The organism is Peribacillus sp. NPDC097224 (assembly GCF_044761985.1).
Lineage (GTDB): Bacteria > Bacillota > Bacilli > Bacillales > DSM-1321 > Peribacillus.
Genome location: NZ_JBIWDK010000002.1, coordinates 230,686 through 288,356 on the forward strand (window position 1 = coordinate 230,686; position 57,671 = coordinate 288,356).

The 57,671-nt window shown below is 38.4% G+C and carries 52 protein-coding genes, 1 tRNA gene, 1 other RNA gene and 1 pseudogene (2 of these 55 only partly in view); 7 read left to right on the forward strand and 48 right to left on the reverse strand.

Annotated elements, in window-relative coordinates; translation table 11 throughout:
* From ACIQXR_RS04685 to ACIQXR_RS04725, 9 genes are all read right to left on the reverse strand, one after another.
* A protein-coding gene (locus ACIQXR_RS04685) for an XRE family transcriptional regulator (protein ID WP_403079530.1) crosses the window boundary here: on the reverse strand, window positions 1-705 show its 5' portion. The gene continues 432 nt to the left of window position 1, outside the view; 705 of the gene's 1,137 nt are visible here — the first part of the coding sequence; it begins with the start codon at window positions 703-705; the stop codon falls past the left edge of the window.
* A 31-nt stretch (window positions 706-736) separates the two neighbouring features.
* Window positions 737-1,417 carry a hypothetical protein gene (locus tag ACIQXR_RS04690; RefSeq protein ID WP_403079532.1) on the reverse strand — a complete coding sequence of 227 codons (681 nt, stop codon included), beginning with the start codon at window positions 1,415-1,417 and terminating at the stop codon, window positions 737-739.
* A 932-nt stretch (window positions 1,418-2,349) separates the two neighbouring features.
* Window positions 2,350-2,706 (reverse strand): hypothetical protein, encoded by a 357-nt coding sequence (locus ACIQXR_RS04695; RefSeq protein WP_403079534.1) that lies wholly within the window; start codon window positions 2,704-2,706, stop codon window positions 2,350-2,352.
* Window positions 2,707-2,719: 13 nt separating this feature from the next.
* Window positions 2,720-2,986, reverse strand: a complete 267-nt coding sequence (locus ACIQXR_RS04700) for a hypothetical protein (protein WP_403079536.1) — start codon at window positions 2,984-2,986, stop codon at window positions 2,720-2,722.
* 111 nt (window positions 2,987-3,097) lie between these two features.
* On the reverse strand, window positions 3,098-3,277 hold the full coding sequence (locus ACIQXR_RS04705) for a hypothetical protein (RefSeq protein WP_403079537.1): 180 nt from the start codon (window positions 3,275-3,277) through the stop codon (window positions 3,098-3,100).
* Window positions 3,278-3,316: 39 nt separating this feature from the next.
* Window positions 3,317-3,772, reverse strand: a complete 456-nt coding sequence (locus tag ACIQXR_RS04710; RefSeq protein WP_403079538.1) for a hypothetical protein — start codon at window positions 3,770-3,772, stop codon at window positions 3,317-3,319.
* A 785-nt stretch (window positions 3,773-4,557) separates the two neighbouring features.
* Entirely contained in the window at window positions 4,558-5,046 is a 489-nt protein-coding gene (locus ACIQXR_RS04715) for a hypothetical protein (protein ID WP_403079540.1), read from the reverse strand.
* Between the two features lie 311 nt (window positions 5,047-5,357).
* On the reverse strand, window positions 5,358-5,870 hold the full coding sequence (locus tag ACIQXR_RS04720; RefSeq protein ID WP_403079541.1) for a hypothetical protein: 513 nt from the start codon (window positions 5,868-5,870) through the stop codon (window positions 5,358-5,360).
* Between the two features lie 379 nt (window positions 5,871-6,249).
* Entirely contained in the window at window positions 6,250-8,469 is a 2,220-nt protein-coding gene (locus ACIQXR_RS04725) for a phage/plasmid primase, P4 family (protein ID WP_403079542.1), read from the reverse strand.
* Window positions 8,470-8,775: 306 nt separating this feature from the next.
* Here ACIQXR_RS04725 and ACIQXR_RS04730 point away from each other — a divergent pair, with 306 nt between their 5' ends.
* Complete coding sequence (locus ACIQXR_RS04730; RefSeq protein WP_403079545.1) at window positions 8,776-9,750, forward strand: ParM/StbA family protein; 975 nt, start codon at window positions 8,776-8,778, stop codon at window positions 9,748-9,750.
* A gap of 359 nt (window positions 9,751-10,109) precedes the next feature.
* On the opposite strand, the gene ACIQXR_RS04735 is transcribed toward ACIQXR_RS04730, so the two are convergent.
* From ACIQXR_RS04735 to ACIQXR_RS04785, 11 genes and pseudogenes are all read right to left on the reverse strand, one after another.
* Window positions 10,110-10,319 carry a hypothetical protein gene (locus ACIQXR_RS04735; protein WP_403079547.1) on the reverse strand — a complete coding sequence of 70 codons (210 nt, stop codon included), beginning with the start codon at window positions 10,317-10,319 and terminating at the stop codon, window positions 10,110-10,112.
* Window positions 10,320-11,167: 848 nt separating this feature from the next.
* Window positions 11,168-11,299 carry a hypothetical protein gene (locus ACIQXR_RS04740; protein ID WP_403079549.1) on the reverse strand — a complete coding sequence of 44 codons (132 nt, stop codon included), beginning with the start codon at window positions 11,297-11,299 and terminating at the stop codon, window positions 11,168-11,170.
* Window positions 11,300-12,056: 757 nt separating this feature from the next.
* On the reverse strand, window positions 12,057-12,191 hold the full coding sequence (locus ACIQXR_RS04745; protein ID WP_403079552.1) for a hypothetical protein: 135 nt from the start codon (window positions 12,189-12,191) through the stop codon (window positions 12,057-12,059).
* A 2-nt stretch (window positions 12,192-12,193) separates the two neighbouring features.
* A complete protein-coding gene (brxL, locus tag ACIQXR_RS04750; RefSeq protein ID WP_403079553.1) occupies window positions 12,194-14,251 on the reverse strand; it encodes a protease Lon-related BREX system protein BrxL in 2,058 nt (685 codons plus the stop codon).
* Window positions 14,252-14,267: 16 nt separating this feature from the next.
* Window positions 14,268-16,826: a BREX-1 system phosphatase PglZ type A gene (gene pglZ / locus ACIQXR_RS04755; RefSeq protein WP_403079554.1), complete on the reverse strand. Its 2,559-nt coding sequence runs from the start codon at window positions 16,824-16,826 to the stop codon at window positions 14,268-14,270.
* A 229-nt stretch (window positions 16,827-17,055) separates the two neighbouring features.
* Window positions 17,056-17,370, reverse strand: a complete 315-nt coding sequence (locus tag ACIQXR_RS04760; RefSeq protein ID WP_403079555.1) for a hypothetical protein — start codon at window positions 17,368-17,370, stop codon at window positions 17,056-17,058.
* A 532-nt stretch (window positions 17,371-17,902) separates the two neighbouring features.
* Window positions 17,903-21,400, reverse strand: coding sequence for a BREX-1 system adenine-specific DNA-methyltransferase PglX (pglX, locus tag ACIQXR_RS04765; RefSeq protein ID WP_403079557.1), 3,498 nt, complete (start codon window positions 21,398-21,400; stop codon window positions 17,903-17,905).
* 18 nt (window positions 21,401-21,418) lie between these two features.
* Window positions 21,419-24,997, reverse strand: coding sequence for a BREX system P-loop protein BrxC (gene brxC, locus ACIQXR_RS04770; protein ID WP_403079558.1), 3,579 nt, complete (start codon window positions 24,995-24,997; stop codon window positions 21,419-21,421).
* Between the two features lie 17 nt (window positions 24,998-25,014).
* Window positions 25,015-25,581, reverse strand: a complete 567-nt coding sequence (locus ACIQXR_RS04775) for a DUF1788 domain-containing protein (RefSeq protein ID WP_403079560.1) — start codon at window positions 25,579-25,581, stop codon at window positions 25,015-25,017.
* 9 nt (window positions 25,582-25,590) lie between these two features.
* Window positions 25,591-26,187, reverse strand: a complete 597-nt coding sequence (locus tag ACIQXR_RS04780) for a DUF1819 family protein (protein ID WP_403079562.1) — start codon at window positions 26,185-26,187, stop codon at window positions 25,591-25,593.
* Window positions 26,188-26,210: 23 nt separating this feature from the next.
* A pseudogene (locus ACIQXR_RS04785) lies at window positions 26,211-26,375 on the reverse strand (TIGR04540 family protein); the annotation flags it as partial.
* 258 nt (window positions 26,376-26,633) lie between these two features.
* Here ACIQXR_RS04785 and ACIQXR_RS04790 point away from each other — a divergent pair.
* From ACIQXR_RS04790 to ACIQXR_RS04800, 3 genes are all read left to right on the forward strand, one after another.
* Window positions 26,634-27,053, forward strand: coding sequence for a hypothetical protein (locus ACIQXR_RS04790; protein ID WP_403079564.1), 420 nt, complete (start codon window positions 26,634-26,636; stop codon window positions 27,051-27,053).
* A gap of 1,067 nt (window positions 27,054-28,120) precedes the next feature.
* On the forward strand, window positions 28,121-28,390 hold the full coding sequence (locus ACIQXR_RS04795; protein ID WP_403079565.1) for a helix-turn-helix domain-containing protein: 270 nt from the start codon (window positions 28,121-28,123) through the stop codon (window positions 28,388-28,390).
* A 151-nt stretch (window positions 28,391-28,541) separates the two neighbouring features.
* Window positions 28,542-29,711 (forward strand): site-specific integrase, encoded by a 1,170-nt coding sequence (locus ACIQXR_RS04800; RefSeq protein WP_403079566.1) that lies wholly within the window; start codon window positions 28,542-28,544, stop codon window positions 29,709-29,711.
* A 125-nt stretch (window positions 29,712-29,836) separates the two neighbouring features.
* On the opposite strand, the gene ssrA is transcribed toward ACIQXR_RS04800, so the two are convergent.
* The 5 genes from ssrA to secG form a co-directional block, all read right to left on the reverse strand.
* Window positions 29,837-30,199: a transfer-messenger RNA gene (gene ssrA / locus ACIQXR_RS04805) on the reverse strand.
* A 123-nt stretch (window positions 30,200-30,322) separates the two neighbouring features.
* Window positions 30,323-30,790: an SsrA-binding protein SmpB gene (smpB, locus tag ACIQXR_RS04810; RefSeq protein ID WP_402870780.1), complete on the reverse strand. Its 468-nt coding sequence runs from the start codon at window positions 30,788-30,790 to the stop codon at window positions 30,323-30,325.
* A 59-nt stretch (window positions 30,791-30,849) separates the two neighbouring features.
* Entirely contained in the window at window positions 30,850-33,219 is a 2,370-nt protein-coding gene (gene rnr, locus ACIQXR_RS04815) for a ribonuclease R (RefSeq protein ID WP_402870777.1), read from the reverse strand.
* Window positions 33,220-33,252: 33 nt separating this feature from the next.
* Window positions 33,253-33,999, reverse strand: a complete 747-nt coding sequence (locus ACIQXR_RS04820; protein ID WP_402870774.1) for an alpha/beta hydrolase — start codon at window positions 33,997-33,999, stop codon at window positions 33,253-33,255.
* Window positions 34,000-34,132: 133 nt separating this feature from the next.
* Window positions 34,133-34,366 carry a preprotein translocase subunit SecG gene (secG, locus tag ACIQXR_RS04825; protein ID WP_402870772.1) on the reverse strand — a complete coding sequence of 78 codons (234 nt, stop codon included), beginning with the start codon at window positions 34,364-34,366 and terminating at the stop codon, window positions 34,133-34,135.
* Between the two features lie 177 nt (window positions 34,367-34,543).
* Between secG and ACIQXR_RS04830 the strand changes: the two genes are divergently transcribed.
* Both ACIQXR_RS04830 and ACIQXR_RS04835 read left to right on the forward strand, forming a co-directional pair.
* Window positions 34,544-35,092 carry a hypothetical protein gene (locus ACIQXR_RS04830; RefSeq protein WP_402870769.1) on the forward strand — a complete coding sequence of 183 codons (549 nt, stop codon included), beginning with the start codon at window positions 34,544-34,546 and terminating at the stop codon, window positions 35,090-35,092.
* A 55-nt stretch (window positions 35,093-35,147) separates the two neighbouring features.
* Entirely contained in the window at window positions 35,148-35,966 is an 819-nt protein-coding gene (locus tag ACIQXR_RS04835; RefSeq protein WP_402870767.1) for a M15 family metallopeptidase, read from the forward strand.
* Between the two features lie 167 nt (window positions 35,967-36,133).
* Here ACIQXR_RS04835 and ACIQXR_RS04840 read toward each other — a convergent pair whose 3' ends face one another.
* From ACIQXR_RS04840 to ACIQXR_RS04885, 10 genes are all read right to left on the reverse strand, one after another.
* On the reverse strand, window positions 36,134-36,772 hold the full coding sequence (locus ACIQXR_RS04840; protein ID WP_402870764.1) for a hypothetical protein: 639 nt from the start codon (window positions 36,770-36,772) through the stop codon (window positions 36,134-36,136).
* Between the two features lie 171 nt (window positions 36,773-36,943).
* A complete protein-coding gene (gene eno / locus ACIQXR_RS04845; RefSeq protein WP_402870762.1) occupies window positions 36,944-38,239 on the reverse strand; it encodes a phosphopyruvate hydratase in 1,296 nt (431 codons plus the stop codon).
* Between the two features lie 27 nt (window positions 38,240-38,266).
* Entirely contained in the window at window positions 38,267-39,802 is a 1,536-nt protein-coding gene (gpmI, locus tag ACIQXR_RS04850; protein WP_403079567.1) for a 2,3-bisphosphoglycerate-independent phosphoglycerate mutase, read from the reverse strand.
* Complete coding sequence (gene tpiA, locus ACIQXR_RS04855) at window positions 39,795-40,556, reverse strand: triose-phosphate isomerase (protein WP_402870757.1); 762 nt, start codon at window positions 40,554-40,556, stop codon at window positions 39,795-39,797. Before tpiA ends, gpmI begins: the two co-directional genes overlap by 8 nt.
* A 47-nt stretch (window positions 40,557-40,603) precedes the next feature.
* Window positions 40,604-41,788, reverse strand: coding sequence for a phosphoglycerate kinase (locus ACIQXR_RS04860; RefSeq protein WP_402870754.1), 1,185 nt, complete (start codon window positions 41,786-41,788; stop codon window positions 40,604-40,606).
* A gap of 200 nt (window positions 41,789-41,988) precedes the next feature.
* Window positions 41,989-42,996: a type I glyceraldehyde-3-phosphate dehydrogenase gene (gene gap / locus ACIQXR_RS04865; RefSeq protein ID WP_402870751.1), complete on the reverse strand. Its 1,008-nt coding sequence runs from the start codon at window positions 42,994-42,996 to the stop codon at window positions 41,989-41,991.
* A gap of 35 nt (window positions 42,997-43,031) precedes the next feature.
* On the reverse strand, window positions 43,032-44,066 hold the full coding sequence (locus tag ACIQXR_RS04870) for a sugar-binding transcriptional regulator (protein WP_402870748.1): 1,035 nt from the start codon (window positions 44,064-44,066) through the stop codon (window positions 43,032-43,034).
* Window positions 44,067-44,204: 138 nt separating this feature from the next.
* Complete coding sequence (locus tag ACIQXR_RS04875) at window positions 44,205-44,447, reverse strand: glutaredoxin family protein (RefSeq protein WP_402870745.1); 243 nt, start codon at window positions 44,445-44,447, stop codon at window positions 44,205-44,207.
* A 15-nt stretch (window positions 44,448-44,462) separates the two neighbouring features.
* Window positions 44,463-45,800 carry an RNA polymerase factor sigma-54 gene (gene rpoN, locus ACIQXR_RS04880; RefSeq protein WP_402870743.1) on the reverse strand — a complete coding sequence of 446 codons (1,338 nt, stop codon included), beginning with the start codon at window positions 45,798-45,800 and terminating at the stop codon, window positions 44,463-44,465.
* Between the two features lie 258 nt (window positions 45,801-46,058).
* Window positions 46,059-46,130 (reverse strand) — tRNA-Arg (locus ACIQXR_RS04885).
* A 289-nt stretch (window positions 46,131-46,419) separates the two neighbouring features.
* Between ACIQXR_RS04885 and clpP the strand changes: the two genes are divergently transcribed.
* A complete protein-coding gene (gene clpP / locus ACIQXR_RS04890; RefSeq protein WP_402870740.1) occupies window positions 46,420-47,025 on the forward strand; it encodes an ATP-dependent Clp endopeptidase proteolytic subunit ClpP in 606 nt (201 codons plus the stop codon).
* Between the two features lie 76 nt (window positions 47,026-47,101).
* On the opposite strand, the gene ACIQXR_RS04895 is transcribed toward clpP, so the two are convergent.
* From ACIQXR_RS04895 to hisD, 13 genes are all read right to left on the reverse strand, one after another.
* On the reverse strand, window positions 47,102-47,359 hold the full coding sequence (locus tag ACIQXR_RS04895) for an HPr family phosphocarrier protein (protein WP_402870738.1): 258 nt from the start codon (window positions 47,357-47,359) through the stop codon (window positions 47,102-47,104).
* 24 nt (window positions 47,360-47,383) lie between these two features.
* Complete coding sequence (whiA, locus tag ACIQXR_RS04900; RefSeq protein WP_402870734.1) at window positions 47,384-48,337, reverse strand: DNA-binding protein WhiA; 954 nt, start codon at window positions 48,335-48,337, stop codon at window positions 47,384-47,386.
* Window positions 48,338-48,403: 66 nt separating this feature from the next.
* On the reverse strand, window positions 48,404-49,384 hold the full coding sequence (locus tag ACIQXR_RS04905; RefSeq protein WP_403079570.1) for a gluconeogenesis factor YvcK family protein: 981 nt from the start codon (window positions 49,382-49,384) through the stop codon (window positions 48,404-48,406).
* A complete protein-coding gene (gene rapZ, locus ACIQXR_RS04910) occupies window positions 49,374-50,273 on the reverse strand; it encodes an RNase adapter RapZ (protein WP_402954511.1) in 900 nt (299 codons plus the stop codon). Before rapZ ends, ACIQXR_RS04905 begins: the two co-directional genes overlap by 11 nt.
* Window positions 50,274-50,316: 43 nt before the next feature.
* Complete coding sequence (locus ACIQXR_RS04915; RefSeq protein WP_402871330.1) at window positions 50,317-50,775, reverse strand: 8-oxo-dGTP diphosphatase; 459 nt, start codon at window positions 50,773-50,775, stop codon at window positions 50,317-50,319.
* A 436-nt stretch (window positions 50,776-51,211) separates the two neighbouring features.
* The gene (gene trxB / locus ACIQXR_RS04920; protein WP_403079749.1) at window positions 51,212-52,162 is read right to left on the reverse strand and encodes a thioredoxin-disulfide reductase; all 951 of its coding nucleotides are present in this window, start codon (window positions 52,160-52,162) and stop codon (window positions 51,212-51,214) included.
* Window positions 52,163-52,263: 101 nt separating this feature from the next.
* The gene (locus ACIQXR_RS04925) at window positions 52,264-53,766 is read right to left on the reverse strand and encodes a tetratricopeptide repeat protein (RefSeq protein WP_402870725.1); all 1,503 of its coding nucleotides are present in this window, start codon (window positions 53,764-53,766) and stop codon (window positions 52,264-52,266) included.
* Window positions 53,767-53,934: 168 nt separating this feature from the next.
* A complete protein-coding gene (gene hisIE, locus ACIQXR_RS04930; RefSeq protein ID WP_402954517.1) occupies window positions 53,935-54,591 on the reverse strand; it encodes a bifunctional phosphoribosyl-AMP cyclohydrolase/phosphoribosyl-ATP diphosphatase HisIE in 657 nt (218 codons plus the stop codon).
* Window positions 54,588-55,346 carry an imidazole glycerol phosphate synthase subunit HisF gene (hisF, locus tag ACIQXR_RS04935; protein ID WP_402870721.1) on the reverse strand — a complete coding sequence of 253 codons (759 nt, stop codon included), beginning with the start codon at window positions 55,344-55,346 and terminating at the stop codon, window positions 54,588-54,590. Before hisF ends, hisIE begins: the two co-directional genes overlap by 4 nt.
* On the reverse strand, window positions 55,347-56,081 hold the full coding sequence (gene hisA, locus ACIQXR_RS04940; protein ID WP_402870718.1) for a 1-(5-phosphoribosyl)-5-[(5-phosphoribosylamino)methylideneamino]imidazole-4-carboxamide isomerase: 735 nt from the start codon (window positions 56,079-56,081) through the stop codon (window positions 55,347-55,349).
* Entirely contained in the window at window positions 56,078-56,710 is a 633-nt protein-coding gene (gene hisH, locus ACIQXR_RS04945) for an imidazole glycerol phosphate synthase subunit HisH (protein ID WP_402954523.1), read from the reverse strand. Before hisH ends, hisA begins: the two co-directional genes overlap by 4 nt.
* Window positions 56,711-57,298, reverse strand: coding sequence for an imidazoleglycerol-phosphate dehydratase HisB (hisB, locus tag ACIQXR_RS04950; protein WP_402954526.1), 588 nt, complete (start codon window positions 57,296-57,298; stop codon window positions 56,711-56,713).
* 107 nt (window positions 57,299-57,405) lie between these two features.
* On the reverse strand, window positions 57,406-57,671 hold the end of the coding sequence (hisD, locus tag ACIQXR_RS04955) for a histidinol dehydrogenase (RefSeq protein WP_403079572.1). 1,015 nt of this gene lie beyond the right edge of the window; only the last 266 of its 1,281 coding nucleotides appear in the window; the start codon falls outside the window, past its right edge — the gene reads right to left on this strand; it ends in the stop codon at window positions 57,406-57,408.

Below are 57,671 nucleotides of genomic sequence, written 5' to 3' on the forward strand. Positions count from 1 at the left end.
CATAACTTTTATTTGTTCCCTACTGAGTATATCTTGATTGTCTATATCTTCGTGCATAAGAATGTGACCTAACTCATGTCCGCCATCAAACTGTCTTCTAAACGCTGATTGTTTATCGTTTCCAAGAAAAATAAAAGGTCTCCCTGTTCGATGTTGACAGAATGCATCTACTTTTTGAGTATCGGTATCAACAGAAAATACCATAACGCCATTTCTCTCTAACAAGTGGACAATGTTAGCAATAGGGTTATCACCAATCCCCCAAAATTCTCTTAAACTTTTAGCTAATTCTTCAATTGCATTATTGTCATCCCAATTTGTGTTTAATTGAGATACATCTGGTAAATTCAGCTCAGGAAATTCTATTGAATTAGACAAATAACTGTATATATATCCTGCAAGGTGAGACTTATTATATTGCATTTCTTTACTTTTTTTTGTAGCAGTAGCATTTGCACGGAAAAATGTATTCCCAACATATTGCTCTTTAAAATCCTTGTAAAAATAACTTTTTGGAAAACCTAAGGTATTAATTAAAGCCATCATCGTTTCTTGCTTGGGCATATGTTCGCCAAGTTCAAATTGAGAAATAGCCTGTTTTGATACACCAATCATGTCAGCAAGTCCCTTGATAGTCAGACCTCTTATCAACCTTGCTTCTCTTAGTCTCTTCGGATTAAAAATTGTTTCCTGATTTACGTTCATAATTACTGCCCCTAACTAAACAAAAGTTTCTCTAAGATGTAGTCTTTCCTTTTAGCTTTACTACAATATCTTCCTCTAATGGTGTTTTCAATGGTGTTGGAATATCTAATAGATGGTGGTAGTTGAGTGGCACAAGAACATCAATATCAACATTAATTGAATCAGAAATATCCTCTTTGTATATCCAGTCTTCTTGGTCTGGTCTTAAAGCTCCTTCGTAATAGGATTCTTGCTTGCTATCATAAGTAACTATAATTCCAAAAGGTTGGTTTTCTATACCCAAAGAAAGAGATTCTTGATAGGGTGTATCTCCATAGATTTCATCCATAGATATTCCCATTTCGTTTAGACGTATTGCATTGGCTGAAGCGAATTCCCCTCTATATTTACATGGTGTAGGTATATATTTTTTCCCTTGAAGTTTGGATACAAGAATAAAGATGTTTCGAATTGTGTCATGTATCACTATGTATGGGTGAAACCCTGCTCTTCTTGAACCAACCTTCATTTGTGTATGGGGATTATCTTCAATCATTGTAGCAACACTCTCATTTACTATGTCATATAATAAATGCGGTGCATGCTTCTTTGTTCTAGTTACAGGCATTGATGTAACAAGATCTTGGTATTCCATAATTCCTCTTTGAATCCCTTTAACAATTAAGGCTCGTTGTTCATTGGTAAGCATACACTTTTCTATCAACTTATTCACTCCATCACCTTCCACACCATAATATACCAATATTATTTACTTTTTTTGTTAATTTGTCAAGTATTAACTAAATCAATAGAATAAAGTGAAGTTTTATATTAATTACACCTATTATTGTCAAATAAAATAATATGAACCCTTCTAATATATAAAGATATTTTTATAGCCAAAAACACTGTAAGTTACATTTGTTTAAGTACACCCATAAAAACTGAATATTCACCATATAAAACAAAGGGGATTAAACCAGAAATATAATACTTTAATTAGTCAAGATTTAAACTTTCTTTTGCAATATGAAGTCCCTGACCATATTTACTGTAAAATCTTTTTCTTTATATCCCTTTTGTTTGTAGAATATTTTTATTCCTTTTCTAATTCTATGTACTGTCTATAGAAATATAGTTCCTGTAAATTACATCTAAGATTGCTCTTACTTCATTTGCACTACCAAATGCGGAACCTAAATGTTTATAAACGTTTTTTGATAAATTGAACTGTTGCCCCCACATATCCACTGGATAACTTTCACAAAAAAAAGGCCAAGTGAATGACCCAATTTTTCATATTCATATAACTTTTCCGCAGTTAAAATATCTTCTGGTATCAATGATTTCAAAAGTTGTGGTGCTCCAGTGTATATAGAAAATTCTTCTTACCTTTTAATACTCCCGTTTGTAAATGTAATGTAGCATAAGCACTTTGAGTCCAAGGGTTTACAAAACTCTTCCATGCGATATTAAACAGTTCACCGCTTGTTAGCTTATTCTTAATCTCGTTTACATATCTTTACTCAAACATCCCCCTTGGATCCTAATAAGATAAACTATTTCCTTTCTATCTAACAAAATATTTAAGCGTTCAACGCACCTTCACAATTGCTCTTTTTCAGTAAGTTAATTTCTAATAATTCTTTAGTAAATAAACTTACTTCATAAAAAACAACTTGTACGTTTTCTTTTTGATTTCTCTATAATTTTATTATTTTCATTAAAAAGTGCTCTAGTAGTATGGCTGATACCAATCTCAGGTAATATTAGTCCAGAATTAAATTTTATACCCTTTCTCACTATGTCTCCGTTGTTACCTGGGCTAGGGTTTTGTTGTTTTGCTTTCATTAAGCTTTCTATTTTATCCATTCTGTCTTTCAATTCCTTATTAGAGATTTTTATATGCTTTAAGAACTCTAATAATTCTTTTTGCTCCATTTCCAAGTTATCAAAACATAAAATTTCCTCCGCCAGTTTGGTAATTTCATTATTTTTATCCTGCTCAAATCCCTTTCTCATTCTTCACCCCTCCTTATCCCAATTCATCCTCGTTTTTTAAGTAGTAATCAGACCTGTTTATAACATCCACGAAGCTCATTTCATCCACTTTTAAAGGTTCATAGACTTTTTCTACTACTCCTGCCTTTTCAAGCTGTACGGAAACAACACGAATCCACTCTTCATATATTTTCATGAGTAGGCGTGGTTCTGTGCTTCTAAAATATTGTTCCATGCCATACCGCCCATAAATGTCTCTGATTATTGCTCTGACAATGAAAACAGCAATTTTTTCATCCATATAATAAGTCCTCCATATCAATAGAGTTTGAATACAAATATAATTAATTAAAAACTACCTAACTTACAAAGTGTAAATTCATTTGATACTTCTCTCTAAATTCTCTATCATTTAAATACCTTCATACATTTCCGCCTTTCTCTTTATAATATTTACACACTTCTTTTTCTCCATTTCTTTCAATAAAGCAAGTAGCTTTTGATTTTCTCCGTGTATAGGACTACTCATATCAGCCACAGCCATTTTTCTATGATTTGGATTCATAATAATTTTATTCCTCTCAAAGGCCATATACTCTCTTCCCCCCCCCCCCGTTAATAATCCTCGATATTATTTTTTAAAGAGTAAAATATTTCTCACATAGACTTCATGAGGCAACGAAACTTTCAAATCTTTCGCTGACAATAGTAATTTATATCGATACTTTTTTGCCTCTAAATCTAATAGGCTTTCAAATCCAAGTAGCTTCAAGTTTTCTTTTTCAACCCTTCCTTTATAATGGAAGCCTTCTGTTACAAAAACAAAATCACATTCTGACAGTATAATTAGTGTTATATCGTTAGGTAAGTAACTTGAATAATATTCCGCATTCCAACTCAGTAATTGATTAAGCTTATCCTCTAAATCTGGATATGGAGCTTTAAATATTAACTCCTGGAAGAAATTCCGAGTAACCTTTTTGAAATCCTCTTCATGATCAAACTCGAAAATAAAGCAAATATTATCTTTTAATTCAACCTTCAAATTTTTATAGCGTTCTATTCGACAATAGTTTATCTTTTCCATAAAATCACCTTTTCATTTTTCATTTGATTATCTTCCTTATAATATGATGCAGGTTTCTTTGAAACTGACTTTTCACTATGAGTTTCACTTACTCAGAATGTTTTGTTAACAATCCATTCTGTGTGGGATATTTGAATCGAATCTAATACCCTTGGCTTTTTAGGCAAAATAATAAGCATCAACGACAATAGGCAAAGGATTTTGTTTTTTTTAAACAAGATCCTTTGCCCATTGAAATAGATGCTTTATTTTATAGATATTTTGATACGATAAACTATATTATAGTTTTCTCTTTCACAATTTTCAACTCATAATTATCAGTTATGCAGAGATTTATTTTCATTTAAGGAATGAAAGCCTTTATTTTTACTCTAACAAAATAAAAATAGAAAGCTCTTTACATAACTATTTTAAAATGTTTTTTTCATCATTCTACAACCACAGAACTTATTTCATTAAGTTTCTGAGAGCTTTTTCTCTGTTTTTCAAGATAGCAAAAAGAAGAGAAAATGTACTTCTTCTAATCCTATGATAAGCGACAATAATATATCCTCAGGAAATCGAAAATCCACCTTACCTTAGGTTCACTACAAATATCATAATCCGTTGTTAAATATAAGTTTTTTTCTAAATCAAAAGATTTCGTTAAACAAAATAGATTTAGATGCTTGGATTAGCTATATGGAAACTCCTATGGAATTTCATCATACTTTTAAACAAATTTTCTAAGTCCTTTTGAAACACCCAAATCGTTTAAGTGCTTCTTTGTTTTTTTCTCCTCTAAATCAATTTTTCATTCCAATACATTTAGCAACTTTATGAGTTTCGTATAAATCAAACAGGTTTTCCTCAATAACTGAATCAAAATACCAGCTAATTATACCCCAATTAGATTGATAATAACTTTTAGCACGTTGCTTAATATTAATTAAGTGATTTTCACAAAATTGTTCAAATAATTGAACCGAACCTTCGAATTTATCCATCTCTTCTATAGTTAAAATATCTTCTGGTGCTAAGGATGCCAATTCGACTTTAAATAGTATCATATATGGTGTCTCACTGTTCATGGAAAATTCATCATGACCTTCTAATCCCCCAGTTCGCAAGTTCAATGTTGCATAAGCACTTTGAAGCCAAGGATTTTCCAATCCAGTCCAAGCAATATTAAAAAGTTCATCACATACAAATGTACTCCTAATGTCACCTACCGCTTCCTTACTTACCAATACTCCTTTACTGCATGAATTTATAATTGAACCAATTGACAACATAATATTTTTCCTCCTTCGTTAATAGAAATTATTTTAGTAAACATAATATATCTTTATTAGCAAAGCTCATAAAGGCTTTTTATGGCGTACCACGTTCGAGATTATTTTTCACTTTTTGGTTTCTTGTTTTGCGATTTTGTCTTTCCAATCATAGATATACAACCACAAGGAAAGGGGTAACAGGAAAATGAGGGGCTATTCTTTCGTCATTTTAATATTTTTTACCCAATATATCTTTTAAAGATATTTATATTGATAGATGAAAACCTCTCTTTTACCTGAATCCTCCCTATTGTAGTCTTCATATTGTTCTAAAAGGGCAGATCATCAAGGTCATCAATTAAAGAAGAAGGTTTCCAATCATCAGAAGATAAATCTTCGTTAAATGAAGTAGGGTCTTCACCATCACCACCCCTAAAATCAAGATTTATTTCCTCCACTTTATCTATAATGATTTCTCCCTTTTGAATTCTTATCTCTTGAGTAAATCCCCTAAATATTTCAACCACACACAAATCAATATCAATTTCATATTCTCTTGACATTTGTATATATGGTTCAGGGGCAATTGACCATGCGGCCATGAATTCATTCATAGTGCATTCTTTTATAATTTCTTCGGATGCAAAATTAAACTCAATATCATCGGCAATAAAATTGCGTGTTGTTCCATCGATAAAAATGAGTTCCTTTGAACGAATGGTAAGTTTCTTATCATCCTCTAAAATTTCTAAATCATCTTCCTTCAAATTTTCAAGCAAAAATCTTTTTACATTATCCTTCGTTCCTCTTACTACTAAGTTACCTCTACACCAATTTGGCATGTTAATTTCCTCGCTTTCTGTTTTTTATATCTGGCTAATCAATATGTTAAAACCTACGTCTTTTGTTTGACTATATGTCGCCTACCCAGATATTTACGAAAAAGTAGTCAAAAAGGGATTACCGACTATTTTTCTAAAATACTTATATTAGAAAAATAATTCACCTCTATTATCAGCTTTAAAAAAAATCAATATAAGAGGATTATTACAACCACAAGGAGGGGAATATGCGGGTATTTGAGGGAGTATTTTTGTATCTTCTATAGAAGTTAGTTATTAACTACTTATTTTCTAAAAAAATTGTAATAGTAAATAAAACTCTCTCTTTTGCCTGAACCCCTTTCCTCGTAGTTGTTATCTTCTCTCTGGAAATAATCATTTATAGTTTTTTTCTGATACGGATACCTTTGAAAATAATTCTCTTACTACTATCTTCCGTTTTTAGGATGTTGCGTTTATATTCCATTTCAAGTGATTTGTTAAACTTGGTCTGAGATATCGGTTGCATATTATTTTCTAAGCATGTTTTTTTATAATGCTGATATAGATTTTGGCTATATTCAATACCATCTACTTTTAGCTCACAAAACTCTGATACATACCAAATGACATTGTTGCTTTGTTTTTTATAGTCAGACAGTAGGTTTTCTGTCGTGTCACTTTTCGTAAATTGATAGTTGTTAGCTATAAGTCTTTCAAGACCCTCCAAAGACCATCGTACAATTCCATCTGTTTCATTTTGTAGTTTTGCCTGTAGAGCTATATCAATTTTAGATACTTCCACTTGTTTTAAAAAAGGAAGAATAATCAACCTTCTGTAAAAGCCATCCGTTCTGTCTACATAGTTTGCTGGAAGCTCATTACAAGAAAAGAGTAGTCTGGATTTATTACTAAAAGAAAATGGTGAACGGAATTTCTCTTCCGCAACAATCGTATCTCCACTTACTAATGTTTTGAATATACCAGTGTCTTGTAGTGCTTTATTTGGCAAGTCCGCATAAATATTCGCTAATTTACCTAATAAAAGGCTTGGTTTAAACTGTTGAGATAAATCTTGCAAAGCTACATTACTGATATTCTTTTTCCCTAAAATATGTTCAATCAATTTAAGGATTGTTGATTTACCTGTTCTTCCTGGTCCATATAGAATAAATGCTTTTTCTGCCACCGTTTCTGGTATGAGCAGATATCCCATTAGTTCTTGTGCAATCAGAACGTCCTTTCCAGATAAAGAACCATTAATAAACCCGTGAAAAATTGGACACGCCGCTGACTCATTATAGTTTGCATTTATTTGGATTGTAGTAACAAATTCAGGAGAATGTTCTTCCACTTCTCTTGTAGTAAGATTTAAAATACCGTTCCTAAAGTTAATTTTATTTTTGAGTAATGGAGAATCGAAAAGATCTCCATCATACCAGACTCTATTTTTTAACTGTTCTAATGAATCTCTCACATGTGAAGACTTACTATGCTCATCTAATAAATGCTTTTGAATCTTCTTCTTCATTTGTTGCTCTTCTATTTTTTGATAAACCCCATTTTCATATAGAAAGAAACACTCATTGTTGTAAATCATCTTTTGCTCAGATTGTAAGTGCTTGGCTAAAATACCTGGCATGAACGTTAGTGAATTTGAGACTTTCATATACCAAAGAGGAAATTCACTGGCTTTCTCTTTTTTATTAATCTTAGTTTCCATAATCTTTACATTTTCACCGATATTCGACGGCTTATATATAGCTCCCGTACCTTCTATTGCTTTATCTATAACAACATTTCCATATGTGCTTCCATCTGCGTAATGAATGTCATCCCATTTACTGCGGTACATCCCAGACTTTCTATACAATGTGTCCATTTCGTTAGAATCTTTTTGTGTGAAGAAGGCTAAAGCGTTGCAAAATGCTAAATCAGCCTCACTTTGAGAGGAGTAATAATCCTGCCAATCTCCATCATATAAACTTCTTAGCCGATGACCGTTCCTACTTCTAAACATAATTTCTAATAAATCTTCATCTGTTTTTTCCTCTCTGTCGTTTGATAACATCACTGGCTCTTCTTCCTCTCCTTTTTCTAAAAATATTTTGCAAATGGAATTTATTTTATCCGTAGACCATTGTATGTCGCTGAAACCGTCTAACATGTTCCCTGTTACGGTGAAGTATCGTTTATTTTGATAGATTTCTAATCCGTATTCACTGTTCTTAGAACGATTGGTTTCCTTTATACCTTTAGTAATTAAATGAATTCCTTGTCCACTTGGAGAATATTCTGCATATGCTCTACCTTCAAATTGGCAAAGGATTTCCTCTGACACTTGATTGAATTTTCCAGATTCATCTACACATGCATCAATATCAATTCCTACAAAATCGTCCTTGTCTGTAAACACGAATCCAATCCCTGTGACTACATGGTTACCTGTATAATGAATGGCTTGTTCAAAATCAAGCCAGTTATCTTCCCTGTTTGAATTAATTGGTGTTCCGTTAATTGGATTAACAGGAACTTTCGTTATTTTGCTACCTCTTAGAGTTGCTTTATAGCAAACCCATTGTTTTCTTCTTTTCATTTCTTCTGGAATATTTTTATACATTAAAAGCCTCCTTTTAGTTGATAACCACATTATAATGACTTTGACAATTACTAGAAATAGCTTTTCGGTTCGAGTATGTTCGAGCTCATTTTTGATGTCTATCACCTTAATACAAGAGCCATTCTACAAAAACAGACGAGACTAACATAGGCATTTTATGCTTTATACTGTTCGAGCTTTTTTATCATTTAAGAAAAATTAAGAAATCCTCGAACACACTTCGACCTCTTTTTCTTAAATTTTCTTATATCACGTCTACGATCTGTATAAGATACAAAGTAATAAAATTTGAGAGGAGACGATTTTTTGAACGAACATGTATTTATAGCAATTGATTCTGGAAAATACGCAACAAAAGCTATGATGGAATACAAGGGGAAAACAAGCACAATGTTGTTTCGTACCAAACTTCAAGAAGTAAGTGATGTAGGGGTAGAGATACAACCAAATTCATTTAAGGTTGAATATGAGGATACACAGTATTTGTTAGGGGATATGGTTTCCGAAAACCAGAGCGATTTTAATTTGAGTAAAGAGACTCTCATTCATAAACTCGCCATTTATACTGTAATTGTTGAAATGATGAAGAAAGCAAATTCTTACTTTCATAATGTTCAATTGCACGTGGCCGTCAATGTTCCCATAAACGTCTATAAATCTAAGTCCCTGAAGGATTCATTTAAGAAATTTGTAGAGAACAATAACAGAACTATCTATTTCCGTTTAAATAACTGCCAATATAACTTCAGTTTAAATGACGTGACCATTTGTTTCGAGGGTATGGGTTTAACTTATGCGAATACCGTAGAACGACAAATCTCCTCTTCTGCTGTATTAGATATAGGGGGGCTAAACACAACTTACTGTACGTTTAATGGAATCCAACCAGATTTTAATAGCATGACTGTATCTCATCTTGGGATGAATACATTAAAAGCCAAATTGGAGCAAGAATTGGTACAGAGATATAACCGCAACATATCTGCAAATGACTTAGAGCAGATAATACAGAAGGGTTATTATAGCCATATGGGGAAAATCGATGAAGACAGCAAAAGTGTAATCAATTATATAAAAGCAAGCCACTTTGAACAAATCATCAACTATGCTAAACAGCATAATTACACGTTTAATCAGGATAGGATTTATTTCGCTGGAGGAGGATCTCTTTTGTTGCAAAAAGAAATCCAAAAGAGCTTTCCTCAAGCGTCTATTTTGATTAATCCACAATTCGCCAACGTCAAAAGTTTCTTAGAAATTATCAAGGTCAAATACTCGTGAACACACACAAGAAAATCACTATCAGCTTTTTACCGTCTGATAGTGATTTGTGGGATTTTATTGAGAGGAAAAGAGGAACTTGTAATTTAAGCGAATATATAAGAAGTCTTATTCGGAAAGAAATGCTAAATGATACTACTGCCCACGCTACCGAAAAAGCAATACAAGAGATACTCCAACTACTACTTATTGATAAAGTCACTATATCCAGCAAGAATAAAAGTATCATTGACCACCCAACAATAAGCGAAGGCACGAGAAACACCATAAACAACTTATTCTAATAAATAAAAGTGCTGGATTAATCCCAGCACTTTTATTTATTCCTTATTCATTTACCAACGCAGTTTTATAATTTATTATGCTGAAATTACATTCTCTAATGTTGGTACACTTAAAATCACAATCGCACTGGGAAAAGGTGCAGAGTTTTTATTATTTCCGAATTTTAGTCTACCTTTTACAAACCGAATTTCACCTTTCATACAATAGTTGTGCCACCACTTTGTATCTGTACGGGCTGGAAATAAATGTCCCGTTTGAGACTCTTCATATGCTTTCTTCATCATGTTTCATTTTCCCTTCAATTCAGCAATTTTTAATCAAATCATTAAATTAAAAGTTTTCTAAACAAGTAGCATCTTTTTTTAATGCACCCGTTCAGCCGCCGTAACAATTATTGCACTACTATTATTTAAAAGATGATTACTCTTTTATAAAATGTTACGAAAATAGTATGAACATGTATGAATTTTTCATCATTTTTTTTAAAAAAAGGCCTATGTTATAGTTTTGTTATTTTCAAAATAATCCATAAGATAATTAGACATTAATGTTAAAGTGAAATAGTGAAGATTTTTGCTTAAACTAACGAAGTTGTGTGATGATTATTAAATAGTATTATTATTATCGGATGATTTGGAAGTTAACTTGTATTAGTTACGGTTATTTACCCACCTAAGGAAGGTGCGTATTAAAAATAAGCATTTATAGGTATTTCGTTGATTTTAGTTATACTTTTACTAATAGCCTCTTCCCTAACTATTACAATTAATTATTTGAATTCCAAAGAAATAAGTTCATCCAGTTCTCAATGAAAATAGTGAGACGTCATCTTAGAAATTCATTGTAATCTATCTAATGAATATTTTTTTGAGTGTAAATAAAAATGAACTTCATTGTAATCCGTTCATATCTTACCACCCTCAAGAGTCTCTTTAACATATATTTAATAAACTTCCAATTCAAATATAAGCAAGAGAAATCCACTATCCATCCTTCAATGAGTTAAAAATCAACCTTACACTTTAACTAAGCCTTAAAAAATTATTTCATTACTATTATGTAAAAGGTCATTACTCTTTCATGTGATTTTACTGAAATAGTATGAATATTTATGAGCTTTTCATTAATTGTTTCACAAAATTAGAGCAACAATAACATAATATGCGGAAATGAGAGCAAGAATAATCATTAGAGCATCGCCTACTAACACTCCAATAATATTGATAATAGATTTTTCCAAGTTACGATACTCTTTGATATTCATGATTCCCCTCCATACAATGTTCATTTGATATAAAACAAGGAGCTGTCCCAAAAGGGGTAATTAAGCCAAAATTAAATAAACAGAGAGAGGCAGAAATGTTGATTTAACAACATTTCTGCCTCTTCAATTTTGCGTTATTTCACTAGAAAAAGGACTTATGAGACAGCCCCATTTCCTCTGATATAAAACAAATCTTACTACTATTTAATCTTCGCTGGAGCTTCAATTAACCTATCTACGTCTACTTCATGCAACAGCTATAGCAATAATCATTGGATAACTAATTCTTGCTTGTTTTTCTCCCTGTACAATTCTTTCGATAACTTTACTGAAACCATACACACTTACCCAATGTTTCAATCGAAATCCCTTTTTCTACTCTGCGTTCCTCAAGTCTTTTTCCGGAAATCCCCACTCATGAAATATACCTCCTGTTGAGCTTTCCTATTAGGAAACCAACTAACATTTTGTATTATTTCGTTTCTCAATTTATTTATTCAGAATTTAGAGATCATTCAAAATTGAAAATAAATGGTTATAAAAAAGGACTAAATGTAACCTTTTTAATTTTTAAAAAGTTGTTTTAGTCCTATCGATATTAAGTTATGAACCCGCTTTTTTATTTTAGCATAAGGAATGGTCAAAGCTTATAATAACTTATCCTTATTGGTTTTAGCTAATAAATCTTTTAGTTCCTTCACTGATTCGGAAGGAAGAATGCCTACAAAATATTCTAAACCAAAGTTTGTAAGGTAAGCTAATAACAAGGCTTTTTTTCATTTTCCATAAACTTAAAATTCCCGTCAAATAACTCTGTCTGCTTTTCTGGAAAACTTTCTACGTCTGCATAGGTTATTTTTTGGCCTTGAGCTTTTGGAATCAAATTCCCCATAATCAACTTACCCCCAAAGCCTTATAAACCGCATCAATTGGATCCGAATAAAAAATGGGTTGTACCTTAACCAGCAAATCAGGTGGAACTGTTTGCAAGTCCATCACAGAGGATGCAGGAATCAATACTTTCTTAGCTCCCGCATCCACACACACTTGAAGTACGTTCGCAAACTCTTCTACTTTTGCAATCGTGCCACCAACAGTCATATTACCGATGACAACCGTACTTTCTTGAACAGTTTTGTCCAACGCACTTGAACATAGCCCAATCAACTCCGCAATAGCTAGTTCGTTCGTTAGTCCGATGCCTTGAAGATCACTGATATGCATAAGATAATCCTTTGTTTTCGTGCTAATCACATTGCTAATACTTTTACTGTTAGCAGTAAAGTATCTGAATGCAGTATCCAAGCTTTCTTTTGCTTCACGATATGAGCCAACACCTGATTTATCAAACTTTCCTGTTCCGCTTACGACTTGGTTTTCAAGCTTGTACACGCCAATCATTCCTGAATTACCATGACCAACGACATAAACATGCCCTGGCTTACCCATGCCTTCTGGAATGAGTTTACCGCCCCCTTGTTCTGGAACAGAGACATATTCCTCTTCTAATGATTCCTTATCTATATAAGAGAACATAACATCGTAAAACTCCATGCCCCCGATTTTCTTGAGCTGTTCTTTGACACGACGACGACCTTCCAATGCATATTGTAGGATTTCCTCAATATTTTCCTTTGTATATTCACCATGCGGATAGATGAGCTTCACCAAACCCGATACCGTCTTACGAACGGCAACGGTATCCCTCTGATTAAGGTTATTACCAAGTTTGAAATAACGGTCAATCGAATCTGCAAATGAACGCTTTCTCATTTCTCTGAAAAACTCTGCTACATAATCGACGATGAATCCATACTTGTCCGTAAAAAAGTCGGGTCTCATTTTCGGAATTTCCCAACCTGGCATATAGTAGTGCATTCGGTCAAAAAATGCCGTATCTTTCGCCATTACTTCTGGAAATGGGGCAAACAAGTGCGATGTTTTCAGTAATACATCTACGCTTTGGTTGATATTTCCGACGAATACCATAGAGGCAGAAGCACTTTTCTCTTCTTTCCCACGTGCGAAAGAGCCACTTGCCATGTAGTCCTTCATAATTTGAATTCCGTCTTTGTCTTTAAATCGAATACCTGCAACTTCGTCGAAAGCTACACAATCCCACATACCAACCAATCCAATTTTACGAGTGGACATATTATAGAAAAGATTGGCAACGGTTGATTGACCACCTGATACTAAGATTGAGTTAGGCGAAATCTCTTTATATACATGTGATTTCCCTGTCCCACGAGGACCAAGTTCACACATGTTATAGTTGTTTTCGACAAGTGGAACAAGCCGTAATAACAAATGCCACTTTACCCGTTCTTCAAGTTGTGTCGGCTCCATTCCAGTCGAGCGAATCAACACGTCAATCCATTCATTCTTCGTAAATTGCTTCCGCCCTTCAAATACCTCATCCATATTCATATTCGGCATTTGAATTGGTTGTAAACTACTCACGTTAAACGGGTTCATGGCACGGACTTCTTCATCATAATAGTAATCAATCTTGACCATGCACCAAATACCACCAACAAGAAGCTTATCGAACTCTTTTACAAAGTTTGGCGCGATTGGAACACCTTTCAATCCAAGATTAGAAAATTCTGCCTCATAAGTGTCAATCTTCGGGTTCAATGCAACAGTTACTTTATCAATAATTGAATACTGCCCCAGCTCCCGAATTCTTGATTTTATCTTTTCCGCTTCATCGGGACGGACAAAATTATCAGTTAGGATCTTCTTAACCCGCTCTACACCTTCAGTGATACTTTCATCATCATCCGTAGCCGCATACATCCCTAATAAATACTCAAGTACATAAACAGGTACGTTTGCCCCTTCTTTAATAAGCTTCGTCAAATCTTTACGGACGACACGACCCGCAAATGCTTCATTCAGCTTTTTATCGAGGTCAAGCGTTATCATTTCTTCCTCTCTCTCTTCCATGATTACACCCCCTTAATTAAAAATCAAAGTCACTTACGATTCCTAAGTTAATAGAAAACGGTACTTTCTCCGTAACAACACCTGTTTCTGTATCTTTTACAATTAAATAATATGTCTTGTTGCGATCATATGAAATGCTTTTTAAGACAAGCTGGATCCTGAATGTGCGCTCAGCTGGGTTATCAAATGCACGGTCTCCAATAATCGTTTCTTCGTTAGAAAGCACATTCCCTTCAGAATCCGCCATGTAAATAATGACTGTACGAGCAATCACTTTATCTCCCACTTTTTCAGTTTGGAAGAAATCCAAGTTAAAAATGCTGTTCGTGATTTTGCGTGTTGTGCTTGTTAGTCTGATATCAATCTTTTGAATGGCTTGGGAACCTTTTTGTCCTGCCCGCTTATTTTTGAAGGCGAGTAACGGAACAACGACTTCTTGTAGGCTTGTTCCACCATGTACAAAGTTCACACCTGCCCCTTGTATACGATTACGAATCGTTCCATTCGGTACATACGCCGTCAATTGATGTTCGTTTTTCACAACTGAAGATAGCTCAATCGCCAATTGTCCTGGAACATCACGCTTCTCTTTTGATAGCACATATCGACGTTTCACTTCAGTCGCATCCACTATTTCATTTCCAATCCTGTCGCTCTCTTCCAGTGCATCCCGCTGATACAAGAAGCCATGATCCGCAGTAATGTACACATTCGTTCCACTTAGATCATCCCGAATGATTTTTACTAAGTCGTATAACTGATTCAACGCCGTTTCCACTGCATTAAACGTGTAGATTTCCGTTGATGCTTTGTCGCCCATCGCATCAATAGTATCATGATAAATATAGACAAGCTTCTTTCCCTTGAACTTTTCACGTCTGCCTGCCTTATTCATTGCCAGCACGTCTTGGAAATGTACAGCGATACTCTCTTCTTCAAAAGATTGGATGATTTTCTTACGGTTTTCAAGCCCCGCAGAATCTTTTCCTTCGACAAGTACCCGCCCGTTTTCATCAAAATCAATGTTCCGATGTGGAAGCAGTGATGCCATTCCAAGTTTTGTAACAGACGGTACAACCCCAAGCATAGTCTGTATATCACAAACACCCATTGTCTCGCTATTCAACCGTTCTGCCAGCTCAACACCTACTTCATACCGCATCGCATCCGAGATGATGACAAAGGCTCTTTCACCTTTTCGGATATGCGGTGCAACTACCGATGAATAAAACCCTTGTTGATTCTGCACACCAGGAAGTGACCAATCTTCTGTCATTTCCGACTTCACTGCCTGTGACCAATGTGAGCTTAACTCGCCCATAAACCAATTCGTATACAGATGTTCCACAAGCTCTTTCAGCTTTTTCAATAATTCATGGTTACTTTCTTCATCATACGCAACGTAAAACTTGCGGTAGTATGTATCCATGACGTGATACTCTTTTCTATACGCTTCGTACAGGTCAATCGCCCGACCTTGCCAGATGCCTTGTTGATGTTTTTTATGAAATTCATGCATCTTCACTGTGTAATAAAGTGCTTCGTATACAGACGCATACTTCTCGTAGTAATGCTTTGCTCTTCTTAGCTTAATGAGTTTCGTGTATTCCTCGTAATCTTCCAGCTTCTCCATTAGGCTATTTGCAATGTGAATGATGATTGCTCGGTCGATATAGGGGAATGTATCCGCCTGCCTGAACTCGTCTATCGGTACAGATTGCATAATACTCGAAAGTTGGATTTCCTGTTCAACCATTTCAGCATAAACATCAAAAACTGTATAGTCTGTTTTATGATGCATCCAATGGTCGATGAACACTAATGCATTAGCCTTGTTTCGCACAGCAATAAAATCCTGCACGGTCATCAAATAATCTTCACTCACCGAATGATTAAAAGCTGTAACTGTCAAATGAATGAACAACGTCTTCAACGTCTTTGTTTCACGCTCGTACCCATAATGATTTTCCACATACGTCCAAAACACATAAAGGTCAAAGAATTTCTCCATTTGTGATAAGTATTTGTTTTCATTATCGTCCAGCGAATCCATCAGTATCGCTTTTAACACAGCTTCAAAGTCAGGTGTCTTCACGTTGCACAACATGCTCATGATTGCCAATTCAATCGTTTCTTCTGTAAAGGATTCGATTCCAAATGCCTGGAATTTACGGAAACGTTCTTTGTTGTTAAAGAATCGCTCATGTTTTTTAACGGTTGCTCTGAGTGATGGATCAATGTGAAGCTCACTCAAAATAAGTGATAACCGATCCGCAAAAAACGTCTTTGAATACAACACCGTATCCGCCAGCCAGTTATCCTCTACTCCTAATTCCAAATTTGTATAGATCAAATATGAAGAAGTCGGATCTTCTTCCTCCAATAAATGCTTTATATAAAACTGATTATGATTGGATAATGTTTGGAATTTAACCCCATCAATCTCCAATTGCCCAATCTCCTCTATAAATTCCTCATCTTTGTCCACCCAAAACACTATCTTTCGCTGTTCTCCGTCTTTTAACGGTTCATTGAAAATGTCCTGTAAGGTAGATTCGATTTGTGTCATGTTCATTGCATTCACCTACTCTCTACATCCATAATAAAACTAAGATACAACAATTAAGATAGATATATCTTTTTGATTAATTAAAGGTACTTTAACTACAACCTCTATAAATTTCGAATTATCCACTTAGACTTCTTCAACTTTGTATATCAGTACTATTTTCTAATAACTTCTTTTAAATCTTCTATTATTTCTTGCGATTTGAATATAATTTCTTCTCTTAGCTCATATTTTCTTAACTTTTGTGTATCTGCAAGTCATAATTAAGAGCCATGTACTCGGCAAGCGACATACCTAATTCTTTTTTAAATGGAGGTAATTTATTACTTACACCATTTACAGTTGCATTTAAAACAGAATTGTATACATGTACTAAACCTCCATAAATCGGAACAAAAATATTATTAGCTTCATCTACACAAACTTCACTATCATACATATCTTCATTATTCAGGAGATTAATAATAGGTTTATTGAAATCCTCTCTTCGAATTAATTCAACTGATAAGGCTAAATGCTCTACCGTCCATTCGTTCCCTTCCCTGTCCATATTATTACTGATTCCTTTAATTAGACTTCTTCATATCCATTTTCAAATATATTTACAATTTTTCTTATGAGCAACAGAAACTAAGTTGATTTTATTAAATTGCTCTTTTTGTGAATATAAATAATTGCACTTTTCTTGTAACTCCATCGATAATCAATACTTATATTCATTTGTAACAACCTCCATCAGTATAGGGGTTTCTATATTTTTTAAAACATTCAATTCAAAATTACTTATTGGATTCAGTTCATCCAGGGCTGATATATCATGTTATTCCTTTCAATTACTAATGCTGATTTCTTCCTACCGCGAAAGTATCTAAAGAATCCGCCACCTACTGCTCCAATTATAAGCACTGCACTTCCAGATAAAACACCTGTAAGAACTGTGTTCCACTCCAACTATTACCATTAAGTACCACCCTATTTTTTTAGCCCCTACATCTTAAAAAGAACAATTGACCCGATTGTCACAATACGTATGAATGAAAGAGAAGCAAGTCCATGAATAGGAATCGCTTCTCATTCTAAAGTTAAATCTTCGCCACTAACCCCTTAAACTTCTCATAATTCACTTGCACACCATCATCCAGATCTATATCAATCTGCATATCCGCCATATGATGCAACAGCTCGTCATACACTTTCAATTCGTCGATTTTCTTATCGAGCGATTTCAATTCTTTTTTCGCATTGCTAATTTCCTTTGCTGTGGAATCTCCTTCAATGATATTAAGTAAGTCCTTCTTCTCTCCATCCATTCGAATCTGAACCTCATGTAAATAATCCGTCCGAATACGAGAAAGTGTAGATTTATCATATCGATGCATATAGATGAGACAATTGAACGCCTTCTCCTTGCCCGACGTAAACTTCCAATAAATCGGTCTCCTCTTGTAAACTTGTGCATGATCCTTGTAAAAGTCATTTAAGAAATAACGACGCAACGCTTCCCTTGCTGTTTCGTTCTTTCTTCGACCAATCGCATCAGCAACAAAATCGAGGTTTTCTTCGAGTGTTTCTTCACTAAATGTTACCCGAACGAAATCCACGAATCTTGTAATGATGTCATCTTCAAAATAAGCACCTGGTAAGATTGGGAGAATATTGTCTTCATCTGCTGGGAATGTTTGATAGCGAGAAGAATCAAACTCTCCGCCTGCATAGATTAGCCCATCTCCATCGAGTGAGTAACGACCGAAAGAACAACCGATGGCATAGGAGATGAAGCTTTTGATATCTCGTTCCAAATCAGCTTTTCTGACGGACACATATTTCTCTTCGACCATTGGATTTAATTCGCCCTGCAGATTGTATTTATCAATGAAAATAAGATTTAAGTCCTCTTCATTTTTTTTCAGCTGTTTAAATTGTTCTTCACTTCGGTATTGCCATTTTTTAAAGCCAAATTCAATTTTCTTTACACCTTCTTTATGAATTAATAGTGGATGCCGACTGAAATCCCAAGAATTTTCAAATGAGTTCCAATCTCTTTTTGAAATATTAATACAGTCTTTTACCCTTTTAATAATTTCATTGTCGGATAGTGATAAAAATGGTAACGCTCCAACATACCCCACTCGATAATGAAGCCCTGTAACTGTCAAATCTAATAAGTGTTGAGCTACAATAGAATTCAAATACCCAATTGTTTCAAATAAAAGTGACTCATCGTAGTATTTCGGAAACAAGGTTTGTCCCCCATTATCAAAGACGAAACCAGGTTCAGTATATCTCCCGCTAAACCCGCCTGAAGTCAAATCAGTCCAGGTCATCCCTTCTCGAAAGTAGTATTGATTACTGCTACAACTCGCTTTAGGATCCTTCTTTAATTCACTTCCATCATTCTCATAATTAACAACATATTCTTGATTTCCATACCACTTTCTAAACAGTCCGCCTTTATTATGAGGAAACCATTTTCTGTTACTATACTTTGCTTCTTCTAAATTCTTAAGATTTAATCCGACTTTATTGTTGTTCACTTCATGCCAGTAGCGTAAATACTTACTATTTTCCCCTGTTTGCAAACCGACTTTTAGTTCCACGAATTCAGACAAGGGGCTATTATTATTAAATAAGGCTACCACTTTATCTGATGCCCAATATGCAATTGGACTACCGGGAATTTTGTTGAAATCATTTTGGCTTATTGAACTAAATTTATTTATCGGATTAAAGAATTGTGATTCTTTCTCGTATTTTCTTCCATCATAAAAATCTACTAATCTAATACCTGTGGGCTTAAATTCATCAATATTATTATTTCGTAAAACAAAAGCAACAGTTTGGACTACTTTACCTATTATCCCTTCAAATGCTTCCATTCCTAAATGTAAAATTGATGAAATGGTTGTTTGATCTAAGAGATACTTACGAAGCATGTCATATGAGCTTAAGAATAACCAAGAGTGCATTGTTACCATACTGCAATATCCATTTTTTTTCGTTTGGGATAAAGCTGATTCAATAAACACTGCACATAGATCAGCTTTACTTTTTTCATAATTCTGTTGCACAAAATTCTTCAAATCATTACCCATATTTGCATTACCCATATAAGGTGGATTTGTACAAACTACGTCATATTTCCCACCTAAAATTTTATATTGCATCAACAATTGAGGTAAATTTTCCTCTACTATCTGTTTGTCAAGCATCTCTATAAGATTTGCTTGTTCTCCTTTGTACCGTTTGAAGGATTCTTCAAGAATATAGATATCGATGGGCTCGACATGTAGTATAGAACCATATTCCTTGGCATTAAAAAAAGCCTCTCGGATAGTACTAAGCATACCTATTAACTGTTCATTATTTCCAGACAAATTCATAATCATCTCATCTGTTAACCAATTGCTTTCTTGCACTGCACAAATATTTGGCAAAATAGCTTTCCTGAATACTCTTCTAGATTTTTCTCTTGCTTTCATCACAACTGCAAAAGATGCTAATTGGACTGCACGATCATCAACATCCAACCCGAAGATATTTTTTTCCAAAATTAGTAGAGGAATCTCATTTTCCATATAACCTTTTTCAAGATACATGTCGTAGAAAACATCAAATGCATATACAAGAATGTGTCCACTTCCACAACAAGGATCAAGAAATGTAATTTCTTCTGGATTCACGTTTTTATAACGAATATCTTCAAGTTGCTTAATTACCTCATCTTCTTGCTCTGCCTCATTTAAATAATATTTCCATTCGGATTTCAATTGGCTTTCTGGATAACTTTCTAACCAAGTTCTCCCTAATGAGTTTTCGACCATATATCTAACAATCCAATTAGGTGTGAAAAGCTGAGTGGCCGCTGGAAGTGTATCTTTGGTTATTTTGATGTTTTTTTTCAGATTAGCGAATACCTCATCTTTTTCTTCTGAAATATAATACTGGTAGAGCCATCCGATAACCTCAACCTTTTCCCAGTTATCCTCAGGAATGACATTAGTATCCGTCATTTGTCTCACAAACGAATCCGTCCCAAGCAACCCCTCTGGAAAAAGAATTTCTGTATAATCTTCAATCGTTTCAAACATAAACGGCATGTACCGGTTCAAGTCGTTACAATGCATTTTAATCAGGTATTTGAACAACTCATCCGTTTTATTGTTCATTTTCAAATCGTAGACATATTCTTTGTCCAACTCTAAATCCAACGATAACGCTTCTTTCATCATATCTGGCTCGGCACTACCTGAATTCGAGGAAAGAACACGCACTTTCGTTGGTAGATAGTCGTTCACTTCCATAAAACGAAGTGCGATGAAACGGTTGAACCATGTGTATGCTGTTTCATCCATTACTCTTTCAAAACTGATTTCATTAATACGAACAATAAGTTTATTTCGTTGTCGTCTTTCTGTATCTGAAAGCTGTTTACCGTCAATAAAGACTGCATCCGAGCTTTCAACGTTTGCTTTTTGAACTGCTTCTGCTGTGATTCCGAGTTTTCGTGCTTGCAGTTCTACTCTTTCAAGTAACTCTACCCGTGCTTCTATTGCGAATTTTTTCAATGCTGTTTTGTTCATAACCATTTCTCACCTCGCTTATTCTATAAACTTAATTTGTTTATTCGATTTGATGATTTGCTTTAATTTATTGGATAACGTGTTAATGTATTGATCTACATCTTCTTCTGTAGATAGTGTTTTTATTGCAACGAGCTCTGTTACTTTTACATTTTGTTTTAGAATAGTAGGTTCAATGATTGGTGGGTCCACAACTTGTAAACCAGTTTGTTTTTTATACTCTTCCGCTTTTTTATTTTGCCATTCAACGATTTCACGTCTAATCTCCATTTCTGTTCGTTCTTTGAAACTTGTACTTTGTGAAATAGTAGCATCTACCTTAAAAATATCTGTAAATGTATCCAAATTAGACTTTAGTCCATCATAGTAATCGTCTACATGCTGTTTCGTTTCTTTTGATACACCATATTGCTTTGATTGTAATGACAATTCATCATAATCTACCTTTAACTTTTCTATGGCATTTTCTTTTTTCTCTGATAAAACGAGATTGATTTGTTCTTCCAAAGCATGAACAAGTTCTGGGATATCTTTAATTTTCCGATATGGGATTGGATCAAGAATAATTGAACGGAGTTGATTCATTGCCCCGACTATCTCTTGCACTGACAAGTATGCTTTATTTTCCTCATAGTTGTTCAGTCCCGCTAAACCTTGGTCGAATATTTCTTTTTGATTCGTACCAAAAAAACTTTTCACATAGGCAATATCTTCTTCCCAATCTGCTAAATCATCTTCTAACTCATTCAGCTTCGTAAAAAAGGAAACATTATCGAGTTTATTATCAAAATATCCAAAATAATCCAATCCCTTGTCAAGTAAGCTTCTACCTGGATATTTTCTACCTTCATACCGTGCTATATATCCATTGATTTCGGCTATTTGTTTTTCAATTAACATACGGATATCTTTAACAAGGCCATCTTCATCATCCGCTAAATCTGTGGTATTGAAGACCTCTTTGCATACACGCTTCGCTGTACGAATGAGAGATTCATCCACTTTCACTCGTTTAAGAATGATTCCTTTATCAGCTTCGGATGTTTTTGCAAATACCGTAAGCAATTTGTTTGTATCTGTTTCTGGCTCCAGATACTCTGCATTGTAACGAATACGGATACGTTGCTCTTTTAGTAATTCCGCAATAAGTCCTGCGATGTCGAGCAGTTTCCAGCCATACGGTTTATCTTGGAAACGGTCATAGACAATTTTCACTCGTACTTGCTTCTGGATTTGATCTTGCAAGTCGATAAATTCATAGACTTCACGTTTTGCAAGTTCATTCGGGTTTGTACCTATTTTATCATCAAAAGAAATCTGATCTGTGTCAGAGGCTAAAATAGGAATCAATGCTCTTTCACTTTCCAAATGCTCTTTCACATAACCAAGTTTCGTGTACACATTATCGACCAATTGTTTGAAAGCAAAATTAATTTTCTCCTTCACAGAAGAACCTTTAATGTCCATTTTATCTCCATTCACAAAGAAGGTTCCGTCTTTAATTGCATCCTCAAGTAGTTCACGCACTCTACGTCTACGTTCACGCACTTCTGCTTGTTTGTTGTTTAAGATATTTTGAATATTTTCTGGAAGCTGAGTTATGTTCTTTTTCTTACGGAATTCCTCGATTCGTAATGCTTCTTCCATTTCTTCTACGTATGTCCCATTTCCACCAAGCTTAATGATCATTTCACCAATGCCCGAAGACATCATCATTATTTCCTGATCTGACTTATGATAATGGTCAGATAATGGAGAAACGATGTTTAATCCAATACTTGATGCTTGATTGCCATAATTTTTTTCATCCATTTTCTGATTGAAGGAAAAGGCATACTCTCTCGAGTAATTGAACCGTTTATCATCGTATAGGTCTTGGAAAATGTAATTTGCCAATTCCCGCTTCACGATGTCTTCATCAATGTTCATCTGCTTAATTTCTCTGTTAATGTCTTGCTCATCATCCGTTAAAAACAGGTAATAGTCGCCGTTCTTTTGAATCAATGTTTGCGAAATCAACTTTCGTAGGGCTACTTTGATTTTTTCTTTCATTTGTAACTTGTCTTCATCAATATGTGTCACCATGAGTGTTGCTATGTTATCAACGTTTGCTGGTAATTCTTTAATGTACTTGATCATGAACAATACTTTCAGTAAATCCATGTTGAATGGGTCGTCTTTTAACGCTGGATTTTCATTTGCTCCCTCTATCACCCTTGAAATAGATGGGTTGAGGAATTCTTTAATCGTATCGTAGAACGCATGAAACGGGATGAGCGTACCTTCTTCAGCATCCTTGTACCGTAACCCTGCTTCCTTGAACGCCGAGAGCATCGAACGTTCCCCTTCGGACAAGTGCTTTCCTGAAGTACCATGTTTCCGTACTTGCTCGAACACCTTTTGTAACAACTTGAATTGATACGGAATGAATGGGTAGACCTCCGCAAATTCCTGTTCATTATCAAAACCTCTAAGATCCGCTGTACTTTCACGGAAACTAATAAGGTTTTTCAAGATGGCACTCTTTTCAGGGAAAAACACCTTTAGTTTGTCATCAACATGTGAGTGCTTCTCCAAAATACGTTTCTTAATTACTTCATCTACCGATATGGAAGACAAGGATAATCTTGTATCAAAACGTCCTTGAATACGAGAGAAATCATCCCCTTTTACTTTCACAATAGAATCAATACTTTCTTGTGATGTCACCATAATCCACACTTTCCCATGTGCATGTGTACCAAGGTCTTCTGCAAGTGTTTGCAAGTTAAGCATTAAATTTCGACTGTCTCCAATATATTGACCGATTTCATCTACAAGAAAGATTAGGTGAAAATTCGGGCCTTTTTCGTCAATATATTCTTTTACGTCTTTAGAGAATTTCTCAATGCTAATTTCAAAGTTATTGACACCGTTTTCGAACCAATTACGAGCCGACTCTTCCGACATATCTGTCACTTTTGTTAATGCCCCAATAACAAAGTCTGCATCGAAATAGAAACTGTTACGGCGCTCTTCCCATGATTCACCTGCTAATCCTCTGAATTCAGCTTTAAAGGCCCCATAAACGCCTTGTTTGTCCAAATACTTCTCCATCTCAGCAACACCAGGGATGTCCCCATAATAGCCTCTATGCTCGTAAAATACCTTCATGAAGACACGTAATATGGCATCTTCTTTAGATTTATTATCAAGGGAGCTTTTCGAATCAATATTAAACAAAATCACTTCTGTATCGACATCAGCAGTTCGCTTCATATTAGAGTAAACAAGAGGATCTTGAATTTTTTCTTTAAAGAATTCAATTGGCTGTTTACCTTTCACCTTTTGATTCTCTAAAAGATAAGCAAGAATTTTAAGAAAATGGGATTTACCTGACCCGAAGAAACCGCTAATCCATACACCCATTTTGTCAGTCTTTCCATTAATTCCTTTTTGGTAATTATCATAAAACTTCGATAAATGTTTAAGTAGCTCTTGCGTCACGACGTATTCATCAAGTTCTTGATAAATGTCATCTTCATTTGTTTGGGCAACTTTAATTACTCCACGTATATCACGTTCTATATCTTTTAAAAACATATCTTTTAAAATCATCTAAAATCCCTCTCTTTCTAATCAACTAAGCGAAATGCTCGGTAGTAGTTATCATCCTTATATTTACTGAACAATTGCAAGGACTGTCCATCATATTTTCCTGGAAAAAACATAATGACAGGCGTTTTATCTAATACTTCCTGCAGATTGTTCAAAATATTATGAGACCGTACAAACGGGTACACTTTTCCTATCCCAGTAAGAAAAACAACATTATGATCCCCCATTTGCTCCTTAATTTTTTGGAGGAATACACCTGGTTTTGCAAATGTAGTCATTGCCTTGAATAATGCATCCTTTCCTTGTCGTTCTTCCATATCAAAAATACGGTCGAAAATCCGCTTTTCTTTTGTAATCTCGATAAGCATTTTGTATAAATCAACCTCGATAATTCGTCTGTTCGTTCCTTCATAGCTAAACTCTTTCTTGATGTGATTGATATAGTCCCTCACGGCAAGCTCACTATCCGGTTCATAATCGAAGACATAAAAACTGATTTCGTTTCCAAGTCCACGTCCTTCGATAAACTTATCCTCTTTGATTTTCGGTATTATTTTATCAAGTCTTGCATTCAAATTTGCCATATTGCCCCCTTACTCACCTATCGCACTTATATATTGGATATCGCCAATCCGTCTAAGGTGGTCTTTAATTTGCTCGTCGATGATAAGTCGATTTAATTCACCTGTCCTTAAACTCTTGAGCATACCTGTTTCCAGTAGAATTTTCTTATAGACTTGTTTCAACTTTTCTATTGTTGACTCTGACCAACTTTCTATAAAATCACTCTGCTCAGCTTTTACAATAAAAAATGAATTGACATCCTTTTTCTCTAATAAGTAATCATTTTTTTGTAGTTTTTCTTGAATCACCTCATACATAAATTCAAAAAATAGCCGATCAGATTTCATGATTGCATATAAATTAATTATCTTAGCTATTTCTAACGACTCCTGAGTAATTAGTTGTAATAATGTTTCATCTAACACGTTTACCCGCTTTAAAATATATGGAAGAGCCCTTTTAATACTCGACATTTTTTCATATTGAAATACATTTTCTTCTAATACTTCTTGTCTTATTTCTTTATCCAAAAGCCCTTTTTTCTTTAAAACAGAAATTTGTTTAATTTCATAGAGCATGTATCCCGCACCGGTTAACACAGAAGAATATTCTAAATCCGTTGTCATCTAACCAAACCTTTCACACAAGACTAATGAACTACCTCCAATATTTTTGTAACTATTGCTAATCTTAATATTCCACATTGCTGTTGAATAACTTTCGTAAATTCATAATTCTTCATCAGTTTATCCTGATTATTTTCATGCATACTTTTTATTCCTTCTATTAATACTTCTTCTTTAATCTCCTCTGACCAATACGCATCGAGCTAACTCAGGTTGAGTTCTATAAAAAGTTGGCTATGTTATAGGAAATGGTTTATTTTTCGTAAAAGGGTATGATAACTTGCCTTACATCTAATAAAATAATTTTAGTCTCAATTCGATATTTATGTTAAAGTAGCTATTAAGATTGTGAAGCAATATACTTAAACTAACGGGGCAGTTTAGTTCTATAAGAAAATCAAAAATTGGGGATAATACCTTTAATATTGTTAAAGGAGAGAGGCCCAATGAAAACTAAATTGTCTGTTTTAATCTTAACTATGCTTATATTAATAAATGTTAATGTAAATGCACAAACTTCCGAAAAGTATACGGATAATAGCAATAAACTACTAATCAGTGCAAATGAATTTTATAAAAGAAACAACTTAGGAAATTATAGTGAATTCAAAACTGCAACCCTGAATATTAGAGAAAAACTTCTGTATAAAGATTTAAAATCAACAGTAAATAAACATGCGGAAAAATATTCACTAGTTAATATTTACAATAATACACACCCAAATATAGACCCTAAAAGGCAAATATATCTTTTTTGTTCCATTAAAGAGACAAAAGAAAATATGATTCATAAATTTTTAATTGAAGATGCTGAGACAAAAGAGCCAATATCTGAAGGAAACGGAGAAAGGTGGTACTACCATTAAAGGTCTATACTAACCCCTAAAATGAGAAACCCAACGCAGACGGAAGAGATACTACTCCATAAAGACAATAATCCTTAATGAACTAACTGGGGCTTTAGTAAAACACGGACAGTAAAATACATGAGCTTGGAGATACAATTCCCAGCTCATTCTTTACGTACATTTTTTTCCTGTGAGATAACATGAATAATCTTGTATCTAAAATGCGAAGTTTCTCAATTCCACGATTGTCACCTCGTATCTCAGTTTTACTTAATTCTTATTTTACTTTTACTTTGAATGTAACACAATGTATCTTAAAAGATTTACACATATTCTTTTATAAACAGGATTCATTTCTTCATAACCTTTATATATAGCGTTTTATCTATGTTTCCCCCTGGTTGCAAGGCATTCTCCAACAAAAAAGCTCATCATCTAATCCTCCAATTACTAATTAATTTTTTATTTCATAAATCTATAAGATTACTATATTTGATTCGTCAATTTTTCATATTTTCTAGATCGGTGGGGTTTTTTGGCCAACAAACTGTTCAAGCTATAACATCCAGGGTTACTTGTAAAAATAGTTCAAGATTATCTCTTACATCAGCTAATAAACCATTATCATTTTTAAAAATTGTTGAATATCTAACATAAGGTATTCTTCTTGCGTATCAAACACCAATAGTAACTCAAAATCCCGAGTTGGAAAGACAGAGATGATTCTCATTTCCTTCACCTACTATGTTATTTTTTAATTACTTTTCCCGTTTTTCATTTCTTATCTATCCCATAAAAAAAAATTCACACTATTTTTGAACGTTATCTCGCATTCCCGGATTAGCTCCTTAATTTTCTTAAACTTGGATTTAGATTTCTCACTTTCATCAGGATCACGTCGAATATAAGAAAAATCATAATTTGTTCATTAAAATGTTTCTATGAACTTTTTATTTTCTGGCAAAGCGAATAATTACATATTCAGGTAAAAGAGGTCAAGCATGGTTAGACACTTATTCTATTCACAGATTATAAAATTCATTTTATAATTTAATTATAAAGTAAAAGTTAAAGGAGGAAATAAATTGAGCCAATCAATTAACAATTTGGAGACGTTAAGTTCTGTCGAGATTCCATTAAAAAACTGGATTACTGATGCAATGAAGGATTATCAGAAGCAACACACCACCACAAAGGAATGGAAGAGTATAAAAGAAGCCTGTGATTATATTGGAGTATCTTATAACACGTTCATTAAGTATCGTGAAATGGGATTAAAAGTTTGTGAGATTGAAGGTATAAAACGTGTTTCAAAAACAGAAATTGATAATTTTTTAAATAAATTTAGTTACTAAGAAAAAGGAAGAGATTTTGTAGAATTTAAGCGATAGAATACTTGAGTATCAACGCTTTAGTCATATATGATAAATATGTTGCTTTCATATGGTAGGTAACAAACATTCATCCTCTACATCTTGTCTCCGTAAGATAATAGGAGGAAGAAAAATGAATAAAACCAAAAATACAGCTATTAAAATGTACACAAAAAAAAATAACGAAAAATGTTACATGTTTAAAGTGTATTGCGGGATTGACCTATTAACTGGTAAAGAACAATATACTACTCGACGAGGATTTAAAACAAAAAAAGAAGCCGACCTAGCATTAGCTCGAATTAAACTTGAAATTAGCAAGGGAGAATTTAAAAAACGACAAGTAGAAACGTATGCAGATATCTATGAGTTATGGATCATTCAGTATGAGAAAACAGTTGAGGAAAGTACGTTTATTAAGACAACTGGTATTTTCCGTAATCATATTTTATCTACTCTTGGACCATATAAAATTGATAAAATGAATGTTGATGTATGTCAAAGACATGTTAATGAATGGGCTTCTAAGTTAAAGAAATACAGAATGGTCAAAGCATACGCTTCAAAAGTAATTGACTTTGCAATTAAGCGTGGTTATATTGAGACAAATCCCTTTGCTTTAGTAGAAATGCCAAAAAAATTGAAAATTGTCCGCATTGATGATGAAGACGAACTTGAAAACTTCTACACTAAGGAACAGCTCATTAAATTTCTTAGATGTATGGAGCAACAAAAGAATTTTAAAGCATATGTGTTATTTCATCTTCTTGCTTACAGTGGGATGCGTAAAGGTGAGGCTCTTTCGTTAACTTGGAAGGATATTGATTTCAAAAAAAATGAGATTCGCATTAATAAAGCAATCTCTAGAGGTAAAAATAATAAAATTTATGTAAAAACCACAAAGACAGGTATTGCTCGAACAATAAAAATGGATCAAAATTCAATGGCTATTTTAAAAATATGGAAAAAGCAACAACAAGAAGACTATCTTATTTTGGGCTTTACCACATTAAATCCAAAACAACTGGTTTTCAGCAACGAACATAACGAATTTTTACAACCTACTAAAACAAGAAAGTGGCTTGAGAAAGTATTAACTGAATTTAACCTTCCAAAAATAACAACCCATGGATTCCGCCACACACATTGCTCCCTATTATTCGAGGCGGGAGTCAGTATAAAAGAGGTTCAAGATCGCTTAGGGCATACCGATGTTCAGACTACTATGAATATCTATGCTCATGTATCCGAAAAAGCCAAAGATGAAGCAATTAATAAGTTAGAAACTTTCATGAGCATATAAAAGTTTCTGACCATGGTTTTGACCATGGATGATTGATATTCAATGAAATCATTTGAGACAGTGCAAAATAAAAAACCCTTGCTATACAAGAGTTTTCATAAAGAATGAAATCCACCGTATGTATTTGGTGGAGACGGTGGGAGTCGAACCCACGTCCAGACATAACGGCACTTAAGCTTCTACGAGTGTAGTCGATATATTCGCGTTTCGCGAACTCATTAGCCTATCGACAGGCGGCAGAGCAGCTAGTCTGATTGGTCTCTTCCTTCATCCTCAGACGGTGGATTCCGGCGTATCCCACTTAGAGTGAGTCCCTTACCCTACCACGTGGGCCATGGAGGGAGGAACAGCTTAACGTCTGTTGTTACGCAGCGAAAGCTAGGTTGTTGTTTTGTTTGCCAGTTATAGGCGTTGACGTTTTAACGAGGCCGATCCCCTCGACTCGCAACTTAAGCTCGAACTATCCCTGTCGAATCCGTAACGTCCCCATGATAAGAATGGAGCGTACGAGAAAAGAATAGTCAGCAAGTTGGCTGATATTCAGTTGTCATCGGTACAGGTTTAATTATAACAGATTGAATCAAAAAATCAATTGTAAGGTCTTGGTAACCCTACATCTTTTGACGATCGCGGAAAGCACGCTCGATATCACGTTTTGCTTCTTTCTTCTTCAGGTCATCACGCTTGTCATATTGTTTCTTCCCTTTACCCAACCCAATTAAAACCTTGGCGAAGCCATTTTTTAAATACATTTTCAATGGGACGATGGTGTAACCCGTTTCCTTCGTTTCACCGATCAGTTTATTGATTTCCTTCTTGTGCAAAAGAAGCTTCCTTGTCCGCAAAGGATCATGGTTAAACTGGTTCCCCTGCTCATAAGGGCTGATATGCATATTATAAAGGTAGATTTCGCCGTTTTCTATCTTGGCAAAGGCATCCTTCAAGTTCAGCCGTGCTGCACGGATGGCTTTGATTTCGGTCCCTTTCAATACGATACCCGCTTCAAATGTTTGTTCGATAAAAAAATCATGGTACGCTTTTTTATTTTGCGCTAATTGCTTTCCTGAGCCTTTTGGCATCTAACTCTCCCCTTTTATCCAATCGGAGAGAGGATGACTGGATCATCCTCTCTTCCGTTTTATCTCTTTTTAGGTTTTCTTTTACGCTTCGCTGCCGGCGCATTTTCAAAGAACTTTTTCTTCTTTTTCGGCTTTTTGTCAGAGGAAGCTCCACCGTTTCGAGTGTCACCACTACGGCCGCCCTTGCGTTCCGATCCTCTTGAATCTCCGCCTTTGCGCTTTCGACCGCCAGAACCTGAATTGGCCTTGAAGATTTTCTTCTCGCCTGAAGGACGCGGACGGCTTACTTTCATGCCGATGATTTCAAAATCAATCGCCCGTTCTTCTTTATTGACGTTGGATACCCGAATGTCGATTTCGTCGCCAATCCGGAACACTTTTCCTGTCCGTTCCCCGATCATTGCAAGCTGACGCTCATCAAAGCGGTAGTAATCGTCTGTCATGAAGCTGACATGGACAAGCCCTTCGATGGTGTTCGGCAACTCGACAAACATTCCGAAGTTCGTAACGGAGCCGATGATCCCTGTATATTCTTCTCCGATTTTATCAAGCATATATTCTGCTTTCTTTAAATCATCCGTTTCCCGTTCCGCGTCAACGGAGCGACGTTCGCGTTTCGATGTATGGTCCGCGATATCCGGTAAAATGGCATTCCACTTCTCTTTAGTCGCTTCATCAAGTTTCCCTTTAATCAAATACGTCCGAATTAAACGGTGGACGATCAAATCTGGGTAACGACGGATCGGTGATGTGAAATGAGTGTAAAACTCGGCCGATAGACCAAAGTGACCCAGGCTTTCCGGATCATATTTTGCTTGTTGCATGGAACGGAGCATGACGGTCGAGATGACCGTTTCTTCCGGCTTACCAGCAACGGCTTCGATGATGTCCTGCAAGGCCTTTGGATGTACATCATTGGCAGATCCACGGACGATATATCCGAAGTTCGTGATGAATTCAAAGAAACGTTGTAATTTCTCCGGTTTCGGATCCTCATGAATACGGTAAATGAATGGCACATCAAGACGGTTGAAGTGTTCTGCAACAGTTTCATTAGCAGCAAGCATGAATTCTTCAATCAGCTTCTCTGCGACTGATCTTTCACGTAAAACTACATCCGTTGGGTGGCCTTCTTCATCAACAATCACTCTGGCCTCACTGAAATCAAAGTCGATGGCCCCGCGATTCATCCGTTTTTTACGAAGGATGGCAGCCAATTGTTCCATATTCTGAAACATTGGAACAAGGGATTCATAGCGTTCCATTTGTTCTTCGTCTTTTTCGACAAGAATCTTGTTCACATTTCCATATGTCATCCGTTCCGTCGTTTTAATGACACTATCGAAAATATCATGTAAAACGACTTCCCCATCCGGTGTGATTTCCATTTCACACGATAACGTGAAGCGATCGACCTGCGGATTCAATGAACAAATCCCATTCGATAGACGGTGCGGGATCATAGGAATGACCCGGTCAACCAAATACACGCTCGTCCCTCTTTCAAGAGCTTCCTTATCAATCGGTGATCCTTCTGTCACATAATGGCTGACATCGGCAATATGTACGCCAAGCTTATAGTTGCCGTTTTCAAGTTTAGTCACTCCAACAGCATCATCCAAGTCCTTCGCGTCTGCTCCATCAATCGTAACCAATACTTCATTGCGTAGATCCCGGCGGTTTCCAATTTCGGATTCTTTGATGGTATCTGAAACGGCATTAGCCTGCTCCATCACATCTTCAGGGAATTCCATCGGAAGGCCATATTTATGGATGACGGATAGAATGTCTACACCTGGATCATTTTTATGACCGAGGATTTCAATGACTTCCCCCTCCGCGCTGACGCGTCCTTCCGGATAAGAGGTAAGCTTGACGACAACTTTATGCCCTTCCACCGCTCCATGGGAAGCATGCTGGGGGATGAAGATATCATTGGCGATTTTCTTATCATCTGGAATGACAAATCCGAAACTTTTGCTTTCAGAATATGTACCGACCACTTGTTTGATCCCACGTTCAAGGATCCTGATGACTGTACCTTCCTGTCTTGAACCAGATGTTTCCGAAGAAACCCGGACCATGACAATATCTCCATGCATTGCTGTTCCTGTTTCATTCGGCGGGATGAAAATATCATCCATTCCCGGATTATCCTCCGGCGTCACAAAGGCAAATCCCTTTGCATGTCCGGTTAACTTACCTCGGAATAGATTCATTTTTTGAGGCAGGCCATAACGATTGCTTCTCGTCCTGACCACCAACCCCTTTTCTTCCATCTTAACTAGTGCCTTCACGAAATTCTTGAAGTCCGCCGAGTCTTCGATTTTAAGGGCCTCTTCCAATTCTTGTACCGTAAGTGGCTTATATGCTTCATCTTTCATGTATGTCAGAAGCTTATTTATATGTTCTTGAATATTATCTTCCATAAAAACCCTCCTATTCAGGGTATGATTAATTTATTATTCGGACCAATCCAGGCTTTCTAAAAATTCTAATACATCTTCATGCAGCTGTTCACGCTCTTTATCAAGGGTGATGACATGGCCGGACTCTTCATACCATTTGATTTGCTTAACGGGCGACTCGACAGCTTCATAAATAATATCGGCACTTTTTGAATTGATAACATCATCATGTCGACCCTGCACGACAAAAGTCGGTGCGTAGATATGATCTACGTGCTCACGTACATCCGTTATCAATTCTTGAAGAGCTTTTAATGTACGCATGGGTTTATCAGCAAAGTGGCCCATTTCCTCTTCGATTTGATCTTGTTCTTTTCCCTCGTACTTTTTAAATTCTCTAGCGTAGTCCAATACTCCTTTATACATTGCTTCTTCACTTTTGATATACATAGGCGCACACATTGATACGATACCCTTTATAGGTACAGTGTAACCTAATTTGAGAGAAAATACGCCTCCTAATGACAGTCCAGCAACAGCAATTTCCGTATGGCCTTTTTCTTTTAGAAAATCATAGGCCATCATCACATCTTTCCACCAGTCAGAAGGACCCGTTTCCACCAATTCTTCAGGTGGGACACCATGTCCTTTATAGTGCGGCGCATGGCAGGTATATCCTCTCTTTTCGAGATATCGTCCAAGCATTCGTACATCGGCGGAATTACCCGTAAATCCATGTAAAAGTAAGACCGCCCTTTTTCCACCTTCAAAGGTAAAGGGCTTTTGCAGCTTCATTTTCATATGTAATAGGCTCCTTTAACTGTAACTGTCATATCTACTTGTTTTATAATTTCTAAATTAACTATAGCTATTCCTGCAACTATTGTGCAAAGAAAAAAGCCTAGCTATTTAGCTAGACTCATTTTTTGATCCATTACACATCAAAGTACGCAACAAGTAAAGTTAAAGCAAAGAATAAAACAGCTAATACGATAGTTGCCCGATGAAGAACAAGGTCTAAGCCGCGTGCTTTTTGCTTTCCGAATAACTGCTCAGCACCACCAGCAATCGCACCTGATAAACCTGCACTTTTTCCTGATTGAAGCAATACCGTCACGATAAGCGCGATACTGACAATCACCAAAAGCGTTATGAGTAATGCATGCATGCAATTACACCTCCTGAAGAACCAATAAACAATTACCTTAACTTTACCACACCCATAAGGTATCCACAATCATTGTTATGGAATAATGGAAAGAATTCCTAGACTTCATAGTCATTGTTTTCTTTTTGAATCGAAATTTGAGATAATTCACTTAAAAGAGAAGAAAGAGGTGTTCCTATGTTTAAGCCCATACTCCGGATTCTTGATATACTGACCATCCTATTCTCCGCGGTAGCCGGTTACTCCCTTTGGGCAAACGGCAGTAATTTAATAAGTGTCCTGTTAATCATTCTCTCACCACTTCTACTGCTGCTAGCCAAGTATCATGGAAACCGATATTTATTATTTGCTGCATATATCACGACAACCATTTATTTTACTGCTATTATTTATAATGGACTTTCAGATAGCAGCATCGACTTTTTCCAATCGGGCATCAGCGTCTTATTACTAGGATTAGCGGCCTTTTTATTGAGTATCATAGCCGCCGTCATAGGGTTTGGTACGAATACGCTTACCATTCTCTGGCTCGCCTTACATGCGCTTGTCAGCTTTGAAACAGTTACGATGAACAGTGCTTCCGGGTTCCTTTCCCACTTTTGGACAACCCCGGTGGTCGAAGCCGCCATCCGTAATGATTTTCCTTTTTTATTGATGATCATCTGGATTGGCTTGTTTCTAGATAAATACCAGCGGGAGTTAACAAGGGACTATTTATCCCGATAATATTCTTAGAACCTTATTTTTTTGGAAATCTTATTTATACCAAGGAGCTTTTCGTATGTTAAAACCTATATTCACCGCAACCGCTCTTTCTTCCTTCATCTTACTAGCTGGATGTTCGTTCGATTTTTCATCGGATGAGAAGAAAGAACAAAAAGAAGAACAATCATCCCAGAATGCCTCAGAAGAAACGCAGAAGGATGATTCTGCAGGGCAAGTCAAACATCAAGTTGCCGTCGATACAACGGCAAAACCTGCCCAGGAAGGCCTTCAGACATTAGCCGAGCCTGAAAGTATACCAGTCTTGGTCAATAAACAATACAGCCTTCCCGAAAGTTACAAACCGACTGACCTGATCTATCCAAAAGTCGATTTCATCTTCGAGGATAAAATCGAGAAACGGATGATGAGAAAAGAAGCCGGTAAAGCGCTAGAGAAAATGTTCCAAGCGGCTGAAAAAGACAATATGCATCTAGCCGGCGTTTCCGCTTACCGCTCGCACCAAACTCAGATCGCCATCTTCAGCAACTATGTCGCACAGGACGGCGAAGAAAAGGCTAAAACATATAGTGCCCTGCCTGGAACAAGCGAGCATGAGACAGGGTTATCCATTGATGTCACAACACATGACGGGGCCTGTGCTGCCCAAGACTGCTTTGGTGACTCAGAAGAATCTTCATGGCTTGCAAAGAACGCCCACGAGTATGGATTCATCATCCGGTATCCTGAGGGGAAAGAGGATATCACGGGCTACAAGTATGAACCATGGCACATCCGCTACGTCGGTGTCGATGTCGCTACAGAGATATTTGAGGCCAACAGCACATTGGAAGAATATTATAACGCTGTACCGGTAGAAGCCAGTACTAAGAAATAACAAATGGGGGTGTCCGAGGGTGGACGCCCCTTTTTTTGAGTTTAATCAAACGTTTGATTAAACCCATTACTTGCTGGTATCTCTAGCTTTAGACGTTCATAGAACAAAAGAAAGTGCCTCTAGTTTCAATGGTAATTCACTGCTCTCCCTTGATCAACACGGGGATATTAATGAACCCGTAACAATTGGATTAATTCTATGATTCTTTCATCCTCACCCGGGTCAACGTACACGCGCTTTGTTTGGGTAATTATGTCTGTATAGAACTTCTCACCAGCAGGATACCTCCCGTCCCAGCGTAAAGGGACATTATATACATGAATTGTACCGTCCCCATTGCTAGAATACGTAACGGATCCATCCACCAAGCGAGAACCTGCTAACTGAACAACATCTTTTGGATAGGCAGCACTTGTGTCATCATTAGGATTGAGCGGAGTGCCTGCTGGAAAATGCCTCACATTCAATTCATCAATATCCTGATTCGCGCCAAGCTGCAACCAAATTCTAGCATACTCAATCTGTTCAGTAGAGTACATGGATAGTGTTTGTTTCCCTTTCTTATCACCTGTTTGTTTCCCATCACTTTCCGGTGAGGGAGCGATGTCATTCGCCGCTTCGTCATCTGCCCCCCCTAGCTCATCTGTTGCTCTACTCTCATCTATGCCGGATACTTCTTCTGAATCTGACATTACATCTTTTCCTGAAGAATCAACTGCGGATTCTTTACCAGCACATCCTACAAGCATTCCTGATAACAACAATGAAGCCCCATAAAATAAGAGTTTCCTAATTAGCTTTTTCATCGCCCCAGTCCTTCCTATTCCCACGGTTATATTTACCGTTCTCTAAATTGTAGTATATTGGAAATTTATACTAAAATCATTATCAAAAATATGAGGAGTGGGTTTGATGATGATTGTGACAGCAAAAAAAATAAGGCACCGCTTCTCGTCAGAAGCGGCGCCTTTTTTTCATTATTTCTTCAAGTTATAGAAAGATTTCAAGCCGCCATAGACAGCCAAGTCACCAAGTTGGTCTTCGATGCGAAGAAGTTGGTTGTACTTAGCAATACGGTCTGTACGGGACATGGAACCTGTTTTGATTTGCCCTGCATTTGTCGCAACAGCGATGTCAGCGATCGTTGCATCCTCTGTTTCACCTGAACGGTGAGAAACGACGGCTGTATAACCAGCGCGTTTAGCCATTTCGATGGCATCGAACGTTTCAGTCAATGTACCGATTTGGTTTACTTTGATTAAGATGGAGTTGCCGATACCTTTTTCGATACCTTCAGCCAATTTTTTCGTGTTCGTAACGAATAAATCGTCACCAACCAATTGAACCTTTGTTCCAAGGCGTTCCGTTAGAAGCTTGTGACCATCCCAGTCATTTTCGTCCAAGCCATCTTCGATAGAAAGGATTGGGAACTCATTCACTAGCTCTTCATAGAAAGCGACCATTTCTTCAGAAGTCACGCCATTGCGTCCTTCGCCAGCAAGGTCGTATTTGCCTGTTTCTTTGTTATAGAACTCAGAAGAAGCAACGTCCATACCAAGATAGATGTCTTCGCCAGCTTTGTAACCAGCTTTATCGATTGCTTCGATGATGACTTGAAGGGCTTCACGGTTTGAACCAAGGTTTGGCGCAAATCCACCTTCATCACCAACAGCTGTATTTAAGCCTTTAGATGAAAGAACCGATTTCAATGCATGGAATACTTCTGCACCCATACGGACGGCTTCTTTAAAGCTAGGAGCACCGACAGGAAGAATCATGAATTCTTGGAAGTCCACATTGTTGTCCGCATGTGATCCACCGTTAATGATGTTCATCATTGGAGTCGGAAGTTGTTTAGCATTGAATCCTCCAAGGTAGCGATACAATGGTAGTCCTGAGAATTCTGCTGCAGCATGGGCAGCGGCCATGGAAACACCAAGAATCGCATTAGCGCCCAGGTTCCCTTTGTTTTCTGTTCCATCTAATTCAATCATCGTTAAATCAAGACCAGCTTGATTGGTTACATCCAAGCCGATGACTGCTTCAGCAATGATATTATTTACGTTATCAACTGCTTTTTGTACCCCTTTGCCAAGGTAACGAGATTTATCTCCGTCACGAAGTTCAACCGCTTCGTGTTCTCCTGTTGATGCACCAGATGGCACGATCGCACGGCCAAAGTATCCTGACTCTGTTTGAATTTCTACTTCTACTGTTGGATTACCACGTGAATCTAGTACTTCGCGTGCATATACATGTTCGATATACGGCATTTAAATCTCTCCTTTTTTATTGCTGTTTTATTTAAATAATAGGGATTTACCCGTCATTTCGACAGGTTTTTCAACTCCAAGCAAATCAAGCATCGTTGGAGCCAAATCACCTAGAATTCCACCTGTTCTTAATGTTACCTGATTTTTTGTGACAATGACAGGTACAGGGTTTGTTGTATGTGCTGTCATTGGGTTCCCTTCAAGCGTCACGACTTCATCGGCATTTCCGTGATCGGCCGTGATGATGGCTGTACCGCCCTTTGCAACGATTAGGTCGACAATCTTACCAAGGCATTCATCGACGGTTTCAATCGCTTTAATAGTAGGCTCTAGCATCCCTGAGTGACCAACCATATCCGGATTGGCAAAATTCAAGAGAATCGCATCAAAGCGGTCCGCCTCAATTTGCTCCAGCAAAGCATCCATCACTTCATAGGCACTCATTTCAGGTTGTAGATCGTATGTAGCAACCTTTGGAGAATTAATTAGGATTCTCTCTTCGCCAGGAAACTTCTCTTCACGGCCACCGCTCATGAAAAATGTCACATGTGGATATTTTTCCGTTTCAGCGATACGAAGCTGTGTAAGATTGTTTTGAGAAAGTACTTCTCCTATTGTATTATCAAGATTTGTCGGCTTAAAAGCAACATATCCGTCAACAGTTTCCGAGAAATGTGTCAAACAGACAAAATGAAGGTGCTCAGGATGTCCCGGACCACGATCGAATGAACGGAAGTCCTTGTTCGTGAACGTATTGGATATTTGAATGGCACGGTCTGGACGGAAGTTATAGAAAATAACGGCATCTTCGTCCTGTATTGTCGCTACAGGCTTACCATCTTCAGCGGTAATGACAGAAGGAATCACAAACTCATCGAAAATACCATGTTCATACGAATCGTCCACACACTCCATTGCCGAACCGTATGCTGGTCCATCTCCGTATACCATGGAACGGTATGATTTCTCCACGCGCTCCCATCGTTTATCTCGGTCCATCGAGTAATAACGTCCGGAAATGGTAGCGAATTGTCCTACACCAATTTCCTTCATTTTGGCTTCGGCATCTTTAATATACCCTTTTGCCGTTTTCGGTCCGACATCTCGGCCATCCAAAAATGCATGAACAAATACATCTTTGACGCCTTCTTTCGCTGCCAGCTTCAGAAGGGCATATAAATGCTCAATATGACTGTGTACGCCACCATCTGAAAGTAAACCGAACAAGTGAAGGGCCGTACCCTTTTCCTTGGCATGGGTCATGGCATCAAGTAATGTTGGGTTTTCCGCGAATTCGCCTTCACGAATGGCAAGATTGACACGCGTCAAGCTTTGATAGACGATCCGCCCTGCCCCGATATTCAAGTGTCCTACTTCAGAATTCCCCATTTGACCCGCAGGTAGACCAACCGCTTCCCCACTTGCAGTTAAATGCGAGTGAGGATATTGTTCCCAAAATCGATCGAAATTAGGCTTTTTTGCATGATAAACTGCATTTCCCTCTTCTTCCTTCCGGCATCCAAAGCCGTCTAAGATGATAAGAGCGACAGGCGATTTACTCATATTGACCAGCCTCCAACAATTGTAAAAATGAATCGGGTTTCAAGCTTGCGCCACCAACCAAAGCACCATCGATATCTGGTTGAGCCATATATTCCTTGATGTTTTCAGGTTTCACACTACCACCATATTGAATGCGGACCGCTTCTGCCGCTTCTTTAGAAAACTTGTTAGCCACAACTGAACGGATATGGGCACACACTTCATTGGCATCCTCAGCAGATGATGACTTGCCAGTTCCGATGGCCCAAATTGGTTCATAGGCAATGACCGTTTGTTTCAATTGATCTTCAGTTAGACCGGCAAGGCCTTTTTCAATCTGCCCTCCAACGAAATCATTGGTTTCGCCAGCTTCCCTTTGCTCAAGTGTTTCCCCACAGCAAACGATAGGTGTCAGGTTATGTTTAAAAGCGGCATGCACTTTCTTATTCACGGCTTCATCCGTTTCATTAAACATTTCACGGCGTTCAGAATGACCAAGGATGACATAGGAAACGCCGATATCAGCAAGGGAAATCGGGCTGATTTCTCCAGTGAATGCGCCATTTTCTTCATAGTGCATATTTTGTGCACCAATCTTCACATCTGTTCCTTGTGCTGATTGAACAAGTTGATTCAAAAATAATGCCGGAGCACAGACTACCGAATCAATCTTATCCGCTTTTGGAATTAGTGTATTGACTTCTTCTAAAAACCCGGTCGCTTCTGATAATGTTTTATTCATTTTCCAGTTACCTGCAATAATCGGTTTTCTCATTCGTTCTCCATCCCTTCTAGAGTTGTTATTTTCTCGGATTGTCATTCTTACTTATCGTTCAAAGCCACGACGCCTGGTAATTCCTTACCTTCCATGAACTCAAGAGAGGCACCGCCACCCGTTGAAATATGGGACATCTTCTCGGCAAGACCGAACTTCTCCGCTGCTGCCGCTGAATCGCCGCCGCCCACGATGCTGTATGTATCTTTTGCATCCGCTAAGGCTTTTGCAACTGCTTTCGTTCCATTCGCAAATTTATCAAATTCAAATACACCCATCGGTCCGTTCCAAATGACCAACTTAGATCCTTTAATGACATCTGCAAAAAGTTCGCTTGTTTTAGGTCCAATATCAAGACTCATTTTATCACTTGGGATTGAATCGATATCGACAATTTCCGTTTCCGCATCAGGAGAAAATTCCGCTGTAACGACCGCATCGATCGGCAAATGCATTTTGACGCCTTTTGCCTTCGCACTTTCAATGAATGACTTGGCCAGTTCGATTTTATCTTCTTCCAATAACGACGTGCCAACTTCATGGCCTTGGGCTTTAATAAAGGTATAACCCAATCCACCGCCAATTATCAAGTGATCCACTTTTTCTAAAAGATTTTCGATGACGCCGATTTTATCTTTTACTTTAGCTCCACCGATGATGGCGGTAAATGGACGATCAGGTTCGGATAAAGCTTTTCCTAAAACGGAAAGTTCCTTTTCCATCAACAATCCGGCAACGGCTGGAAGATGGTGGGCAATTCCTTCTGTTGACGCATGGGCACGGTGAGCTGCCCCGAAAGCATCATTGACATAGACATCTGCAAGTTTCGCAAATTCCTTCGCCAATTCGGGATCATTCTTTTCTTCCCCAGGATAAAAGCGTACGTTTTCCAGCAATAGAAGCTCGCCATCCTTTAACCCTTCGATGATGGATTGTACAGCCTCTCCATATGCTTCATCAGCTCTCTGTACGTCTTTGCCGATCAGCTGGCTCAATCTTTCTGCAACAGGAGCTAAGCGTAATTCTTCTACAACTTGTCCCTTAGGACGACCAAGGTGACTGGCTAATATAACTTTTGCCCCTTGTTCGATTAAGTACGTGATAGTCGGTAATGCAGCCTTGATTCTCGTATCATCGGAAATCTTACCATCCTGCATCGGAACGTTGAAGTCCACTCGACAAAATACGCGTTTTCCTTTTAATTCAATATCTTTAATCGACTTTTTATTCATAATCCAAGAACCTCCTTAGATATGGTTACTATATTTTCCACTCTATTAGTAAAAAGGGAGTCAACGACTTTCCAACTCCCTTTTTCTCTTTTCCATTATAATCTGTAAACGGATAATTATCCAAAAACAAGCGTTTTTTATGCTGTTATAAAAAAAACCTCACCTTCGTGAGGTTTTTTACTATTTATAATTTAAGCGAATTACAGACCTTTTTTAGCAAGATATCCAATTAAGTCTACAACACGGTTAGAGTATCCTGTTTCATTATCATACCAAGATAATACTTTTACCATGTTACCTTCCATGACCATTGTAGAAAGCGCATCAATTGTAGAAGAAGATGGGTTTCCGTTATAGTCACCAGATACTAGTGGAAGTTCACTGTATTCAAGAATGCCTTTAAGTTCGCCTTCAGACGCTTTTTTGAACGCTGCATTTACTTCTTCAGCTGTCACGTCTTTTTCAAGCTCAGCCACTAAGTCCACTACAGACACGTTTGGTGTAGGTACACGCATTGCCATACCATTTAATTTTCCTTTTAACTCAGGAAGGACAAGCGCTACAGCTTTAGCTGCACCTGTTGTTGTCGGAATGATATTTTCAGCAGCTGCACGTGCACGGCGATAATCTTTATGAGGTAAGTCTAGAATTTGTTGGTCATTTGTATATGAGTGAACAGTTGTCATCATTCCACGTTTAATACCAAATTGTTCTTGAAGGACTTTAGCAAAAGGAGCTAAGCAGTTTGTCGTACAAGATGCATTTGAAATAACGTGATGGTTTGCTGCGTCATATTTTTCTTCATTTACACCCATGACAATTGTAATATCTTCATCAGAGGCAGGAGCAGAGATGATGACTTTCTTCGCACCAGCTTCTAAATGTTTAGCTGCATCGGCACGTTTTGTAAAACGTCCTGTTGATTCAACGACAACTTCTACACCAAGTTCGCCCCAACCTAATTGTGCTGGATCACGTTCAGCCAATACTTTGACTTTATGTCCATCAACTACCAGGTAATCCCCGTCCACTGTTACTTTCTCTTGTAGAGAACCATGAATGGAGTCATATTGTAGAAGGTGTGCCAACATATTAGCATCCGTTAAGTCGTTAATAGCGACGATGTCCACCTCTGGATTTTTTAATGCTGCGCGGAATACGTTACGTCCAATACGTCCAAAACCATTAATACCAACTTTTACTGTCATGAAAAATTCCTCCTCTTAAGTTCGAAAATATTTTATTAAAGGGTATGATATCCCTGAATTAACTCCATTGCTGCCGCCTCATCCGTAATCAAAACCGTGGATGAAGGAGCGCCTTTCATATAGGAACGGATTGCCTTCGCTTTAGTCTTTCCACCAGCGACAGTTATCACTCGCTTTTCTGGGCTAAGATCCTCTAATTGAATGCCGACGGTCAAGACTTTGTGGACAACAGTTCCATCTTCATCGTAATAATAACCAAACGCTTCACCTACAGCATTTCCATCATGTAGCTTTTTTAACATATCAGGTGTTGTATTTCTTCGCTTAGCCATCGCTAAAGCATCACCGATACCATGGATAATCATATCTGCAGATTTAATTTTGGTGATGACCTCTTTCATCGCAGGCTCCTTCATGAAGGAAGCATACGACTCATCGCTCAATTGATCGGGTACATACAATACCCGGTATGATGCGCGAGCTTTATGTGCCATTTTTTCTACAATCGTGTTTGCTTGGTTCTGCGTTGCTTCGCCAAGACCCCCTCGGGCTGGAACAAATGTCAATTGCATCGATGCTTCATCTGGTGATAAAGAATTGGCTACTTCGGCCATTGTCGACCCGCCAGTAACCGCTATGGTGTTTTTCATGCTCCATTCCCGCTTCATACGGTTTGCACAGGCTTTACCCAAATCTTTTTTTACCCAAGGCGATTCATCACAGTTTCCTGAGACGATAATGACCTCGTCAACCTGTAGCATTTCCTGCAATTGCCGCTCCATAATGTCTATACCCATTACTTCTCGCATTATTCCTTCCAATTTTTCCAGGATTTCAATCCCTTCTTCAGAAAGCAACATGCCAGAACTAAATATATTTATGAGGTTCTGACCTTTTAGAAAATCAATTTCACTTCGAAGGGTCCGCTCCGTCAAATTAAGGCTAACAGCCAGACTTCGCCTTCCCACTGGTTGCAACATTTTGATATAACGCAGGATATCATACCTTTTTTGCATAACCGAAAGGAAATCGGGCAATAATTTTCTTTGTACTTCGAGTAATGTATGCATGTTAAAACTCCTAATAAATCTTTATGGACATATTATGTCCCACCTAGTCATTTTTTGTCCCACTTAAAATAAAAAAATATTCCTGCTACATACTTTATTCTAGCAGGAACGGAATGTTTCTTCAAATCATTTGATAGTTTATTTTTCCAAAAAGCTGCGAATCGTTGATATATCAACATTTCCGTACTGAATGATTCTTCCATCCTTCTCAATGACTGGAATCATTAGCCCGTACTTTTCTAGTAGCGCATCATCAGAATGAATATCGATTTCTGAATAATGCAGGTCGGATTCCCGTTTTAATTCATCCAGAACCCGTTTTGCCTTCACACATAGCGGGCATTGTTCCCTGCTATACAAAATGAATGTCTTCTTTTCCACCGTTACTCATCCTTTTCAATCATATCTTTTTCGTTTAGACGAAGAGGGAATGCCCAGTTGCTCCCGGTACTTCGCTACGGTTCGCCGTGCCAGGATGATTCCCTTCTCTTCTTTTAACCAAGTCACCAAATCTTGATCGGAAAGCGGCTTTTGCTTATTTTCGTTTTGGATGGCTGCCTGCAGATACTTTTTCGCCTGCATGCCTGACATATCTTCCACATGGCCAACCGACTGCAAGGACGTAGTGAAAAATATCCTCATTTCTAATGTACCAAAAGGTGTTTGAACATATTTCCCTTTGACAGCCCGACTTACGGTGGACTCATGAATACCGATTTCGTCCGCGATCTCCTTCATCGTCATTGGCTTTAAATAATTCAGCCCATGAAGAAAGCAGGCAGGCTGCTTTTCAACGATCGTTTGCATGACCTTTAGAATGGTTTCCTTACGCTGTTGGATTCCTTTTGAAATCCATTGAAACTCCTGCCACTTGTCCTGAATGAAACGCTGTACACCTTGATCTTTGTAACTCTTCATTTGGTTCAGATACCCTTTATCTACATGTAGATTCGGCGAATTCCCATCTGAATTTCCGACTAGCAGGATACCATCGATCGCTTCCACGACTACATCCGGTACAATATAGGAGGGCTTTTCCTGAAAAAAGAGTGACCCGGGCCTTGGGTTCAATGTCTGGACATAATCAAGCACTTGTTGTATTTCCTTCAAAGAGACACAAATCTTCTTACTTAAGTCTTTCCAGCGCTTTTCCACGAACTCGAGGAAATAGTTTTCAAGGATGGACTCCGCCAGTGGATTCACCCCTTCTGCTTTTGCCTGAAGAAGGAGGCACTCCTGCAGATTCCTTGCCCCTAGACCATGTGGCTCAAGCTCTTGTAACATTCCTAAGCTTTCTTCCAAAACGGCAGAAGACATACCGGGTTCACATATATCATCCAAATGAATCCGCAAATAACCATTTTCATCAAGGTTACGGATCAAGAACAATATAGCCTTTTGGTGTTCACCGGTTAGCTTTTGGTGATTTAATTGTGACATGACATGCTGTTCAAGTGAAAATGTGTCTTCACTCAATTGTTCAATCCAATAGTTCGAGTCATACGTGTTTTTTATATGTTGTTTTCCTTTTTTACGATCATAGGTAGGTTGAAATAAAGCGGAAACTGGTTGTTCCAGGGATATTAGAGGATTTTCCTCCACTTTGTTTTCTAAAAAGGATGTAAGCTCTTGTGTGGAATACTGCAACAATGTAATAGATTGCATTAATTCCTGGGTCATAGCCATTTTTAATGTTTGCTGTTGAAAAAGACCTGCCTTCATGTTCATACTCATCGATTCATCCCTCCCCCATTCCATTTTACATGATTAGGAGATAATTCTACACAAAAATTTGGAAACGCTTACTTTTTTCTGGAATGGTATAGTCGTATTTTATATAGCTTATGCTGAGGCAAAGCCCATCACGACTACTTTCCTGGAAATGACAAAGTTTCCTTGGAACAGATAAAAAATCGAGGATTTCAAACAAGAATCGAGTCTTTTTTCCATAAAAAAATCCCCTGCTTAATACATAAGCAGAAGATTTAGTAATGCCCTCGGCAGGAATCGAACCTGCATTTCAAGCTTCGGAGGCTTGCGTTCTATCCGTTGCACTACGAGGGCAGAATGGGAAGTTGGTTAACAACAGACTTAATTATATGATATAAACCGTTTGTTTGCAAGAGGCATTCAGGTTTAAAACCTTAATATATGGGTAGTATGGATAAAGTGGAAATTCATCCCTGAACGGCATAATTCAAATTAAATATAATTTGAAAGGAGCATTCATAGGAAATTGTCGAACGAATAATCAAATATCGGGTTTGTTTTGTTTGACCTTAATTGACCAAAAAGTGTATCATACATACATAAAGAATTTAAATGATTCTCTTAATCGAAGGAGGAAATGAACATGAATTTAATTCCTACAGTAATCGAACAAACAAGTCGTGGGGAGCGTGCCTACGATATTTATTCCCGTTTATTAAAGGACCGGATCATCATGCTTGGAAGTGCTATCGACGACAATGTATCCAATTCAATTGTCGCTCAATTACTATTCTTAGAAGCTGAAAATCCTGAAAAAGATATCACATTATACATCAACAGCCCAGGTGGAAGCATCACTTCCGGTATGGCTATCTATGATACGATGCAATATATCAAGCCTAATGTCTCTACTGTATGTATCGGTATGGCGGCTTCAATGGGTGCATTCCTATTGGCTGCTGGGGAAAAAGGAAAACGTTTTGCCCTTCCTAACAGTGAAGTCATGATTCACCAACCACTTGGAGGCGCACAAGGACAAGCAACGGAAATCGAGATTGCTGCCCGCCGTATCCTTCACTTGAAAGATAAATTGAACCAAATCTTAGCCGACCGTACTGGTCAACCTCTTGAAGTTCTTCAAAGAGATACAGAACGTGATAACTTCATGACTTCTGAGAGAGCTCTTGAATATGGCTTGATTGACAAAGTCATCACTCGTAGCCACCTTGATGAAAAGAAAGAATCTTAATACGAAACTGAACGGACTCCATTCGAGTCCGTTTTTTCTATAAAAAAAGGGATGCCGTGTAAGCATCCCATTTTTCTTATCCTTCTTGCTGTACGAATTCTACCAACGCTTCCATCGCATCCTGTTCGTCGCGACCGTCTACAATAAGCTTGATGGATACACCAGAACTAATGGCAAGGCTCATTAAACCCATGATGCTTTTGGCATTCACCTTTTTTCCTTCTTTTTCAAGGAAAACATCTGAATGAAAGCGGTTAGCCTCTTGAACGAAAAGAGCCGCCGGGCGGGCTTGTAAACCTGTCTTCAGTTTTACTTCTATTTGTTTTTCCACCATCTTGATCTCTCCATTTACACCTTATTATTTTTTCGCAGAAAAAGCTTCTCCCCCACGGAGTCTATCAGCTATTTCATCAATTTTTCGCAGTCTGTGATTAATGCCGGATTTGCTGATCGACCCACCAGAAACCATTTCACCCAGTTCCTTTAGGGTAATATCCTGAAAAGCGATCCGTAGCTCCGCGATTTCCCGTAACTTATCCGGTAAAATGCTTAGTCCCACCGTGTCTTCGATATAATGGATATTTTCAACTTGCCGCAGTGAAGCCCCAATCGTCTTATTCAAATTAGCAGTTTCACAATTTACGAGCCTATTGACGGAATTACGCATATCCCGGACAATTCGTACATCCTCAAATCTTAATAACGCTGAGTGCGCTCCAACAATGCTTAAGAACTCGGCAATTTTCTCGGCTTCTTTTAAATAAATGATATATCCCTTTTTTCGTTCAAGCGTCTTTGCCTTTAAATCAAACTTATTCATTAATTCACATAAGGCATCATTATGTTCTTTATAAAGAGAGAAAATTTCCAGGTGATAAGATGACGTTTCTGGATTATTGACCGAACCTCCAGCAAGGAAAGCACCTCTTATATACGAACGCTTACAGCATTTCTTCCCAACTATATTATCGGATATGTCATGGAGAATTTCAAACCCTTCTCCTAATATTTCTAAATCGGTCAAGATCCGCTGTCCTCCCGCTGACATCCTGACAATATACACATTATTCTTTTTGAGTTTCATCTTCTTACGAACGAGCAGTTCGACCTGGACCTCATAACTCTTTTTCAAAAGTGTATAGATCCTTCTGGCAATCGCCGCATTTTCCGTTTGTATATCCACGACAAGCTTACGATTCGAAAAGGAAAGGGATCCGTTCATCCGAATGAGCGCACACAGCTCGGCTTTCACGCAACAATCCTTACTTTCCAATGTAGTCAGTTCTTTTTTTGTTTCCGAAGCAAAAGACATTCATTTCACCCCCAATTGAACATAGGTTATCTATTTTTTTAGTCAAAAGACAGTCTCCACCTATATTTAAGGAGCTATATGACTTTCATGTATCAGCATATTATATAGTAAATCCGCCACCTTTTTGGTGTCATGGCGAATGACGTCCCCCTCAAAGCTGAAAATGTGCCCCTGTATGATTTCAAGGCCCATTCTTTTTAAACTCTCGACATCATACACAACCGGTTTTGCATACTCCGCATGATACCGTTGCTGAATTTCAGATGGTATTTCTTCAGCATTGACAAGAATGCGATCTATGTAGGCATTCCCCATGTGATCATATATCGCTTTTATATGGTCGCTCGCGCTATAATCCAGTGTCTCCCCTGCTTGGGTCATTAGATTGCAGATGTACACTTTCTTAGCTTTGGAGCGGGCGATTTCTTCTCCGATACCTGGAACAAGTAAATTAGGAAGGATGCTCGTATATAAACTACCTGGACCAATCACAATCAGGTCGGCCTGCTTAATTGCCTGAATCGTTTCACTGAGCGGCTTTATGTGTTGAGGAGATAGAAATACTCTTTTTATCTTCTTGCCTGATAAGGGGATTTTTGACTCTCCCGTTACAAAAGTTCCATCTTCCATTTCAGCATGAAGGACCACACTTTGGTTAGCAGCAGGAAGGACTTTGCCACGGACATTCAGGAACTTACTCATTTCCTGGATTGCATGGACAAAGTCCCCCGTCAATGAAGTCATGGCAGCAAGGATTAGATTTCCTAATGAATGACCGGACAATTCATTTTTACTTTGAAAACGGTGTTGAAACATCTGCTCGACAAGTGGCTCTACATCCGAGAGTGCCGCCAAGACATTACGGATATCACCTGGAGCAGGGATGTGCATATCTTCGCGGATACGACCGGAGCTTCCACCATCGTCGGCAACCGTCACGATTGCTGTTATATCTACTGGGTATTTCTTCAACCCCCTAAGTAGGACTGGAAGGCCCGTTCCCCCTCCAATGATCACTACTCTAGGCTGTTTCTCTTTATCTGGCATCTACTTTCCCCTTACTCTTTTCGATATCACGATGGGACACATGAACCGTATAGCTCTTTTGAAAAAAATTAGAAATGTATTCGGTCAAAGCTACAGAACGGTGCTGACCACCTGTACATCCAATCGCAATAACAAGCTGGGCTTTTCCTTCACGTTTATAATACGGAAGCATGAACGCAAGCAAATCCGTCAGCTTTTCTAGGAACTTTTGAGTCTCGCCCCATTTTAAAACGTAACTGGACACTTCCTTATCAAGGCCAGTCTTTGGTCTCATTTGATCGATATAGTATGGGTTAGGCAGAAACCGCACGTCAAACACAAGGTCCGCATCAATTGGCAAGCCATGTTTGAAACCGAAAGACATGACATTAACAGAAAATCCAACCTGTTTATCCTTTGAAAACTCAGATGCAATCTTTTCCCTTAATTCGCGTGGCTTCAGCTGGGACGTATTGAAAATTAACTGCGCCCGACCTTTTAATTCATCCAAAAGGTCCCGTTCCAATTTAATGCCCTCTAACGGCCGGTCCATCGGAGCTAATGGATGAGTCCTTCTCGTTTCTTTATATCGACGGACCAAAGCTTCATCATCCGCCTCAAGAAAGAGGATCCTAGGGGAGACCCATGATGTTTCCGTCAATTGATCCAAGGCAAGGAACAAAGAATCGAAAAACTCCCGCCCCCGTAAATCCATGACAAGGGCTACTTTATTCATCTTATTTCCAGAGTCTTTCATCAACTCCAAAAACTTTGGCAATAAAGCGGGCGGCAAATTATCGACGCAAAAAAAACCGAGGTCTTCAAAACTTTGAATAGCCACCGTCTTTCCTGCTCCTGACATTCCTGTTATGACGACCAACTGCGTATCATTCATCTGCCCATCACTCATTCTTTTCGCCCCCTGGAGTAGTAATCGCTTTTATAAATAATCATTAACCTGGATCAAGTCGATAGGAAAGTAACTTAAACTCGGGTGTATAGGTAAAGGTACCGTAGATTACTCCGCTTCCCTGAACCATATAATCTAGAATATGATAATCCCCTTCGGCCATGTCCAGTTTTTTAACATCTTCAATAGGGTGCCAAAATAGCTCGCCTTCTTCACACACATCCACATTGATGCCATCGGAATCAGTAGCAAAGAAAGTAAACATCATCCATTCGGATAATACTTTGTCTCCATCCTTCATAATGAAGGTGAAGATTCCTTTAATGGTGGGGTTTTTCAAGTAAACGCCCGTCTCTTCACGGTATTCCCTAATACAAGCATCCCGGATTGATTCACCAGGCTCCATCTTGCCGCCTGGGGCTACCCACCATCCACGTCTTGGTTTCTTTAATAAAAGGATCTTATTGTCCTTAACTAATACACAGTTTGTGACACGTTGCACGTTCTTCACCTCAAATTGGCCTATGCTCGACTATAGAAACTTCTCCTCTGACTTCCTTAGAGTATCCGTTCAATTCTTAAATCACCGCTAGACATCCATCCGGCGATTTACCAAATGCTTATAGTACAAACAAGCTGTATTTTACATCTTACCTCTATGATTAAACTATGTGTAGTATATCTTATCATTATACTATTTTTGAAATAAGCTAACAATAAAGGAAACTTCCTGGTTTGGTTGATTATTCATGACCACACAATCACTTTGTACCCATAACCCATGTCCCCCATCAAAAAAAAGACACAGATTCCTCTGTGCCCAACACGTTATATAATAAAGGGGGTCAATACTACCCTAACTATACCCAATCTTTATTGCATGGATGTTACAGCCTCGTTAAAACACAATGACGAAGTGTAAATTTTTGTATAAGCGGTTACGCTTTAATTTGCAACTTTTCTTTTAGTTCTTCCACATAGTGCTGAACCGATTGTGCAGCGATACTACCGTCCCCAGTAGCCGTCACGATTTGGCGCAATGTTTTTTCACGAACGTCTCCAGCTGCAAAGATGCCTGGAACCCGTGTTTCCATTACATCGTTCGTCTCGATATAGCCCGTAGCATTCAAGATGCCCAGATTTTCAAAAGGCTTGGTTAAAGGAAGCATACCGATATAGATGAATACTCCGTCTGCCTTTAGCTCTTTTTCTTCTCCGTTAGCCGTTGAAACAAGTGTGACACTACCGACTTTTCCGCTCTCTTCATTGATTTGCTTCAATGTATGATTCCAGATGAAGTCGATTTTTTCATTAGCAAACGCACGATCTTGAAGGATTTTCTGTGCACGAAGTTCGTCACGTCTATGAACGATCGTCACCTTAGAAGCGAAGCGAGTTAAGTAGACGCCCTCTTCAACAGCAGAGTCTCCTCCACCGATGACGAACAGTTCTTTCTCTTTAAAGAAAGCCCCATCACAGACAGCACAATAAGAAACACCGCGGCCACCCAACTCTTTTTCACCCGGGACGCCGATTTTCTTATATTCCGCACCTGAAGAAACGATGATAGAACGTGCTTTGAATTCCTTGGAGCCTGCTTTGATGGTTTTGTACTCTTCCCCATCAATGATTTCCTTAACATCTCCATAAGCGTATTCCGCACCGAATTTTTTAGCATGGTCAAACATTTTTGTAGATAGCTCAGGCCCAAGAATGGTGTCGAATCCTGGGTAGTTTTCGACTTCTTCCGTATTGGCCATCTGGCCTCCTGGCACTCCGCGTTCTAGCATCAATGTTGAAAGGTTCGCACGTGATGTATATACAGCAGCAGTCATCCCAGCAGGACCCGCTCCGATAATCACAACGTCATAAATTTTTTCAGACATAATTCTCACTCCTTCATATTCCATTACAAATGGAACTTTCACTACGGTTAGTGTTCCCTACCTATTATCCTATATAACAAATAATTTTTCGTCCAAATATTTGCTCAACCTAACAGGTTTTGAACAAGCTTTACATACTTCGACAAAGTGGACACCGATATGAAATATTTATCCGCGATGACCTGTTTACTCATCTTTTCGTTTTTCAGCTTATTCCATACATATTCGACAGCTGACGCCCAACCTGCTGGATTGTTCAGCTTCTGATTCGCATGGGTAGCCTCGACGAAGACAGAAAACCACATTAAATAAAGACCTGCTTCATTTAATTGGATAGGGTGAAAATGCTGATATAACAATTCTGCCGTCCGATCGGCAAAACCAATCGCTGTCAGTTGGCGGTCTTTATTAGGTTCCTGCACCATGTCGGCATAATCCTTTTCCCATTCGGTGAAATTCTGCTTCATGCCGAAAACCTGGTTTTTCAAAAGCTTCGGTTTATGAACGGAGTGCTTTAATAGGAAAATAGCAAACAATCTTTCTTCGATAAATTCACTATCAAGCCGTTTTATAATAGAAGGAAGGTGATTTTCAAACCCATCAGAGGTAGCGTTCATATCCCCCCATGGCTCCATGCCTTCTTTTTCTGGATTCATTTCAATGACCTTTTTCCATGCTTTTCTGGCGGCCTGTTCATGTCCTAAATGATGAGCCGATATCGTCAGCCAATAGTAGAACGTTCCGTCACCTTCAAATCCTTGCTTTTGTAGCACATTTAACCATTTATATGCAGATGCATAGTTTCCGATTAATGCAAAAGTGGCACCGAGCTTGAAGCGATGTTCCGATAGCATCGGCCGGATCTTTTCGAGCATCGAAACAAGTTCATCCACCTTCTCATCTTCCTGCTGATAATGATAAAAGACGACTAAATTGCATAGCGCATGCAGGTTTCCTGGGCTTTTTTCCAGGACCTCATCCAATGTGGAGAACGCCTCATCTTCCTGCCCAAGGTAAAAGTAGGCTAACGCAAGGTTATTGTAAGCGGACCAGTAATCCTTATATTCGGCAATCGTTTCTTTTAACACTTCAATCGCTCTAGGGAAGTCGCCCGCTTCCAAATATTCACGCGCTTTCTCCTGTTTGGCAATCAGGCCATCATGCTTGAAGGGATTTTCCTCCGAACCATCTGACTCAAAGGTGATAAGTTCAAGAAGATCCTCAGCGTCGTCACTGAATTCCCCGTCTTCCTCTTTATCCAGGTAAGCACTCGCATGGCGGTATGCTTCCTTGAACATGCCTAAATGGGCATAATTATTGGCTAGGAAGTAATGGCATTCCGACATAAAGGGATCCATTACATCCAAGATATTTTCTAGAAGGTTATTGGAATAATTGTATTCTCCGATTTCCGAACAAGTAATTGCCAATTGGCATGCAATCATCGGTTCAGCGGGTTCAAGTTCCAAGGCACGTTCCAGGTATTTTTTTGACTTTGGTAATTCATGTCTATGATATGCTTTTAAACCCTTGGTGAAGTAATACTCACCAGTAGGGTGAAAGGTTAGAATTTTTGCCTGTTGGCCATAATTAGAGTCTTTACTCATGTAATCCTCCATCTACAAGTTGATTAACTATAGTATTATACCATATGGAAGGATTTTTGCCGAACGATTCAAGAAACTGGAAATTGATATTTGACTTCCTTTTTCTCGATTTGACGGGTGGCCTTTGTAAAAAAAACACCCTCCGAAGAAGGAGGGCAATAGACCTGCTTAGGCCTTTGATTTTGGCTCGTCTTTTACGGAATGCCTAGCTTTTAATACATCAAGAACGGCCTGGAAAGGTAATTCCTGTTCTTGTAGCAGGACGAATAAGTGATAAAGGAGATCGGCACTTTCCATCGAAAGTTCTTCGGCATCACGATTTTTGGCAGCTATGATGACTTCAGCGGATTCTTCCCCCACTTTTTTCAGGATTTTATCAACGCCTTTTTCGAATAAGTAGGTCGTATAAGATCCTTCAGGCATTTTTGCTTTTCGCTCTGCAATCAACCCTTCCAATTCCGTTAGGAAATTCACGTTCGTCGGTCCAGATTGTTGCACTTCTTCATCTTTATAAATCGTTGTGCCGAAGCAACTAGTTGCACCAGTATGGCATGCGGGCCCTGCAGGTACAACCTTCACGACTAATGCATCCTGGTCGCAGTCATATTTCATTTCGACTATTTTTTGTGTATTTCCGCTCGTTTCCCCTTTATGCCATAACTCATTGCGAGAACGGCTATAGAATACCGTCTCCCCTTTTGCGATGGAAAGATTCAAGGATTCTTTGTTCATGTAAGCAAGTGTAAGCACTTCTCCTGTACCAGCATCCTGGATAATCGCTGGAATAAGGCCTTTTTCATCATATTTAATAGTATCGAAATTCATCGTACAACCACTCCTTGTTGTTTGAGAAACGTTTTGACTTCTTTAACTGATGTTTCTTTATAATGGAAAATTGAAGCCGCCAATGCCGCGTCCGCTTTTCCTTCTTCAAATGCAGTCTGGAAATGCTCCGCATTCCCGGCACCACCCGAGGCAATGACCGGAACGGAAACAGCTTCAGATACCGCTTTCGTTAATGCAATGTTAAACCCTTGCTTCTCGCCATCACAATCCATGCTAGTTAATAAGATTTCACCGGCACCACGGCTGACCGCTTCCTTTGCCCACTCTATGACTTCCCATTCTGTCGGTTTTCTGCCCCCATGGGTATACACACGCCAAGAACCAAGTGCTTCATCATATCGTGCATCAATGGCAATGACGATGCATTGCGCTCCAAAGTAATCGGAACCTTCATTAATTAAGTCAGGTCGTAGGACGGCGGCTGTATTTAGAGACACTTTATCAGCGCCTGCTCGTAGAATCTTCTTCATGTCCGCTAGCGAGTTAATGCCACCGCCAACCGTAAAGGGGATGGCAAGGCTACCTGCCACACTTTGAACGACGTCGACAATGGTTTCCCGTCCTTCATGCGAAGCAGAAATATCAAGGAAGACCAGTTCATCGGCTCCTTCTTGATCGTAAAAGGCCGCAAGTTCGACAGGGTCCCCCGCATCTCTTAAGGAAACAAACTGAATCCCCTTAACGACGCGTCCATCCTTTACATCCAAACAGGGGATAATCCGTTTTGTCAGCATTTAACCACGCACCTTTTCCAGCGCTTCTTTTACCGTGAAGCGGTTCGTATAAATGGCCTTGCCGATAATCGCCCCTGCAACACCTTGGGCTTCATATTCTTGGAGTTTGATAAGGTCAGCAAGCGAACTGATGCCTCCTGATGCGATCACATTCTTACCGGTTGCTTCCGCCATCGCGACAATCCCCTTCACATTAGGACCCGAAAGCATCCCGTCCGTCGCGATATCTGTCACGATAAACGTTTCCGCACCGGCATCAGCAAGAATTTTCCCAAGATCGATGGCCAGTGTTTCAGAGGTTTGTAGCCAACCATGCGTGGCCACTTTACCATCCTTCGCATCTATTCCAATCGCGATGTGTTTCCCGTATTTTCTAATCATTTCTTTTGTGAATTCAGGATTGGAAACGGCTGTGCTGCCAAGAATGACACGCTCTACACCGTTATCGAGATAATGGGCAATATCCTCCTCCGTCCGAATCCCGCCGCCGATTTGGACACGCGCCCCCAACTCTTTTGCCGCTTTAATCACGTATGAGTCATTGATGCGCACGCCTTCTTTGGCCCCATCCAAATCAACCATATGTATCCACTCTGCTCCTTGGTCCGCAAAGCTTTTGGCCATATCAAAGGGAGAATCTCCATAGACCGTTTCCTGATTATAGTCTCCCTGGATTAAGCGGACGCATTTGCCGCCCCGCATATCAATCGCCGGGTAAATCGTAAAGTTGCTCATGCTTTTTCCTTCCCTTCCACTAACGACAAATAATTTTTCAAGAGAGACATGCCCATCTGCCCGCTTTTCTCCGGATGAAACTGCATGCCGAACACATTGCCTTTCCCCACGATCGCCGGTACCTCCACATCATAGGTTGCTGAAGCGATCATATACGATTCATCGGTATCTGCATAATAGGAATGGACGAAGTACACATGCTCTTCTGCAAGACCGTCGATTAATGGCGAAGATTGTTTAAATTCAAGGTGGTTCCAGCCCATATGTGGTACTTTATATGTTTGTTCGTTAGCATCAACACCGGTAAAACGAACGACTTTCCCCGGAATTAGAGAAAGTCCTTTTGCTGGTCCATTCTCTTCACTTTCATCAAATAGAAGTTGCATGCCAAGGCAAATCCCGAGTAAAAATCCACCATCGGCGACGTATTGTTTCAGGAACTCATCAAGCTTCTGTTTTTCCAAAAGACTCATCGCATCTCTGAATGAACCGACGCCTGGTAGGATGATGCCTGTCGCTTTGGCCAGCTCGGCTGGGTCGTCGGAAATGAATGAATCAGCTTCCAAACGTTCGAGCCCCTTACTGACGGAAAATAAATTCCCCATTCCGTAATCGACGATCCCGATCATTTACAACATTCCTTTCGTCGATGGAATCCCTTTTTCTCGCGGATCGATAGAAGTAGCTTCATCCAATGCACGCCCTAGCGCTTTAAAGACCGCCTCAATCATATGATGCGTATTATGGCCATAATGAACGATGACATGCAGGTTCATTCGTGCTTCAAGCGCAAACTTCCAAAGAAATTCATGCACCAATTCCGTATCGAATGTCCCGACCTTCTGCGAAGGGAACTCTGCACGGAACTCAAGGTGCGGCCGATTACTTAAATCGATGACCACTTGAGCAAGAGCCTCGTCCATCGGTACGAAGGCATTTCCATAACGTTTGATGCCACGCTTGTCCCCAAGGGCTTCCAATAACGTCTGCCCTAAGCAAATGCCGATATCTTCAGTTGTATGATGATCATCAACCTCCGTATCCCCCTTCGCATCCACAGTAAGATCGAACTTCCCATGCTTCGTGAACAAATCAAGCATATGCGTCATAAACGGAACACCCGTCTCAATCGACGAATTCCCTTCCCCATCGACACCAAACCTCAAACTAATATCCGTCTCATTCGTCTTCCGCTCCACACTAGCAAAACGCTCCATAACTAATCCTCCTCAAATCGGGGGTCAGACCCCATTTCCCAAGTTCGTAAACTCTTTGAAAACGCTTATATATCAATACTTTCAATGATTTATTTAGGGGTCAGACCCTATTTCCCAAGTTCATGCACACCACGGGATTCGATGGCGCGTGCGTGGGCTTCGAGTCCTTCCATTCGGGCAAATGCGGCAATTTTTGCCGCGTTTTGTCGGAATGCCGTTTCACTGTACATGATGATGCTCGATTTCTTTTGGAAATCGTCAACATTTAATGGACTAGAGAAACGGGCCGTCCCGTTCGTAGGTAAGACATGATTCGGTCCTGCGAAATAATCCCCCACCGGCTCCGAACTGAAACGGCCGATAAAGATGGCCC

Excerpts from the sequence above, each read along its gene's own strand:
- ACIQXR_RS04695 (WP_403079534.1), bottom strand. The coding sequence starts at position 2,706 with ATGAGAAAGGGATTTGAGCAGGATAAAAATAATGAAATTACCAAACTG.
- ACIQXR_RS04700 (WP_403079536.1), bottom strand. The coding sequence starts at position 2,986 with ATGGATGAAAAAATTGCTGTTTTCATTGTCAGAGCAATAATCAGAGAC.
- ACIQXR_RS04705 (WP_403079537.1), bottom strand. The coding sequence starts at position 3,277 with ATGGCCTTTGAGAGGAATAAAATTATTATGAATCCAAATCATAGAAAA.
- ACIQXR_RS04710 (WP_403079538.1), bottom strand. The coding sequence starts at position 3,772 with ATGGAAAAGATAAACTATTGTCGAATAGAACGCTATAAAAATTTGAAG.
- ACIQXR_RS04715 (WP_403079540.1), bottom strand. The coding sequence starts at position 5,046 with ATGTTGTCAATTGGTTCAATTATAAATTCATGCAGTAAAGGAGTATTG.
- ACIQXR_RS04720 (WP_403079541.1), bottom strand. The coding sequence starts at position 5,870 with ATGCCAAATTGGTGTAGAGGTAACTTAGTAGTAAGAGGAACGAAGGAT.
- ACIQXR_RS04725 (WP_403079542.1), bottom strand. The coding sequence starts at position 8,469 with ATGTATAAAAATATTCCAGAAGAAATGAAAAGAAGAAAACAATGGGTT.
- ACIQXR_RS04735 (WP_403079547.1), bottom strand. The coding sequence starts at position 10,319 with ATGATGAAGAAAGCATATGAAGAGTCTCAAACGGGACATTTATTTCCA.
- ACIQXR_RS04740 (WP_403079549.1), bottom strand. The coding sequence starts at position 11,299 with ATGAATATCAAAGAGTATCGTAACTTGGAAAAATCTATTATCAATATT.
- ACIQXR_RS04745 (WP_403079552.1), bottom strand. The coding sequence starts at position 12,191 with ATGGGGAATTTGATTCCAAAAGCTCAAGGCCAAAAAATAACCTATGCA.
- brxL (WP_403079553.1), bottom strand. The coding sequence starts at position 14,251 with ATGGAAGAGAGAGAGGAAGAAATGATAACGCTTGACCTCGATAAAAAG.
- pglZ (WP_403079554.1), bottom strand. The coding sequence starts at position 16,826 with ATGAACATGACACAAATCGAATCTACCTTACAGGACATTTTCAATGAA.
- ACIQXR_RS04760 (WP_403079555.1), bottom strand. The coding sequence starts at position 17,370 with ATGGACAGGGAAGGGAACGAATGGACGGTAGAGCATTTAGCCTTATCA.
- pglX (WP_403079557.1), bottom strand. The coding sequence starts at position 21,400 with ATGAACAAAACAGCATTGAAAAAATTCGCAATAGAAGCACGGGTAGAG.
- brxC (WP_403079558.1), bottom strand. The coding sequence starts at position 24,997 with ATGATTTTAAAAGATATGTTTTTAAAAGATATAGAACGTGATATACGT.
- ACIQXR_RS04775 (WP_403079560.1), bottom strand. The coding sequence starts at position 25,581 with ATGGCAAATTTGAATGCAAGACTTGATAAAATAATACCGAAAATCAAA.
- ACIQXR_RS04780 (WP_403079562.1), bottom strand. The coding sequence starts at position 26,187 with ATGACAACGGATTTAGAATATTCTTCTGTGTTAACCGGTGCGGGATAC.
- ACIQXR_RS04790 (WP_403079564.1), top strand. The coding sequence starts at position 26,634 with ATGAAAACTAAATTGTCTGTTTTAATCTTAACTATGCTTATATTAATA.
- ACIQXR_RS04800 (WP_403079566.1), top strand. The coding sequence starts at position 28,542 with ATGAATAAAACCAAAAATACAGCTATTAAAATGTACACAAAAAAAAAT.
- smpB (WP_402870780.1), bottom strand. The coding sequence starts at position 30,790 with ATGCCAAAAGGCTCAGGAAAGCAATTAGCGCAAAATAAAAAAGCGTAC.
- rnr (WP_402870777.1), bottom strand. The coding sequence starts at position 33,219 with ATGGAAGATAATATTCAAGAACATATAAATAAGCTTCTGACATACATG.
- ACIQXR_RS04820 (WP_402870774.1), bottom strand. The coding sequence starts at position 33,999 with ATGAAAATGAAGCTGCAAAAGCCCTTTACCTTTGAAGGTGGAAAAAGG.
- secG (WP_402870772.1), bottom strand. The coding sequence starts at position 34,366 with ATGCATGCATTACTCATAACGCTTTTGGTGATTGTCAGTATCGCGCTT.
- ACIQXR_RS04830 (WP_402870769.1), top strand. The coding sequence starts at position 34,544 with ATGTTTAAGCCCATACTCCGGATTCTTGATATACTGACCATCCTATTC.
- ACIQXR_RS04835 (WP_402870767.1), top strand. The coding sequence starts at position 35,148 with ATGTTAAAACCTATATTCACCGCAACCGCTCTTTCTTCCTTCATCTTA.
- ACIQXR_RS04840 (WP_402870764.1), bottom strand. The coding sequence starts at position 36,772 with ATGAAAAAGCTAATTAGGAAACTCTTATTTTATGGGGCTTCATTGTTG.
- eno (WP_402870762.1), bottom strand. The coding sequence starts at position 38,239 with ATGCCGTATATCGAACATGTATATGCACGCGAAGTACTAGATTCACGT.
- gpmI (WP_403079567.1), bottom strand. The coding sequence starts at position 39,802 with ATGAGTAAATCGCCTGTCGCTCTTATCATCTTAGACGGCTTTGGATGC.
- tpiA (WP_402870757.1), bottom strand. The coding sequence starts at position 40,556 with ATGAGAAAACCGATTATTGCAGGTAACTGGAAAATGAATAAAACATTA.
- ACIQXR_RS04860 (WP_402870754.1), bottom strand. The coding sequence starts at position 41,788 with ATGAATAAAAAGTCGATTAAAGATATTGAATTAAAAGGAAAACGCGTA.
- gap (WP_402870751.1), bottom strand. The coding sequence starts at position 42,996 with ATGACAGTAAAAGTTGGTATTAATGGTTTTGGACGTATTGGACGTAAC.
- ACIQXR_RS04870 (WP_402870748.1), bottom strand. The coding sequence starts at position 44,066 with ATGCATACATTACTCGAAGTACAAAGAAAATTATTGCCCGATTTCCTT.
- rpoN (WP_402870743.1), bottom strand. The coding sequence starts at position 45,800 with ATGAGTATGAACATGAAGGCAGGTCTTTTTCAACAGCAAACATTAAAA.
- clpP (WP_402870740.1), top strand. The coding sequence starts at position 46,420 with ATGAATTTAATTCCTACAGTAATCGAACAAACAAGTCGTGGGGAGCGT.
- ACIQXR_RS04895 (WP_402870738.1), bottom strand. The coding sequence starts at position 47,359 with ATGGTGGAAAAACAAATAGAAGTAAAACTGAAGACAGGTTTACAAGCC.
- whiA (WP_402870734.1), bottom strand. The coding sequence starts at position 48,337 with ATGTCTTTTGCTTCGGAAACAAAAAAAGAACTGACTACATTGGAAAGT.
- ACIQXR_RS04905 (WP_403079570.1), bottom strand. The coding sequence starts at position 49,384 with ATGCCAGATAAAGAGAAACAGCCTAGAGTAGTGATCATTGGAGGGGGA.
- rapZ (WP_402954511.1), bottom strand. The coding sequence starts at position 50,273 with ATGAGTGATGGGCAGATGAATGATACGCAGTTGGTCGTCATAACAGGA.
- ACIQXR_RS04925 (WP_402870725.1), bottom strand. The coding sequence starts at position 53,766 with ATGAGTAAAGACTCTAATTATGGCCAACAGGCAAAAATTCTAACCTTT.
- hisIE (WP_402954517.1), bottom strand. The coding sequence starts at position 54,591 with ATGAATTTCGATACTATTAAATATGATGAAAAAGGCCTTATTCCAGCG.
- hisF (WP_402870721.1), bottom strand. The coding sequence starts at position 55,346 with ATGCTGACAAAACGGATTATCCCCTGTTTGGATGTAAAGGATGGACGC.
- hisA (WP_402870718.1), bottom strand. The coding sequence starts at position 56,081 with ATGAGCAACTTTACGATTTACCCGGCGATTGATATGCGGGGCGGCAAA.
- hisH (WP_402954523.1), bottom strand. The coding sequence starts at position 56,710 with ATGATCGGGATCGTCGATTACGGAATGGGGAATTTATTTTCCGTCAGT.
- hisB (WP_402954526.1), bottom strand. The coding sequence starts at position 57,298 with ATGGAGCGTTTTGCTAGTGTGGAGCGGAAGACGAATGAGACGGATATT.